Source organism: Pseudomonas sp. LBUM1671 (assembly GCF_059695685.1).
On record NZ_CP166782.1, the window covers coordinates 4,514,456 to 4,570,861 of the forward strand.

Annotated in this window: 58 protein-coding genes (2 of these 58 only partly in view); 9 read left to right on the top strand and 49 right to left on the bottom strand. The window is 59.5% G+C overall.

Annotated features, from left to right (window positions below):
* The 3 genes from ACA060_RS20800 to ACA060_RS20810 all read right to left on the bottom strand — a co-directional run.
* On the bottom strand, positions 1-91 hold the 5' end (the start) of the coding sequence (locus tag ACA060_RS20800) for a substrate-binding periplasmic protein (RefSeq protein ID WP_497312909.1). It extends 749 nt beyond the left edge of the window; the window shows 91 of its 840 coding nt (coding positions 1-91); its start codon is at positions 89-91; its stop codon lies off the left edge, out of view.
* 80 nt (positions 92-171) lie between these two features.
* Entirely contained in the window at positions 172-1,101 is a 930-nt protein-coding gene (locus ACA060_RS20805) for an electron transfer flavoprotein subunit alpha/FixB family protein (RefSeq protein ID WP_497312911.1), read from the bottom strand.
* Positions 1,102-1,851, bottom strand: coding sequence for an electron transfer flavoprotein subunit beta/FixA family protein (locus tag ACA060_RS20810; RefSeq protein WP_105343061.1), 750 nt, complete (start codon positions 1,849-1,851; stop codon positions 1,102-1,104).
* A gap of 548 nt (positions 1,852-2,399) precedes the next feature.
* Between ACA060_RS20810 and ACA060_RS20815 the strand changes: the two genes are divergently transcribed.
* Positions 2,400-4,064 (top strand): electron transfer flavoprotein-ubiquinone oxidoreductase, encoded by a 1,665-nt coding sequence (locus ACA060_RS20815; protein ID WP_497312913.1) that lies wholly within the window; start codon positions 2,400-2,402, stop codon positions 4,062-4,064.
* Between the two features lie 181 nt (positions 4,065-4,245).
* Here ACA060_RS20815 and ACA060_RS20820 read toward each other — a convergent pair whose 3' ends face one another.
* Positions 4,246-5,136 carry an AraC family transcriptional regulator gene (locus ACA060_RS20820; protein ID WP_109633793.1) on the bottom strand — a complete coding sequence of 297 codons (891 nt, stop codon included), beginning with the start codon at positions 5,134-5,136 and terminating at the stop codon, positions 4,246-4,248.
* Between the two features lie 190 nt (positions 5,137-5,326).
* On the opposite strand from ACA060_RS20820, the gene ACA060_RS20825 reads away from it, so the two are divergent.
* On the top strand, positions 5,327-6,379 hold the full coding sequence (locus ACA060_RS20825) for an NAD(P)-dependent alcohol dehydrogenase (protein WP_497312915.1): 1,053 nt from the start codon (positions 5,327-5,329) through the stop codon (positions 6,377-6,379).
* On the opposite strand, the gene ACA060_RS20830 is transcribed toward ACA060_RS20825, so the two are convergent.
* From ACA060_RS20830 to ACA060_RS20850, 5 genes are all read right to left on the bottom strand, one after another.
* Complete coding sequence (locus ACA060_RS20830; protein ID WP_497312917.1) at positions 6,380-7,183, bottom strand: IclR family transcriptional regulator; 804 nt, start codon at positions 7,181-7,183, stop codon at positions 6,380-6,382.
* Between the two features lie 60 nt (positions 7,184-7,243).
* On the bottom strand, positions 7,244-8,554 hold the full coding sequence (locus tag ACA060_RS20835) for an MFS transporter (RefSeq protein ID WP_219095381.1): 1,311 nt from the start codon (positions 8,552-8,554) through the stop codon (positions 7,244-7,246).
* A gap of 198 nt (positions 8,555-8,752) precedes the next feature.
* Entirely contained in the window at positions 8,753-9,901 is a 1,149-nt protein-coding gene (dgoD, locus tag ACA060_RS20840) for a galactonate dehydratase (protein WP_008152275.1), read from the bottom strand.
* 62 nt (positions 9,902-9,963) lie between these two features.
* Entirely contained in the window at positions 9,964-10,584 is a 621-nt protein-coding gene (locus tag ACA060_RS20845; RefSeq protein ID WP_497312919.1) for a 2-dehydro-3-deoxy-6-phosphogalactonate aldolase, read from the bottom strand.
* A 19-nt stretch (positions 10,585-10,603) separates the two neighbouring features.
* Complete coding sequence (locus tag ACA060_RS20850; protein ID WP_497312921.1) at positions 10,604-11,596, bottom strand: 2-dehydro-3-deoxygalactonokinase; 993 nt, start codon at positions 11,594-11,596, stop codon at positions 10,604-10,606.
* Between the two features lie 180 nt (positions 11,597-11,776).
* On the opposite strand from ACA060_RS20850, the gene ACA060_RS20855 reads away from it, so the two are divergent.
* Positions 11,777-12,220 carry a hypothetical protein gene (locus ACA060_RS20855; protein WP_497312923.1) on the top strand — a complete coding sequence of 148 codons (444 nt, stop codon included), beginning with the start codon at positions 11,777-11,779 and terminating at the stop codon, positions 12,218-12,220.
* Between the two features lie 51 nt (positions 12,221-12,271).
* Here the strand turns inward: ACA060_RS20855 and ACA060_RS20860 are convergent, their stop codons facing one another.
* The 4 genes from ACA060_RS20860 to ACA060_RS20875 all read right to left on the bottom strand — a co-directional run bounded on the left by ACA060_RS20860 (position 12,272) and on the right by ACA060_RS20875 (position 14,720).
* Complete coding sequence (locus ACA060_RS20860) at positions 12,272-12,769, bottom strand: hypothetical protein (RefSeq protein ID WP_109633802.1); 498 nt, start codon at positions 12,767-12,769, stop codon at positions 12,272-12,274.
* Positions 12,770-12,775: 6 nt separating this feature from the next.
* On the bottom strand, positions 12,776-13,507 hold the full coding sequence (locus tag ACA060_RS20865; protein WP_109633804.1) for an alpha/beta hydrolase family protein: 732 nt from the start codon (positions 13,505-13,507) through the stop codon (positions 12,776-12,778).
* Between the two features lie 5 nt (positions 13,508-13,512).
* Entirely contained in the window at positions 13,513-14,007 is a 495-nt protein-coding gene (locus tag ACA060_RS20870; protein WP_497312925.1) for a PAAR domain-containing protein, read from the bottom strand.
* Between the two features lie 230 nt (positions 14,008-14,237).
* Positions 14,238-14,720, bottom strand: a complete 483-nt coding sequence (locus ACA060_RS20875) for a GNAT family N-acetyltransferase (RefSeq protein ID WP_010461803.1) — start codon at positions 14,718-14,720, stop codon at positions 14,238-14,240.
* A 255-nt stretch (positions 14,721-14,975) separates the two neighbouring features.
* Here ACA060_RS20875 and ACA060_RS20880 point away from each other — a divergent pair, with 255 nt between their 5' ends.
* The 4 genes from ACA060_RS20880 (at position 14,976) to ACA060_RS20895 (ending at position 17,668) form a co-directional block, all read left to right on the top strand.
* Positions 14,976-15,629: an HD domain-containing protein gene (locus tag ACA060_RS20880; RefSeq protein ID WP_497312927.1), complete on the top strand. Its 654-nt coding sequence runs from the start codon at positions 14,976-14,978 to the stop codon at positions 15,627-15,629.
* 112 nt (positions 15,630-15,741) lie between these two features.
* Entirely contained in the window at positions 15,742-16,947 is a 1,206-nt protein-coding gene (locus ACA060_RS20885) for an MFS transporter (protein WP_497312929.1), read from the top strand.
* A gap of 84 nt (positions 16,948-17,031) precedes the next feature.
* Complete coding sequence (locus tag ACA060_RS20890; RefSeq protein ID WP_109633812.1) at positions 17,032-17,367, top strand: hypothetical protein; 336 nt, start codon at positions 17,032-17,034, stop codon at positions 17,365-17,367.
* Between the two features lie 46 nt (positions 17,368-17,413).
* A complete protein-coding gene (locus ACA060_RS20895; protein ID WP_094468480.1) occupies positions 17,414-17,668 on the top strand; it encodes a hypothetical protein in 255 nt (84 codons plus the stop codon).
* A 177-nt stretch (positions 17,669-17,845) separates the two neighbouring features.
* Here the strand turns inward: ACA060_RS20895 and ACA060_RS20900 are convergent, their stop codons facing one another.
* The 28 genes from ACA060_RS20900 to ACA060_RS21035 form a co-directional block, all read right to left on the bottom strand.
* Positions 17,846-18,781, bottom strand: a complete 936-nt coding sequence (locus ACA060_RS20900) for an IS110 family transposase (RefSeq protein WP_497312172.1) — start codon at positions 18,779-18,781, stop codon at positions 17,846-17,848.
* A 227-nt stretch (positions 18,782-19,008) separates the two neighbouring features.
* Complete coding sequence (locus ACA060_RS20905) at positions 19,009-19,938, bottom strand: PfkB family carbohydrate kinase (RefSeq protein ID WP_497312931.1); 930 nt, start codon at positions 19,936-19,938, stop codon at positions 19,009-19,011.
* A complete protein-coding gene (locus tag ACA060_RS20910; protein WP_497312933.1) occupies positions 19,931-21,397 on the bottom strand; it encodes a purine-cytosine permease family protein in 1,467 nt (488 codons plus the stop codon). The genes ACA060_RS20905 and ACA060_RS20910 overlap by 8 nt, the downstream gene beginning before the upstream one ends.
* A 214-nt stretch (positions 21,398-21,611) precedes the next feature.
* Positions 21,612-22,610, bottom strand: coding sequence for an ADP-ribosylglycohydrolase family protein (locus ACA060_RS20915; protein WP_497312935.1), 999 nt, complete (start codon positions 22,608-22,610; stop codon positions 21,612-21,614).
* Positions 22,607-23,320 (bottom strand): GntR family transcriptional regulator, encoded by a 714-nt coding sequence (locus ACA060_RS20920; protein ID WP_497312937.1) that lies wholly within the window; start codon positions 23,318-23,320, stop codon positions 22,607-22,609. Before ACA060_RS20920 ends, ACA060_RS20915 begins: the two co-directional genes overlap by 4 nt.
* Positions 23,321-23,515: 195 nt before the next feature.
* Positions 23,516-24,484 carry an L-arabinose ABC transporter permease AraH gene (araH, locus tag ACA060_RS20925; RefSeq protein WP_497312939.1) on the bottom strand — a complete coding sequence of 323 codons (969 nt, stop codon included), beginning with the start codon at positions 24,482-24,484 and terminating at the stop codon, positions 23,516-23,518.
* Positions 24,485-24,493: 9 nt separating this feature from the next.
* Positions 24,494-26,038 carry an L-arabinose ABC transporter ATP-binding protein AraG gene (araG, locus tag ACA060_RS20930; RefSeq protein WP_109633823.1) on the bottom strand — a complete coding sequence of 515 codons (1,545 nt, stop codon included), beginning with the start codon at positions 26,036-26,038 and terminating at the stop codon, positions 24,494-24,496.
* A 66-nt stretch (positions 26,039-26,104) separates the two neighbouring features.
* Positions 26,105-27,109, bottom strand: coding sequence for a substrate-binding domain-containing protein (locus ACA060_RS20935; RefSeq protein ID WP_497312941.1), 1,005 nt, complete (start codon positions 27,107-27,109; stop codon positions 26,105-26,107).
* 113 nt (positions 27,110-27,222) lie between these two features.
* Positions 27,223-28,041 carry an SDR family oxidoreductase gene (locus tag ACA060_RS20940; RefSeq protein ID WP_497312943.1) on the bottom strand — a complete coding sequence of 273 codons (819 nt, stop codon included), beginning with the start codon at positions 28,039-28,041 and terminating at the stop codon, positions 27,223-27,225.
* Between the two features lie 195 nt (positions 28,042-28,236).
* Positions 28,237-29,112 carry an SMP-30/gluconolactonase/LRE family protein gene (locus ACA060_RS20945; protein WP_497312945.1) on the bottom strand — a complete coding sequence of 292 codons (876 nt, stop codon included), beginning with the start codon at positions 29,110-29,112 and terminating at the stop codon, positions 28,237-28,239.
* A gap of 126 nt (positions 29,113-29,238) precedes the next feature.
* Positions 29,239-29,955 carry a FadR/GntR family transcriptional regulator gene (locus tag ACA060_RS20950; RefSeq protein WP_109633830.1) on the bottom strand — a complete coding sequence of 239 codons (717 nt, stop codon included), beginning with the start codon at positions 29,953-29,955 and terminating at the stop codon, positions 29,239-29,241.
* Between the two features lie 209 nt (positions 29,956-30,164).
* Positions 30,165-30,725 (bottom strand): DUF1285 domain-containing protein, encoded by a 561-nt coding sequence (locus ACA060_RS20955; protein WP_497312947.1) that lies wholly within the window; start codon positions 30,723-30,725, stop codon positions 30,165-30,167.
* Positions 30,726-30,740: 15 nt separating this feature from the next.
* Positions 30,741-31,346: a DUF4823 domain-containing protein gene (locus ACA060_RS20960; RefSeq protein ID WP_497312949.1), complete on the bottom strand. Its 606-nt coding sequence runs from the start codon at positions 31,344-31,346 to the stop codon at positions 30,741-30,743.
* 183 nt (positions 31,347-31,529) lie between these two features.
* A complete protein-coding gene (locus ACA060_RS20965; protein WP_497312951.1) occupies positions 31,530-32,498 on the bottom strand; it encodes a GTP 3',8-cyclase MoaA in 969 nt (322 codons plus the stop codon).
* A gap of 138 nt (positions 32,499-32,636) precedes the next feature.
* Positions 32,637-33,275, bottom strand: coding sequence for a TetR/AcrR family transcriptional regulator (locus ACA060_RS20970; RefSeq protein WP_008152317.1), 639 nt, complete (start codon positions 33,273-33,275; stop codon positions 32,637-32,639).
* Between the two features lie 342 nt (positions 33,276-33,617).
* Positions 33,618-34,403 (bottom strand): TatD family hydrolase, encoded by a 786-nt coding sequence (locus ACA060_RS20975; RefSeq protein ID WP_109633837.1) that lies wholly within the window; start codon positions 34,401-34,403, stop codon positions 33,618-33,620.
* Between the two features lie 14 nt (positions 34,404-34,417).
* Positions 34,418-34,774 (bottom strand): PilZ domain-containing protein, encoded by a 357-nt coding sequence (locus ACA060_RS20980; RefSeq protein ID WP_497312953.1) that lies wholly within the window; start codon positions 34,772-34,774, stop codon positions 34,418-34,420.
* Positions 34,775-34,816: 42 nt separating this feature from the next.
* On the bottom strand, positions 34,817-35,803 hold the full coding sequence (locus ACA060_RS20985; RefSeq protein ID WP_109633841.1) for a DNA polymerase III subunit delta': 987 nt from the start codon (positions 35,801-35,803) through the stop codon (positions 34,817-34,819).
* The gene (gene tmk / locus ACA060_RS20990; protein ID WP_008152325.1) at positions 35,796-36,428 is read right to left on the bottom strand and encodes a dTMP kinase; all 633 of its coding nucleotides are present in this window, start codon (positions 36,426-36,428) and stop codon (positions 35,796-35,798) included. Before tmk ends, ACA060_RS20985 begins: the two co-directional genes overlap by 8 nt.
* Before the next feature lie 19 nt (positions 36,429-36,447).
* Positions 36,448-37,677: an endolytic transglycosylase MltG gene (mltG, locus tag ACA060_RS20995; protein ID WP_497312956.1), complete on the bottom strand. Its 1,230-nt coding sequence runs from the start codon at positions 37,675-37,677 to the stop codon at positions 36,448-36,450.
* 3 nt (positions 37,678-37,680) lie between these two features.
* On the bottom strand, positions 37,681-38,496 hold the full coding sequence (pabC, locus tag ACA060_RS21000; protein WP_497312958.1) for an aminodeoxychorismate lyase: 816 nt from the start codon (positions 38,494-38,496) through the stop codon (positions 37,681-37,683).
* Positions 38,496-39,740 (bottom strand): beta-ketoacyl-ACP synthase II, encoded by a 1,245-nt coding sequence (gene fabF, locus ACA060_RS21005; RefSeq protein ID WP_497312960.1) that lies wholly within the window; start codon positions 39,738-39,740, stop codon positions 38,496-38,498. Before fabF ends, pabC begins: the two co-directional genes overlap by 1 nt.
* 108 nt (positions 39,741-39,848) lie before the next feature.
* Complete coding sequence (gene acpP / locus ACA060_RS21010; protein ID WP_003175607.1) at positions 39,849-40,085, bottom strand: acyl carrier protein; 237 nt, start codon at positions 40,083-40,085, stop codon at positions 39,849-39,851.
* Between the two features lie 191 nt (positions 40,086-40,276).
* The gene (gene fabG / locus ACA060_RS21015; protein WP_109633847.1) at positions 40,277-41,020 is read right to left on the bottom strand and encodes a 3-oxoacyl-ACP reductase FabG; all 744 of its coding nucleotides are present in this window, start codon (positions 41,018-41,020) and stop codon (positions 40,277-40,279) included.
* A 16-nt stretch (positions 41,021-41,036) separates the two neighbouring features.
* Positions 41,037-41,975 (bottom strand): ACP S-malonyltransferase, encoded by a 939-nt coding sequence (gene fabD, locus ACA060_RS21020; RefSeq protein WP_438657891.1) that lies wholly within the window; start codon positions 41,973-41,975, stop codon positions 41,037-41,039.
* Between the two features lie 126 nt (positions 41,976-42,101).
* On the bottom strand, positions 42,102-43,112 hold the full coding sequence (plsX, locus tag ACA060_RS21025; protein WP_497312962.1) for a phosphate acyltransferase PlsX: 1,011 nt from the start codon (positions 43,110-43,112) through the stop codon (positions 42,102-42,104).
* A 4-nt stretch (positions 43,113-43,116) separates the two neighbouring features.
* Positions 43,117-43,299: a 50S ribosomal protein L32 gene (gene rpmF / locus ACA060_RS21030; RefSeq protein WP_008152339.1), complete on the bottom strand. Its 183-nt coding sequence runs from the start codon at positions 43,297-43,299 to the stop codon at positions 43,117-43,119.
* A gap of 13 nt (positions 43,300-43,312) precedes the next feature.
* On the bottom strand, positions 43,313-43,840 hold the full coding sequence (locus ACA060_RS21035) for a YceD family protein (RefSeq protein WP_004371317.1): 528 nt from the start codon (positions 43,838-43,840) through the stop codon (positions 43,313-43,315).
* Positions 43,841-43,945: 105 nt separating this feature from the next.
* Between ACA060_RS21035 and ACA060_RS21040 the strand changes: the two genes are divergently transcribed.
* On the top strand, positions 43,946-44,524 hold the full coding sequence (locus ACA060_RS21040) for a Maf family protein (protein ID WP_497312964.1): 579 nt from the start codon (positions 43,946-43,948) through the stop codon (positions 44,522-44,524).
* A gap of 47 nt (positions 44,525-44,571) precedes the next feature.
* On the opposite strand, the gene ACA060_RS21045 is transcribed toward ACA060_RS21040, so the two are convergent.
* From ACA060_RS21045 to rluC, 3 genes are read right to left on the bottom strand one after another with little or no spacing between them, the layout of a single operon-like run.
* Entirely contained in the window at positions 44,572-45,561 is a 990-nt protein-coding gene (locus ACA060_RS21045; protein ID WP_497312966.1) for a S49 family peptidase, read from the bottom strand.
* A gap of 24 nt (positions 45,562-45,585) precedes the next feature.
* The gene (locus ACA060_RS21050; RefSeq protein ID WP_497312968.1) at positions 45,586-46,248 is read right to left on the bottom strand and encodes an HAD-IA family hydrolase; all 663 of its coding nucleotides are present in this window, start codon (positions 46,246-46,248) and stop codon (positions 45,586-45,588) included.
* Positions 46,235-47,197: a 23S rRNA pseudouridine(955/2504/2580) synthase RluC gene (rluC, locus tag ACA060_RS21055; protein WP_109633857.1), complete on the bottom strand. Its 963-nt coding sequence runs from the start codon at positions 47,195-47,197 to the stop codon at positions 46,235-46,237. The genes ACA060_RS21050 and rluC overlap by 14 nt, the downstream gene beginning before the upstream one ends.
* Before the next feature lie 700 nt (positions 47,198-47,897).
* On the opposite strand from rluC, the gene rne reads away from it, so the two are divergent.
* The gene (gene rne, locus ACA060_RS21060; protein ID WP_497312970.1) at positions 47,898-51,101 is read left to right on the top strand and encodes a ribonuclease E; all 3,204 of its coding nucleotides are present in this window, start codon (positions 47,898-47,900) and stop codon (positions 51,099-51,101) included.
* Between the two features lie 185 nt (positions 51,102-51,286).
* Here the strand turns inward: rne and ACA060_RS21065 are convergent, their stop codons facing one another.
* The 5 genes from ACA060_RS21065 to murB all read right to left on the bottom strand — a co-directional run.
* Positions 51,287-51,877, bottom strand: coding sequence for a nucleotidyltransferase family protein (locus ACA060_RS21065; protein WP_497312972.1), 591 nt, complete (start codon positions 51,875-51,877; stop codon positions 51,287-51,289).
* Positions 51,874-52,857, bottom strand: a complete 984-nt coding sequence (locus tag ACA060_RS21070; protein ID WP_497312974.1) for an XdhC family protein — start codon at positions 52,855-52,857, stop codon at positions 51,874-51,876. The genes ACA060_RS21065 and ACA060_RS21070 overlap by 4 nt, the downstream gene beginning before the upstream one ends.
* A complete protein-coding gene (locus ACA060_RS21075) occupies positions 52,857-55,178 on the bottom strand; it encodes a xanthine dehydrogenase family protein molybdopterin-binding subunit (RefSeq protein ID WP_497312976.1) in 2,322 nt (773 codons plus the stop codon). The genes ACA060_RS21070 and ACA060_RS21075 overlap by 1 nt, the downstream gene beginning before the upstream one ends.
* Positions 55,175-55,645: a (2Fe-2S)-binding protein gene (locus tag ACA060_RS21080; protein ID WP_109633866.1), complete on the bottom strand. Its 471-nt coding sequence runs from the start codon at positions 55,643-55,645 to the stop codon at positions 55,175-55,177. Before ACA060_RS21080 ends, ACA060_RS21075 begins: the two co-directional genes overlap by 4 nt.
* Positions 55,646-55,891: 246 nt before the next feature.
* Positions 55,892-56,406, bottom strand: partial view of a UDP-N-acetylmuramate dehydrogenase gene (gene murB / locus ACA060_RS21085; protein WP_497312978.1) — the 3' portion only. 505 nt of this gene lie beyond the right edge of the window; the window shows 515 of its 1,020 coding nt (coding positions 506-1,020); the start codon falls outside the window, past its right edge — the gene reads right to left on this strand; it ends in the stop codon at positions 55,892-55,894.

The window sequence follows — 56,406 nt, forward strand, 5'->3', positions numbered from 1 at the left end:
GGCGCTCGCACTTGCCTGCGGCCACGGCCAGCGCCGGCAACACCGTCAGCCCTAGCAGTAATGACCAGCCACATACGCGACGCAGATCCATGGCAACACTCTCCCACTCAAATCCGGAACAAAAAAAAGCCCGACCAAAAGGCCGGGCTCTTTATAAGTCAAGCGACTGGATTAGACCAGCTTCTCGAACTCGGGGATGGCTTCGAACAGGTCTGCCACCAGGCCGTAGTCGGCCACCTGGAAGATCGGCGCTTCTTCGTCCTTGTTGATCGCAACGATCACTTTGGAGTCTTTCATGCCGGCCAGGTGCTGGATCGCGCCGGAGATACCGACGGCGATGTACAGCTGTGGAGCAACGATCTTGCCGGTCTGACCGACCTGCATGTCGTTGGGTACAAAACCTGCGTCGACCGCGGCGCGGGAAGCACCAACGGCAGCGCCCAGCTTGTCGGCCAGGGCGTACAGGTGTTTGAAGTTGTCACCGTTCTGCATGCCGCGGCCGCCGGAAACGACGATCTTGGCAGCGGTCAGTTCCGGACGATCGGACTTGGCCAGTTCTTCGCCAACAAAGCTCGAAGTGCCAGCGTCGTGAGCAACAGCCACCGCTTCAACAGCAGCGGAACCACCTTCAGCGGCAACCGGGTCGAAACCGGTAGCACGTACGGTGATCACTTTGACCGCAGCGTTCGATTGAACGGTTGCGATCGCGTTACCGGCGTAGATCGGGCGCTTGAAGGTGTCAGCGCTTTCGACCGAGATGATCTCGGAGATCTGGTCAACGTCCAGCGACGCGGCAACGCGCGGCAGGATGTTTTTGCCGTTGGAAGTGGCGGCAGCCAGGATGTGGCTGTAACCCTTGCCCAGCTCGGCAACCAGAGGAGCAACGTTTTCCGGCAACTGATGCGCGTAAGCGGCATTGTCAGCGATCAGGACTTTGCTCACGCCAGCGATTTTCGCAGCAGCTTCAGCCACGGCACCAACGCCCTGGCCAGCTACCAGAACGTGGATGTCACCGCCGATTTTGGCAGCAGCAGCCACGGTGTTCAGTGTGGCCGGGGCCACTACTTTGTTGTCGTGTTCAGCAATAACCAAGATAGTCATTTAGATTACCTTCGCTTCGTTTTTCAGTTTCTCGACCAGTTCAGCCACCGACTTGACCTTGATACCCGCGCTGCGTGCAGCAGGCGCTTCGACTTTCACGGTCTTGTTGGTGGAGGCGGTGGAAACGCCCAAAGCGTCCGGAGTCAGCACTTCGAGAGGCTTCTTCTTGGCTTTCATGATGTTCGGCAGGGACGCGTAGCGCGGCTCGTTCAAACGCAGGTCGGTGGTGACGATGGCCGGCAGTTTCAGGGAAACCGTCTGCGCGCCGCCGTCGATTTCGCGAGTCACGGCAACGGTGTCGCCGGACACTTCGACTTTCGAAGCGAAGGTGCCCTGACCGTAGCCGCTCAATGCAGCGAGCATCTGGCCAGTCTGGTTGTTGTCGCTGTCGATGGCTTGTTTGCCGAGGATCACCAGCTGAGGCTGTTCCTTGTCGACAACGGCTTTCAACAGCTTGGCAACGGCCAGGGAAGTCAGATCTTCGGCGGATTCGACGAGGATGGCGCGGTCAGCACCCAGAGCCAGCGCGGTGCGCAGTTGCTCTTGAGCGGTGGACGGGCCGATGGAAACGACGACGATTTCAGTCGCAACACCTTTCTCTTTCAGGCGTACGGCTTCTTCCACTGCGATTTCGCAGAACGGGTTCATCGACATCTTGACGTTGGCGAGGTCGACGCCGGAATTGTCCGCCTTGACGCGAACCTTGACGTTGTAATCCACAACGCGTTTGACAGCTACAAGAACCTTCATGGATTCCTCGTTACTCTCCGGTGAAAAGAAAGTCGCCTAGGCGAACCTGGCGGTTTGATGCTCATCGGCGCAAGGGCACCTCTAAAAACGCTGGCAGGTGTATCGGGTGAACCTTGCTCACGAGGTGGATGACCGTTCGTCAGTGGTGACCGACGAGTCATTCATTATCGCGGCGTGTAAACTGCGCGCCAAACCTGCGCAGCAAATCACCTTGTACTGCCATCGCCCTGTCTTTAGAGGTGCTCTTGATACCAACAGTCAGCCTACGGCGAGCGCAAAACCGACCGTATCTTGACCGGAACGCCTATTCCGGTCAATACGGCAAAATAGCCGTTCATAAGCCGCGTGACTTTGATTTCTCTGGCTTTGAGCCAATTCAAACAAACGTTTGTATTGGACGCTAGGAGTGGTGTAGATATAATGCGCCACCCAGAGAGAAAGGTGGTCAATCGATTGTCCTGTTCCGCGCATTGCGCAGGAATTCATGGATGCGACACCAAACCTCCAATTAGAAAAAAAACTGTTGAGCCTTGAGTAGGAGATAGCCTGTGGAACGCGAATACATGGAATTCGACGTGGTCATCGTCGGTGCCGGCCCCGCGGGTCTTTCCGCCGCCTGCCGCTTGAAGCAGAAGGCTGCTGAAGCCGGCAAGGAAATCAGCGTCTGCGTGGTCGAAAAAGGCTCCGAGGTCGGTGCACATATCCTGTCCGGTGCGATCTTTGAACCCCGAGCCCTGAACGAATTGTTCCCGGACTGGAAAGAACTCGGCGCGCCGCTGAACACGCCAGTGACCCGCGACGACATCTTCGTTTTGAAAAACGCCGACAGCGCGCAAAAAATCCCTGACTTCTTTGTGCCCAAGACCATGCACAACGATGGCAACTACATCATCTCCCTGGGCAACCTGTGCCGCTGGCTGGCTCAGCAGGCCGAAAACCTGGGCGTTGAAATCTACCCGGGCTTCGCCGCACAGGAAGCGCTGTTCGACGAGAACGGCGTGGTTCGCGGGATCATCACCGGCGACCTGGGTGTTGACCGCGAAGGCAATCCGAAAGAAGGCCTGTACACCCCGGGCATGGAACTGCGTGGCAAGTACACGCTGTTCGCCGAAGGTTGCCGCGGCCACATCGGCAAGCAGTTGATCAAGCGCTTCAACCTCGACAGCGAAGCCGACGCCCAGCACTACGGCATCGGCCTGAAAGAAATCTGGGAAGTTGATCCGGCCAAGCATCAGCCAGGCCTGGTGGTCCACACCGCCGGTTGGCCGATGGACATCATGGGCACCGAGAACACCGGCGGCTCCTTCCTCTACCACCTCGAAAACAACCAGGTGGTCGTCGGTCTGATCGTCGATCTTTCCTACAGCAACACCTACCTGTCGCCGTTCGACGAGTTCCAGCGCCTCAAGCATCACCCGGTGCTCAAGCAGTACCTGGAAGGCGGCAAGCGCATCAGCTACGGCGCGCGCGCCATCTGCAAAGGCGGCCTGAACTCGCTGCCGAAAATGGTGTTCAAGGGCGGCGCGCTGATCGGTTGCGACCTCGGCACCCTGAACTTCGCCAAGATCAAGGGCAGTCACACCGCGATGAAGTCCGGCATGCTGGCCGCTGAATCCGTGGCCGAGGCGCTGTTCGCTGAAAAGGACGGCACCGAAGAGCTGACCACTTACGTCGACGCGTTCAAGAAGAGCTGGCTCTACGACGAACTGTTCGCCAGCCGTAACTTCGGCCCAGCGATCCACAAGTTCGGCGCCATCGTCGGCGGCGGTTTCAACTGGCTCGACCAGAACATCTTCGGCGGCAAACTGCCGTTCACCTTGCACGACAACAAGCCGGACTACGCTTGCCTGAAGCTCGCGGCCGACTGCAAGAAGATCGACTACCCGAAACCGGACGGCAAAATCAGCTTCGACAAACTCAGCTCGGTGTTCATCTCCGGTACCAACCACGAAGAAGAACAGCCGTGCCACCTGAAGTTGACCGATCCGAGCATTCCGATCGCCAAGAACCTGCCGCTGTACGATGAGCCTGCCCAGCGTTACTGCCCGGCCGGCGTGTACGAAGTGGTGACCAAGGAAGACGGCGAGAAGCGCTTCCAGATCAACGCCCAAAACTGCGTTCACTGCAAGACCTGCGACATCAAGGACCCTGCACAGAACATCACGTGGGTGGCGCCGGAAGGTGCTGGCGGCCCGACTTACCCGAACATGTAAGTCGCACGCCTGAACATCAAGGCTCCCGGAATGGGGGCCTTTTTGTTGCCCGCGATTCAAGCCCCAATACAGATCCCTGTGGGAGCGGGCTTGCCCGCGATTACGGTGGGTCAGTCAACTCAATGCTGGATGACACACCGCCATCGCGGACAAGTCCGCTCCCACAGTTTTCTTCGTCAACTCAGGCAGCGCGCTCATCCCCGGGATTACGCTCGAAGTAGCGCTTGTACTCACGACTGAATTGCGACGTGCTCTGATACCCGACCCGATGCGCCACCTGCGCCACACCCAACCCCTCGGCGAGCAACAACTGCTGCGCCTTGAGCAAGCGCAAACGCTTCAAATACTGCACCGGCGACAACAAGGTGCTGCGCTTGAAGTGCTCATGGAACGTCGACGCACTCATGTTTGCGCAACTGGCCAGGGTTTCCACATTCAACGGTTCGGTGAAATGCCCGTGCAGATGGTTGAGCGAAGCCGCAATCCGCGCGAATTGCCCCTGCTGCTCCACCAGCGCCCGCAACACATCGGCTTGAGGACCGCGCAACGCGACGAACAACAATTCCCGCAAACGCGCCTGCCCCATGATCTGGCATTCCAGCGGATCGTGCAGGCAACGCAACAGTCGCTCCACGCAACCACGCATCGCATCGTCAAGCACCGCCGAAGTCATGGATTCCAGTGTTTGCGCAGGCACCGTGCGCCCTGGCACCAGCCCCATGGCCAACACCAACTCACCGAGCAACACCCGGTCAATGGCAATGGAAACCCCGAGCATCGGCCCGTCCGGCGCTGAAAACGTTTCGCACTCAAACGGCACCGGCAATGCCTGAATCAGATAATGCCCGGCGCCGTATTCCAGCGTACGCGGTCCCAGATACGCCAATTTGCTGCCCTGGGCGATGATCACCAGGCTTGGCTCGTAGATCTGCGGACCACGAGCCACATCACAACTGGCACGCAAAACCTGCACACCCGGCAACGCCGTAGCGGCGAAACCATCGCGAGTGGTCAGAGGCTCAATCAGCGAAACCAGCGTGGCATTGGCGTCTAGATGACGGGTTAACAACATGGGAGCTCTTCACAAAAAAGTCGCGGAAAACGGGATGAAAGCATCATCGCAGGTCTGATCGCCCATTTGATCAAACGAACGCTGATGCCGGAGGAATAGGCATGACACCCGGAGGATTCGCCATGGCCGGTGGCAGACACGGCGCCCAAAATGCGTCGCCTCACTTGTCACTGCTTTTGCGAGGTTCATCATGTACACCGCCATCGGATACGCCGCCCAGTCGGCCACCACTCCCCTCGCCCCCGTGAAATTCGAGCGCCGCAGCCCAAGGGCCGACGACGTGGCGATCGATATTCTCTACTGCGGCGTCTGCCATTCCGACATCCATCAGGCACGCAACGAGTGGGGCATAGCCGTTTACCCGCTGATGCCCGGCCACGAGATCGTAGGCAAAGTTACTGCCGTCGGTGCGAATGTCACCCAGCACAAAATCGGCGATCTGGTTGGCGTCGGTTGCATGGTCGATTCCTGCCGCAGCTGTGAAGCCTGCCAGTCCAACCTCGAGCAATATTGCCTCGAAGGTCCGACCATGACCTACGCCACCCCGGACCGGGTCGATGGCAGCAATACCATGGGCGGCTATTCCGACAGCATCGTGGTCAGCGAACACTTCGTTGTGCGCATCCCGGAAAAACTCGACCCGGCCAGCGCTGCGCCAATACTTTGCGCGGGCATCACCACCTACTCGCCGCTCAAGCACTACGGCGTGAAGGCCGGCGACAAGGTCGGGATTCTGGGCATGGGCGGCCTCGGCCACATGGGCATCAAGTTCGCCAAGGCGATGGGCGCGGAAGTGACGTTGTTCACCCGCTCGGCGAGCAAGGCTGAAGAAGGACGTCGTCAAGGCGCGGACCACGTGATCGTGTCCACCGATGCCGAACAGATGAAGGCCGCGGCGGGTCATTTCGACTTCCTGCTGGACACCATTCCGGTGCAGCACGACCTCAATCCCTACCTCGATACCTTGCGTTTCGACGGTGTGCACATTCTGGTAGGGCTGATCGAACCGGTCGACCCACCGATCCACGCCGGCAAACTGGTGATGAGCCGTCGCGTACTGGCCGGCTCGCTGATTGGCGGCATTGCCGAAACCCAGGAAGTCCTGGATTTCTGTGCCGAACACAACATCACCTGCGACATCGAAATGCTCGACATCCGCCAGATCAACGAGGCTTACGCTCGCATGATCGCTGGTGACGTGAAGTACCGTTTTGTCATCGACATGGCGACGCTGAAGGTCTAATCAGACCTTCGCGCCAAGCTCCGCAGACAGCCGGGCTGTGACCCCTTTGATCAGGGGAATCAGCTCGGCCATTTTTTCCAGCGGCATGTACGGCACGGTGCTGGCGATGCTGATGCCGGCGACGATGCGCTTGCTGGCATCGCGGATCGGCGCCGCGACACAGCGGATCGACGGTTCGTTATCTTCCAGATCGAAGGCGTAACCGCCGGCCACGTACTCGATCATGCGCTGCTGAAACTGCTCCCAGGACTGCTCCGGGTGCAGCGGCCAAAACTGATTTTTCCCACCTGCCGGCAGGCTAACCTCGTACAGCCGCTGCCATTCTTCCTGCGTGTCATCGAGCATCAAGGCTTTGCCGATCCCGGTGCGCGCCAACGGCATGCGATGGCCGACCCGCGAACGCATTTCCGGGCCATTGCGCCCCGGATTCTTGTGCAGGTACAGCACCTCGTCGCCTTCACGAATCGCCAAGTGAATGGTGTCGCCGGTCAACGCCGACAATTCATCCAGATACGGCCCGGCCAGGGTCACCAACGGCAACTCTTCACGCGCCTGAAAACCCAGCTCGATCAGCTTCGGCCCCAGCAGATAACCGACTTGCGGAACGACGCGCAGGTAACGCTCGTCCACCAGGCAACTGGCCAGACGATGGGTGGTGCTGCGCGTCGTGCCGATCAGCCGGGCGATTTCCTTGAGATCGCGGGCGCCACTGGCCACGGCCTGAACCACACCCAGGCCACGAAGCAGTGTCTGGGTGCCGGTTGGCGCGGCGTCCTTGGCGATTTTTTGGGCATCTTCCTGCATATCCAGCCTTTACCGTTGAGCGAGTGAACGGGCGGCATTATGGTCGCCCGATGGCTGCGACTACAACTTGATACGCTCGACCTTGCCGACCAGCAAGATGTAGGAAAGCGCGCCAATCAATGCCAGAACCGAGATGTAGGTGATCGCCGGGGCGAACGAATCACCGGTCGCCAGGAAACCGATGACAATCGGCGTGGTAATCGCTGACAGGTTGCCGATGAAGTTGAACACCCCACCGGTCAATCCGAGCAACCGCGCCGGAGCCAGTGTCGACACCAGCGACCAGGTGATCGAAGCCAGCCCGTTACCGAAGAACGCCAACGCGAGAAAGGCAATCACCAACGGTGTCGATTCAACAAAGTTGGCACCGATGATCGAGGTGGAGATCAGCAAGCCGCCGATGATCGGCAATTTGCGCGCGAAGCCCACGGTGTAGCCGCGACGGATCAGGAAATCGGAGAAGAACCCGGAACACAGCACGCCGACGAAGGCGGCGAGAAACGGCAGCGACGCCAACAGGCCGGATTTGATGAAGTCCATGCCGCGGTATTTCACCAGGTAGGTCGGGAACCACGTCAGGAAAAACCACAGCGTCGAGTTGAGGCAGAACTGACCGAGGTAGATGCCCCACAATTTGCGTTTGGTCAGGACGATGCCGAGGTCGGTCCAGCTGAATTTCGCCTTGACCTTGGCTTGCTCGGCCTGGATATCCACCAGCCCGCCACCTTCGCGGATCAGCTCGATTTCGGCGTCGTTGGCGCCCTTGAAATCCCGTGGCTCGCGATACACCGCGTACCAGATCACCGCCCAGAGAATACCGACCGCACCGGTGCTGACAAACACCATGTGCCAGCCAAACTCATGCTGCAGCCAGGCGAGTACCGGCGTCAGGAATGCCAGCCCCACGAACTGCCCGGAAGTGTAGAAACCGATCGCCGTGGCGCGTTCGCGTTCCGGAAACCAAGTGGTCACTACGCGGCTGTTGATCGGATACGCCGGGGCTTCCAGGGCACCGACCGCCATGCGCAAGACGAACAGCGCGATGAAGCTGGCGGCGAAGCCGAGCATGACGGTGGCGATTGACCATAGCAGCAACGCAACGCTGTAAAGGATGCGCGGCGGCACCCGATCCACCAGCCAGCCGCCGGGGATTTGCATAGCGGCGTAGGTCCAGCCGAAGGCCGAGAAAATCAGCCCGACGTGGATCGGGTCGATGCCCAGTTCGCTGGTTAGCGCGGGAGCGGCGATGGACAGGTTGCTGCGGTCGAGGTAGTTGATGACCACGGTGATGAACAGCAGCACCATGATGAAAAACCGCTTGCGGCTGGGTGCCACCAACGACGCCTGCCCGGTAAGGGTTTGCGGTTGCATGGGGAGTGCCTCTTCTTATGTTTATTGAGGTCGATTTGAAATCGGGGTTTGCCGAAAATCCCCCTGTCCATGGAGATCAAACTGTGGGAGCCAGCCTGCTGGCGATAGCGGTGTGTCAGTCACCAAGAATTCTGGGTGTGCCGACCAGATCGCCAGCAGGCTGACTCCCACAGGGATTTGCGGTGGGTCAGAGAGAACTCACCACTCAGCAAAACTGCCATCGGCATGGCGCCAGATCGGGTTGCGCCAGCGGTGGCCGACGGCGGCGCGTTCGATCACGTATTCCTCATTGATCTCGATGCCCAGACCCGGGCCGTTCGGGATTTTCACGAAGCCTTTGTCGTAGTCGAACACCCGCGGATCTTTCACGTAATCCAGCAGGTCGTTGCTCTCGTTGTAATGGATGCCCAGGCTCTGCTCCTGGATGAACGCGTTGTAGCAAACTGCGTCCAATTGCAGGCACGCCGCCAGGGCAATCGGGCCCAACGGGCAATGCAGCGCCAGCGCCACGTCATAGGCTTCGGCCATGTTGGCGATCTTGCGGGTTTCGGTGATGCCACCGGCGTGGGACGCGTCCGGCTGGATGATGTCGACGTAACCTTCGCTGAGCACGCGCTTGAAATCCCAGCGCGAGAACAAGCGCTCTCCGAGGGCAATCGGGGTGCTGGTCAGCGGTGCCAGTTCCTTCAATGCTTCGTAGTTTTCGCTAAGCACCGGCTCTTCGATGAACATCAGTTTGTACGGGTCGAGTTCCTTCATCAGCACCTTGGCCATCGGCTTGTGCACCCGGCCATGGAAGTCGACGCCGATGCCGACGTTGGGGCCTACCGCATCACGCACGGCGGCAACGTTGGCCAGAGCCAGGTCGACTTTCTCGAAGGAATCGAGGAATTGCAGCTCTTCGGTGCCGTTCATTTTCACCGCAGTGAAACCACGCTCGACCGCTTCTTTCGCCGCGCGAGCGGTGTCCGCCGGGCGGTCGCCGCCAATCCACGAATACACGCGAATCTTGTCGCGCACTTGGCCACCGAGCAGGTCGCTGACCGAAACGCCCAGGGCCTTGCCCTTGATGTCCCACAACGCCTGGTCGATACCGGCCAGCGCGCTCATGTGGATCGCGCCGCCCCGGTAGAAGCCGCCGCGGTACAGCACGGTCCAGATGTCTTCGATATTGCGTGGGTCTTTGCCGATCAAGTAGTCGGACAATTCTTCAACGGCGGCCGCCACGGTGTGCGCGCGGCCTTCGACCACAGGCTCGCCCCAACCGGTCACGCCTTCGTCGGTTTCGACCTTGAGGAAGCACCAGCGCGGCGGAACGATGAAGGTTGTCAGTTTGGTGATTTTCATCTTTTGCTCTCTTTTTATAAGTGCAGCTCTTATAGATGTAGCGCTCGCAGCGCCAAAAAGTCTTAGCGAAGGGCTTTCCAGGCAGCGACATAGGCCTTGGCGTTTACCGCCACGTCCTCAGGCGTCATGCCCGGTTTGAACAACCCGGAACCCAGTCCGAATCCCTTGACGCCGGCGTCGATAAACACCTGCATGTTGTCCGGCGTAATCCCGCCGACCGGCGCCAGAATCGTCCCTGCTGGCAACACCGCGAGCCAGGCTTTGACGACTGCCGGCCCCATCTGCTCGGCTGGGAACATCTTCAGCACGTCCGCCCCTTCGGCCAGCGCCGCAAAGGCCTCGGTCGGAGTGGCAACGCCCGGCGACAGGAACAGCCCCGCCGCCTTCGCCGCGCGCAACACTTTGGGATCGCTGTGCGGCATGACGATCACTTGACCGCCCGCCGCCTTCACTTGCTCGACCTGCTCCGGCGTCAGCACCGTGCCTGCACCGATCAGGCAATCGGCGGGCAAGGTACTGCGCAGGATGCGGATACTGTCGTAGGGCTCAGGGGAGTTGAGCGGCACTTCGATGACGCGAAATCCGGCGGCGTAAAGGACTTCGCCAATGGCGGCCGCTTCTTGCGGGCGCAGGCCACGCAGGATCGCGATCAGACCGTTTTGCGCCAGTGCTTGCTTGAGCATGTCAGACCTCCAGTCAGGTTTAACGAGGTGGGTGTGCGACGATCAGTCCGGCGGCGACCGCCAACTGCCACAACCCGCGTTCGGTGGCTTGTTCGGCCAGCGTCACGCGGGCAAAACCGCAGGCGTCTAGGGCCCGGCTGTAGCGAGCACAGAGTTGGGAATTACCAATGAGAATGATCGACGGCAGATGAACGCTGTTGCGTCGGCGCCGCTGAACGTTGGCCAGCGCTGACAGCTCATGGCCGATCAGCAGGCCCGACAAATAGTCCGGTTGCGCGGTCGCGCTAAGTTCGCCCGTCAACCCGAGGCTGCGGGCACTGAACATGGTCGACAGCGGCCCGATCTCGCCCTCCGCCGACAGCGCCACTTGCACACCGCGATCAAACGCCTGGCCATCGAAGGACGCGCCCTTTTGCTGGGTGCGCCCCAGAATGCTGTGTTCGCTGAGCACGGCAAAGATCTCGCCGGTCATGAAGGTGTCGAAATGCACGATGCAACCGCCGGCCACTTCCACCCATTTCGAATGACTGCCCGGCAGGCCGATCAACAGATCACGGCCCTGCTCGATCGGCAGATTCTGCAGGACACCGAGCACTTGGGTTTCTTCGCCGCGCATCACGTTCGGCAAACGCGAACGCTGAATCACGCCCGGCACGATGTGCACATCGACACCGCGAAGACTGCGAATGGTTTGTAGGGAAGTTCCGAGATTGGCGACGTTTGCCGGCGTGTCGCAGTAGGCCGCTTCGCGCCAACCCTGGGCGCTGCCAACCATGCCACAGGCAATCACCGGCAAATCCGGCTGCGCGTCGAGCCAGTCACCGCACGCCTCGTCGAAGGCCAGTTCAAAACCGTCGGCGCATTCCTGGTCGTTGATGATTCGCGGCGTCCGGGGCAACTGCATGATCCCGGATGACAGCGAACGCTGTTCCAGCACCTGGCCACCCGCGGCGAGTTTGTAAGCACGTAATGAGGTCGTCCCCCAATCGAGCGCGATCAATTGCGCCAGCATCGCTTCACCTGTTTTGTTTATTGGCAGTGAGTGAGCTGGACTATAAACCCGGAGGCGGAGAGATCTCAATATATAAATAACACTCCCATATTATGGGATTTACAAGTGTGACAAGATTTTCTCCGCCAACGCCTTAAAATGCCCGGCATCGGAACGGCACCCAGCCCTCAAGGAAGAAAAATGAAGATTGCTTTAAAGGCGCTGCTGTTCTGCAGTGCTCTCTGGTCCACCGCAGCATTCAGCGCATCGAAAGAATTGAAGGTGGGCGATATCTGGGCCTACAAAAACCGGCCGGGCGAGGATGGATCGACACTGACGATCCTGAAAATCGAGAATTATCCAAAGCTGGGTAAGGTTGTTCACATCAGGGTGGATGGCTTTCGGATGATCAATCCGGTGACAGGTTGCGAGTTCAATGAAATGCCACACCTACCCTTCCAGGCAAAAGCCTTGGAACGCAGCATCACCCATCGCATGGGGGAAACCGCAGATATTCCGGAATTCAGTCAAGGTTATGCGACATGGAAAGCGGCCCTTGATGAGGGTAAGGCCGGGGCTTTCAAGATTACCGTTCGACAAGTCCTCGGAGGATTGATCAATAGTTATTGGGAAGCCAGTGACTGAGTCATTGAGAAACTGTTTTCCCGGCAAACAAACTCGAATCACATGGTTTGTTTACTGGTGAGAAATAGCCTTCAACAGCTCTGCGGTTGGCACATGCATGACTTTAGAGAAGTACGTATTGTACGTAGTGGTATGAACTCGATACACACACGAAATAAAGTCACGTTTTTTCAATAGCGGAATAAGCGCCGCTCCTTCCAAATAATCTTCTCCTCCTTTTCCGCTTTCCGACTCACTAAAAATAACATTCGCTCGATAGAGCAACGGTGCCGGCTCATTCACTTTTTCTACCAAGCCAAAACCGGAACGCTTTATATGGTGCGCCTCGGTAAAATCCAAATCATCTTCTAAAGAACAGACCAACCCCTCACCTATTCGCGACTTAAACAACCCAAGAAGCTCCACATCGGAAGTGAAAAAAACCTGGTAAATCCCAGTATTCCGAAGTTCGCTTACACTGGAATACTCAAGGGTTGCGATAGGTCTTCCGTGATTGAGAGAACACGATGCACTCATCAAGATCATTAAAAACAAAAAAAACTTATGCATCCAGAATCACTCCCTGAAGTAGTTCAAAATCGACTCGTTGAATATTTGTCGGGCAGACTTGCCTCCAGGTAATGTCTGCACAAACATTCTGTCTGCATCGGCATGATTGATATCTACCCTCCCCATGACATTGGGTCCCTGTATTATTTCCCACTGCTCACCAAAGTCCGCGACCAGATCCGATACATTCCAGTCTAGCGCTGCCGCCCGAATATTAACCCAGTAGTCAGCCTTGGGAGTGGGCTCTCGCCTATAGATACTTGAGATGCCGTAGACGATTTTCCCTTCACCTACCGGGTCCAGTGTAATCAGCATTTTTACTTTGAAGCCTTTGTCTGTCAGCACGCTGGAAAGGTGGGCACCATTCCACCCACCGAGACTATGACCAATGATGTAAATCGCGGTAGAGCAATTAGGTATTCGACTCAGCACATTGCGTTCAAGATCATCATTACTAATAAAGGAATTATAACTTAGCGCCCACGAAGGACAGCGCTTCAAAATTTCCAGTTGCTTTGCATCGTCAACAGCAATCCTACGCACGTAATCGATATTATTATTAGGCCCTGTGCCGTAGTAACTTTCCTGATCGCCTGCACCACCAATAAAAAATACAACCACGTCTCGTAAGGTGACAGGAACTTGCTTAACAGCCTGATCCGTTTTACAGGTCAATGTATGCGTTTTTACTTCTCTTTTTGGTAACTCTTGTTTCACCGCTGCTGCTTCACCAGCCATGCCAATCACTCCACAAACAGTTTAATGGTCTCGGCCAAATGAGAACTAACGGTGTGAGTAAACCCGGACGCATCCGTCACACCATGCTCTTCGCTTCCGTCACCACGCTGAATGGTGTAGGGGTGATAAGGAATTGGCTCACCGGTCGCATCATTCACCACTTGTAGTCTGTCGGTGAAATGCACCGGCATGGGCAGCAACCCACTAAACGATGCTCCGCCTCCGCTTTGCCCAATGATAACGGTCCCGGAACCGCCGATGACTACGTTGCCATGCCCGCCCGTGCTGTCGAGGGTTGCAGCATTGAGTCCATTGATGAAAACCGTACCCGAAACTGCGCCGGTAATTGGGCTGCCACACGCAGATTTGTCTGTCATGCGAGCAGCGGCCAGGCCATCGAAAAAAACATCGGGCGATCCGGAAACAATTGGATTGGTGCCATGTCCGGGCAATGGGCACGAAGTAGGATCGGTAACGCGCGCAGCAGGTTTTCCACTCAAGTCAAAGCTCCTTGCTTTTTGAGTTTTAAAGCGATGGTGGCAAACATCCAGGGCACAAAACAGATGCACCAACAGCGTTCAACCAAACCGGATAGTAGATGGCGGTGACGAATGTCGAAATGAAAATGCCATCGGCATTGCAGGTGTCATCCGTGAGCGCGCAAAGGCGCACAGGATGACGGACTAGACCCGTGGCGACAACTGGATTCAGCGCAAGAAAACAACGTTTATCAACTCCCCTCGGCAAACTCGCGCAACACCTTCCCATCCATCCGATACCGAACCCACTCTTCCTGTGGCTGCGCCCCCAGCGACTTGTAAAATTCGATTGCCGGTTTGTTCCAGTCCAGCACGCTCCACTCGAAGCGTCCGCAGTCATTGGCGCAGGCGATTTTGGCGAGGTGGCGCAGCAAGGTTTTACCGGCGCCGCCACCGCGCTGTTGGGGGGTGATGTAGAGGTCTTCGAGGTACAGGCAGTTGCTGCCGAGCCAGGTGGAATAGCTGAAGAAGAACACCGCGAAGCCGATCGGCAGGCCGTCGCGCAGGCAGATCAGGCCGTGGGCGGTGGCGCCTTCACTGAACAGGCTGCGTTCGATGTCGGCAACGCTGGCGATGACTTCGTGGCGGGCACGTTCGTAGTCGGCCAGTTCAGTGATGAACCCGAGGATTTGCGGTGCATCGCTGGGGGTCGCCGGGCGGATCTCGATCGTCATGGACGTGCCTTTGTCGAAAGTTGAAAACGCCATACTAAGTCGGCGCTCGTTACATGGGAAATCTTACGGAGGGTAGCTTTTGTGGCGAGGGGGCTTGCCCCCGTTGGGTTGCGCAACCGCCCCAGTACGGTCATCGTAATCTTCCAGGCAGGCAGCGTTGAGGATATCAGGACTGCTGCGCAGTCCAACGGGGGCAAGCCCCCTCGCCACAAAAGCTCCCTCGCCACATATTCGCGCTCACTTAACAGGATGTTTATGACCACTGATGCTTTTACACCGCTGCAAACGCTCGCCACTGAGCTGCTACCCCATGCGCTGGAACCCTCGGAAGATGGCGCTCACGATCTGTCCCATCTGCAACGGGTGTGGCTCAACGTGCGCACGCTTCAGGCTGAAGAAGGTGGCGATCTTGAAGTGATGCTGGCGGCGGTGCTTTTGCATGATTGCGTGGCGGTTGAGAAGAATTCGCCGTTGCGTTCGCAGGCTTCACGCCTGGCAGCAGAAAAGGCCTCTGCCGTGTTGGCCGACATGGGTTGGCCAAGCGCAAAAATCAGTGCGGTCTCCCACGCCATTGAAGCCCACAGCTTCTCCGCCAACATCACCCCGACCTCGCTCGAAGCGAAGGTCATGCAGGACGCCGACCGTCTCGACTCCCTCGGCATGCTCGGCGTCGCGCGCACGTTTTACATTGCAGGGCGCATGGGCAGCGCGTTGTACGACCCGCAAGACCCGGAAGCGAGGGCGCGGGACTACGATGACAAACGCTTTTGCCTTGATCACTTTCAGACCAAGCTGCTGCACCTGGCGGACGGTTTCCAGACGATGACCGGCCAGCGACTGGCGCGCATCAGGCATGAGCGCTTGATAGGTTTCATGGAACTGTTCAAGGAAGAAATCGGCATACCCTGAGCGTATTACTCCGGCCGGCGCTAACCCTGGCATCGATAACCTCGGACCTAACAATGTCGATGTGCGTGGTAGATAGAGGGATTGCGACTTTATCGGGTCAAGGAACCGCGTCATGTCTACCGCACCGCCCCATGTCTCAAGCAGGTTGTTCGGCCTGTTTTGCCTCGCCAGTTATTTGCTGTCGTTGTCCTACGGTTCGACGTTTCTGTTGTCGCTGTTGATCGGCTCCCGTGGCGGTAACGAACACGATGCCGGCAGTGTGATTTCGGCAGCGATGCTCAGTACGTTTGCGGCGGTGATTGTCTCCGGGCACCTGTCTGATGTGCTCGGCGCGGCGCGTTCGATTGCGCTGTTTGCCGTGCTGCTGGTGGCAGCCAGCTTGGGCTTCGCGGTGACGCCGGGTTTCGGCAATCTGTTGTTGTTTTTCGGACTGCTGCTGGGGCTTGGTTGGGGCGTGTTCTACACCTTGGGGCCGATTATTGTCGCGAGTCTGGTAACGCCCGCCCAACGCGCAAAATACTTCGCCCTGCTGTCCGGCAGCATGATGACCGGGATCGGCAGCGGTCCGTTGTTGGGCCGCGCGGCGAGTGCGCTGGGCTATCCGGTGACCGCCGCGTTTTACCTCGCGGCGCTGGCCAGTCTGATCGGCGTGGTGCTGTTTTGGCGGCTTGATGCTCAGTTGAAAAAAGCGCCCTCACCTGCCACCTCCGTCGCGCGCATTTCCTGGCGAGCAACTGTTCAGGTGCTGTCGTCCAAAGCAGTGTTCCCGATCATCATGGTCGGCCTCGGCGGGTGCGTATTCGGTGGCCTGTCGAGCTTTCAAACCAGCTACGCCGCGTCTCGCTCGCTGGATTACTCACTGTTCTTTTTCGGCTTCATGGGCGCGGCGATCAGCAGCCGAATGTTGATTGCCGGTTTCGTGGTCAAGCGCGATCCGTTCCGCGCGTCCTGCCTGCTGTCGGGGCTGATGATGGGCTCGATCGTGCTATTCGGTTTCGTGGTCGACAGTGGGTTCAGCTACGTGCTGGCGGCAATGATGCTCGGAGTCGGTTATGGGCTGACGTATTCGGTGATCAATGGCCTGGCGGCGAACGAAGCGCCGCACGGCACCACTTCGCAATCGTTGCTGCTGTTCAGCCTGTCGTACTTCATCGGCGTGTTCGGTTTTCCGTTGCTGGCCGGAAAGATCATCGTCGAGCACGGAATGACGACACTTCTGCTCACAGTTCTCGCCGTAGGGCTGCTGAACTGGCTGATCACCGTGGGCCGCTTGATCTGGCGCCGGGTCGTCAGCGCCAGATCGCTTCAGCAGGCCTGAACCGTTCGTCGTTCATCAGGCACCAATCCAAATCGGGGGCGGACCAACATCAGGTAAGGACTCTAATTGAATGGAGACGACACCATGATCACGTCCCGCTTGACTGCCCTCGCTCTTGCCACGCTGTTGTCCTCTGCCGCGTTCGCGGCGACCCCCGCCCCCGGGACCGGCCCGACCAACCCGGTCGAAAGTCCAAAGTCCCCGACCACTCAAGGCTCGCCCGGCATGAACACCAATGGCTCGGGCGTCGACAGCGTGCCTGCGTCCACGGGCACCGACCCACGGATTCAAGGCAACGATGCGGGCCGTCAAGGGGGAATGAACCAGCCGGACACCCAGACACCCGATAACGCCGGCACCGGCATCGGCTCGAAAACCACCACCGGTGGCTCGGGTTCCGAAGGCGGTGCCAGTCAATAGTTCGCCCATGCGAGTTGCACCTATCCACATCCATGAAGAGGTAACCATGAACGTCGATAAAAACCTTGAGAAAGAAGTCCTGACCCGTCTGCTGCATGCCCATCCAGGTGGCTTGGGCAAGGAGGTCCTGGACAATTACCGGGGGGAGAAAGTCGTGGCCAGCGCCCTCGCCACGCTACAGGACCGTGGACTGATTCAGCACGGCCATGTGACCTGTAACGAAGCCGGCGAACACTCGCTGCAACTGCCGATCAAACTCAGCGCGGCTGGGGTTGAGGCGGCGCGAAAGCTGGACGTTTAACAAGATGAATCTGGTCGCAGTCGTGCGCGGCTGCGACCGTTTGAGAAAGGCTGGTTAAGGCTGACTCATGTACTGAATTTAATGGCTCCATCGCGAGCAGGCTCGCTCCCACATTGGATTTGTGTCGTTCACAGATCCAGTGTGGGAGATTCTATGTTGCCCGGCAACCCTGAATTCTCAGGCTGACAGGTATTCGCTCTGATTTTTCATCAGGGCAAATGCCACTCGACAGAGCTTTCGGGCCAAGGCAACCAAGGCCTGGGTTTTCGAGAAGCCTCTAGCCAGGTATGCCTCGTAAAACGGCCTCCATTTAGGCGAGCGACACGCCGCCATTGCGGCGTTGTACGCCAAACGACGAACCTCCGGATCTCCTTTTTTGGTCAGGTACCGCTGCCCATTCTTCTTGCCGGAGTCTTCGACTGCCAAGTCCATTCCCAGGAATGCGATGAACGCATCGCTGTTCGCAAAATCGCCCCGCATAAAGGTCGTCGCCAACCCGGTTGCGGTCAGTTCCCCAACGCCTTCGATGGCTTTGCAGCGATCAATATTCGCCTCAATTCCCGCCTCTTTGCTGACCTTGCGCAGCAGTTTCTGAATCGCCTGATCCGCTTGCTTGAACGCCTTCTGCTGAGCGACCTGCACTTTCTTCAACAAGGGTTCATTGGCCCAACTCAACATCAGCCCAGCATGGTTCTGGATCAGCGTTGCACGTCTGTGAAGCAGGCTTTTCAGCGAGCTGTAGGCCTTGGGTGGCGGGCTCCAGACCCGCAGTTTGCTTTGTTCATTCTCCAGGTAACGCGCCAGCAAACGCGCATCGCAGGGATCGTTCTTGGCTCGTTGGCCAACGCCACGGCGGTAATGACTCACGCGATAAGCATCCACCACGTAGACCTGATGACCCATCTCATGGGCCAGCTCTACCGTGTCCAAGTGGTAGATGTTGGTGGCTTCAACGGCGATAGCGCTTTGGGCAGGCAGGGTTTTAAGCCAACGCTTGAGGGCGGTTCGATCGTTCTTGATGTCTTGAATGATTTGCAGGTCGGTGCGATAGACAGCAATTTGGGCCTTGGCGATATCGATACCAACAACCGTCTGCGAAGTAAGGATTGTCATGACGAATCCTCGGAGCTAGGGTTTAAGTGCTTGTTGGGGTCTACCGTTGCGCTGGCTTGTCTCTATCGTCGGTTTACCGATGAATTCCTTATCGGCGCTTTGGGTAGAAGGGGCGGGACGAGAAGTCTCCCACAGTCTGTACTGGTCAGAGTCAGAATCGAGTCTGTAGTCCCACCCACCCCTTCAAGTCTAAACATACAAGCGAGCCTGCTCGCGATGGCGGTAGATCAGACGCCAAAAGTCTTGCGGATCAACTCATCCACTTCAGCAGCCCCAGGCGAAGTCGCCGGCCCCCATCGAGTGACCGCCAGCGCCGCAGCCGCATTCGCCCGCCGCGCCGCTTCACCCGCCGACAACCCTTGCACCAACCCGGCCAGAAACACCCCGGCATGGGCATCCCCGGCACCATTACTGTCCACCGCCTCAACCTTGAAACCGGGCACATGCTGACGTTCGCCGTACTGACTGATCCAGCACCCTTGCGGCCCATCGCGGATCACCATCAACACGTCGGCCGGCAGATGATCGGTCAGCCTGTCCAGCGCCTCGGCAATGTCCGACGTCCCGGTAAACCGTAGCGCCTCGACACTGTTGCTGGTCCACACATCAATGCGCGGCAACAACATCTGCATCAACGGTGCATCCGGCGAATCCACCAACGGGCCCGGGTCGAACACCACGTTGACCGCGTTCGGCAAACCCAGCACCCACTCCACCAGCGCCTGGGCCTTGCCGGCATGCAGCAAGCTATAGCCGCTGACGTAAACGTAGTCGTCCGCCTCGACCGGCACGTTCGCCAGGTCCTCGGCCGTCAATTCGCCCTCGGCGCCGATGCAGGAAATGAAACTGCGCTCGGCCGACGCATCGGTCACCGCAACGCACAGCCCTGTGTCCCGTTCGGCCTTGTGTGCGATGCCAACCTGAATGCCTTCAGCCCCCATCGCCTCACGGGCCAGATCGCCGAAACGACCGGTGCCATGACGACCGAGGTAGACCACCGGCAAACCGTTCCGCTGGGCGGCGGCCATCACGTTAAACCCGCCACCGGCTTCGAAACTGGCGGACTGCGCTAGCACGTCACCGCCCGGTTGAGGCAGTTTGTCCACGGCCATGACCAGGTCGATAATGACCTGGCCGGTGTGCAGCAATCTAGGCATGAGCGTTCTCAGTCATTGCGGCACGACGATCCTTGGCCCCACCGAGCACAAAATAAATCCCCCCGGCCACCAGGAACGTGACGATCCAGCCGAGGCCGTTATGGCCCAGCCACGAGTCAGACAGGAAACCGCGGAACCAGACGTTTTGTTCGGTGGTGCCAATGGTGGTGAAGCTGAAACCCAGCACGATCGCCAGCGCCCAGGCACCAAACGCGCGCCACTCGATGCCGCCGTTGTACCAGTAGGCGCTGCTCGGGCTGACGTCCAGCAGGTCTTGGGGGCTGTAGTAATGACGGTGGATCAGATCAACGACGAAGATCCCGACCCACGCCGTGATCGGCACCGCCAGCAGCGAAATGAAGGTAATGAACGGACCGTAGAAACTGTCGGCGATCAGCATGAAGTAGATCGAACCGGCGAAGATCGCGACGATGTCGACCACCACAGCGTACACGCGCTTGACCTTCAGACCGAGGGTCAACGTGGTCAAACCGGCGGAATACACCGATAGGTTGTTCGACAGCAACAACCCACCGAACGCGGTGATCAGGTACGGCACAGCCATCCAGGTTGGCAGCATGTCGCGGATTGCGATGATCGGGTCAGTGGCCGACGCCAGATCGTTGTTGCCCACCGACAGCAGGCCACCGAGGGTGATCAGCAGCACCAGCGGAATCCCCGCACCGAACGCCGCCGACGCCACCAGGCGCACGGCTTTGACGCTGCGGTGCTGGTAGCGCGACATGTCGGCGCCGGCGTTGGCCCAGCCGATCCCGGTGCCTGCAGCCATGGTGCCGACGCCGATGATCATCGCGCTCAATGGCGCAGGCGTGGCGTTGAATACTGCGCTCCAGTCAATGGTGGCGCAAAGGAAGCCGCCGACCAGAATGTTCAGCGCACCGAACACGTAAGTCGCCCACTTCTGGATGACCAGCAAGGTGGCATGACCGAGGCCGGAGACCGACAAGGTCAGAAGCACGAAAATCGCGATGAAGATCAGGGTCAGTACCGGCGCGCTTTTGGCTTCCACCGGCGAACCGAACAGGATCGAGCACAACGACAGCAACACGAAGGCCGCGGTGGTGGTGTTGACGGTTTCCCAGCCCAGCCGCGACATCAGCGAGACCAGAGTCGGGCCGATGTTGCCGCGCACGCCGAAGATCGCGCGCGACAATGTCAGGCTCGGTGCGCGACCACGACGACCGGCGATGGAGATGATCCCGACCACGGCGAAAGAACCCGCAGCGCCGAGGATCGCGACGATGATCGCCTGCCAGATCGCCAACCCGCGAAACGCCACCAGCGTGGCGCCCAGCGGCAGCCCGAGGATGGAAATGTTGGCCGCGAACCAGACCCAGAACAGTTGCAGCGGATGACCGTTGCACTCAGCTTCCGGCACCGGTTCGATGCCGCGGGTTTCCAGTTGCCCGGCGCTTTGCCCGGCGTTCGATGAACTCATGAAAAATGCTCCTGTTGCCTTTTTTGTGGTTGTGGGCAATGACGGAAGACGAAAACAACAGCCCGGCTGTCCTGGCCAAGTCCGTGCGATCCATTGCGGGGTTATCAATTCAAATACGCGGCGCGCCTATCGCGAGCAGGCTCGCTCCCACAGGTACCGTTGGGTTTGCACTATTCCTGTGGGAGCGGGCTTGCTCGCGAAGAGGCCAGTCCAGTCAGCGCAAGGCTAAAAGCCCTTTTACCAAAGGCTCCAGCTCCAGATCATTAACGGTTTTGACCTGTTCGATCATCGCCACCGGCCAACTCCCAAGCCCCAGACAGGCCCCAAGCATCGCGCCGAGAATCGCAGCGATGGTATCGGTGTCACCGCCCAGGCTCGCGGCCATGCACAGCGCTTCGAACGCGTTCATTTCACCGACGGCGACTTGTTGTGCCAGGGCAAACGACACGATCACCGACTCCTGCGACGCCACCGACGTGCCAATCACGTCGTACAGCAAATCCGCCAGCAACGCTTTGTCACTGTCGACGCTGATGGTCCGCGCCCAACTGATGCGCGAGGCAATCCGTCCGCCCGCGACCCAGTGGCCGTGGCTTTCAGCTTGCTGGGCGATTTGCTGGCCGAGGTTCAAGGCCTCGCCCAGGTCCATGCCGTTGATGCCGGCCGAAACCACCGCCGCCACCGCTGCCGCGCTGGAAATGCCCAGCGTGGTGTTGTGAGTAACCTGGCAGGCTTGTACCACGGCCCTGATGAAACGCTCAGGGTTGGCGACATCCGCTGCGAGGCCCACGGGCGTGATGCGCATCGCCGCGCCATTGGTGGTGCCGTAGCGCCCCGCTTCTTCCGGCGAGTGGCCGGCGAGGATCATCTCGATCGCGCGTTTGGTCGAAGGCCCGAGCAAGTCTTGGGAGCCCTTGGCCTGCATCCCGGCTTCCCATTCGATCAGCCGTTGAGCGAGCACGGCCGGTTCGATCCAGCCCTCACCGTCCACCAACAACTGACCGACGAGAATCGCCTGTTCGGTGTCGTCGGTGATCGAGCCCTTGGGCATGTTGGCGGCGATCGGTTGATCGGGGCCGGCGTCTTGCAGATCGGTGATATGGCCGAAGCGCGCCTTGATTTCCGCGCGGCTCAAGGACTGCGTCGGCATGCCGAGCGCATCGCCCAAGGCCAGTCCGTAGAACGCGCCGAGCGCACGGTCGAGCGCGGTCATTTTGATTCTCCAAACTGCAGGTGCAGGCGAAAGTGCACCGGGTCGAGCAGGCTTTCGACCTGTTCCATGAAGCGGTTTTGCCGGTCGTAGGTGGTGCGCAAGGCTTTGAGGAAAACCGTGCCGACTGGGCGCCCGAGCAACTCGGCGTCTTCTGCGTTCAAGGGTTCTGCGCCGATCCATTGATCGCCGCGTTCGCCGATGTAGCCGTAGGCGGCCAGGGTGATGGTCAGGGAATGGTCGATCAGGCCGACACGCGGCAGGCTTTCCAGGCCTCCGGTGGCGGGCATCAATGAGCGTTCGAGGGAAACCAGCTTGCCGTCGTTGGAACGGCGACGCCGGTCAAGGGTGATGAACTGGTCGGTGCCGAAACGTGACATCAGGTCCGGCCGCGTGACGGCCTCCAGCCGCAGCACTTCGGTATTGATCAGCGCCCCGCTGTCGGCCAGAGCCTGCGCCCAGCCGCTGCGTTGGTCGAGCACCACACCGTCAAAAGTGACGATGGAGCCCACGCCGCTTTGGGTCGCGATGTAGTTGCGTCGTTTCAACTCGGCAAGGGCCTCGCGCAGCGTGCCGCGGCTGACTTTGAATTCTTGAGCCAACTGATGCTCACCCGGCAACAGAAAGCCGTCCTCCATGAGGCCGCTTTCGATGCGCCGGATGAGCTCATCGACCACCCGTTGTTTCTTGTCAAATCGTACCTGTCTAATCATGTACAAAGTGATAACCGAAACGGGCTGGGGTGGGCAAGGATTATTTAAGGGAGGTGACAGGAGGAGTAACCACTGTGGCGAGGGAGCTTGCTCCCGCTCGAGTGCGCAGCACTCGCAAAATCCTGGATCAAAACAGAGATTTTGGGGCCGCTACGCAGCCCAGCGGGAGCAAGCTCCCTCGCCACAAAAGCGGGGTTAGCGTTGTTTGAGACGGTCGATGACGACGGCCAACAATAGGATCGAACCGCGAATCACATACTGATAAAACGTATCGATGTTCTTCAGGTTCATCGCATTCTCGATAATTGCCAGAATCAACACCCCGGCGATCACATGCCGGATCATGCCGATCCCGCCGCTCAGCGACACCCCGCCCAGCACGCAAGCCGAAATCACCGTCAGCTCGAAACCCTGGCCAATCATCGGCTGCCCGGAGGTCATGCGCGACGCCAGAATCACCCCGGCCAACGCACCGATCACACCGTGCACGGCAAAGATGAGGATCTTGGTCCGGTCAACGTTGACCCCGGCCAGCAACGCCGCTTCCTGGTTGCCGCCAATGGCCATGGTGTTGCGCCCGTAGGTGGTGTAATTCAACAACCAGCCGAAAAACAGGAAGCAGACGATGGTGATCAGGATCGGCACCGGCACGCCAAACAACTGGCCGTTACCGAAGACGAAGAACGACTCCTGCGACACGCCGACCGCTTTGCCATTGGCAAAAATGTAAGCCAGGCCACGAACGATCTGCATGGTCGCCAGCGTGGTGATCAACGCGTTGACCCGCAGCTTGGCGATCACGATGCCGTTGATCAGCCCGACGATCAGCCCCATCACCAGCGCCGCACTCACGCCGAGAAACACGCTGTCGGTGTCGCGCATCACCACCGCCGCGACCACGCCGGCACAGGCAATCACCGAGCCCACCGACAAGTCGAAATGCCCGGACGCCAGGCAATACAGCATGGTGCAGGCGGCAATCCCGGTCGTCGAAATCGCCAGGCCCAGACCGCGCATGTTCAGCGGCGAGAGGAAGTTGTCGATCAGCAACGTGCACAGCACGAAGATCCCGACCGCCGCCATCAGCATGACCCAGTCATCGAGAAAGCGCCGCAAGTCGAGGGGTTTGCGCTGGGTCGGCAGAGCGTTGTTTTGGATTGTCATAGTCACCTCTCAGTTCGCCACGCCGTCAGCGCGTTGGCGCGGCAAAGCCAGTTGCAGCAGGTTGGATTCATTGGCCTCTGCGCGAGACAACTCGCCGCGCATCGCGCCTTCGCAGAGCACCAGGATGCGGTCGGAAATGCCCATCACTTCCATCAGGTCGCTGGACACCACGATCACCGCAATGCCGCTGGCGGCCAGGTTATGGATGATCTGGTAAATCTCGGCCTTCGCCCCGATGTCGATGCCGCGAGTAGGCTCGTCCAGCAGCAGGACTTTCATCGGCATCGACAGCCAGCGACCGAGAATGGCCTTCTGCTGATTGCCGCCGGACAGGTACATGATTTTCTGCTCGGCACTGGGCGTCTTCACTTTCAGCGCCTTGATCTGCTTGTCGGCGTTGCCCTTTTCCCACAGACCGCGCAACAGGCAACCGAACGTGGAATGGGCGCCGCGGGCGCTGATGTTGATGTTCTCGGCGACACTGGCGAGCGGCAGGATGCCCTCTTTCTTGCGGTCCTCGGGGCACAGCAGAATCCCGGCAGCGATGGCATCGCGAGGGGAACGCAGTTTCACCTCATGACCGCGAAGTTCCAGGCGTCCGGCGGTGTTGCGCGTCAGCCCGCTGAGCATCCGGAACAGCTCGGTACGACCGGCGCCGACCAGACCGAACAGCCCGAGAATCTCGCCCTTGTGCACCTCGAAACTCACCGGCTCACGCAAGCCAGGCCCGAGCAAACCGTCAACCTTGAGCGCGACGGCACCACGCTGGCGACTGCGGTAATCGTAAATGTCCTGAATGTCGCGCCCGACCATGCACGTCACCAGTTGGTCGTGGGTCAGTTCACTCATGTCCTCGAAGGTGCGCACATAACGACCGTCCTTGAACACCGTCACCGCGTTGCAGATGCGGAACACTTCTTCCATGCGATGGGACACGTAAAGCACCACTTTGCCTTCGTCGCGCAGGCGCCCGATGATCGCCATCAATCGATCGATCTCCCGCGCCGACAGGCTGCTGGTCGGTTCGTCAAACGCGATCACATGCGCACCACGGGACAACGCCTTGGCGATTTCCACCAGTTGCCGCTGCCCGAGGGACAGGCGCCCGACTTTCTCCTGCGGATCGATTTCGTCGGCCAAGCCTTTGAGGCAGGCCAGCGCTTGTTGCCGCAGCGCACCTCGATTGATCAAACCGAAACTGGCCGGCAGATGACCGAGGAACAGGTTCTCCGCGACGGTCATTTCCGGCACCAAGTGCAGCTCTTGGTGGATCACCGCGACGCGGCTGGCGATGCTGTCGGCGGTGGACTTGAAGACCATCGTCTGTTCGCCGATCTGCAGGTCGCCGCTGCTCGGCGTGTAGGCACCGCCGAGGATTTTCAGCAGGGTCGATTTGCCGGCGCCGTTCTCGCCCATCAAGGCGTGAACCTGCCCCGGATGAGCGACAAAGCTGATGCCATCCAGCGCCTTCACCCCGGGAAAGGTCTTGCCGATCCCGTTGAAGCGCAGGCTGCCGCCGACGCTGTGCTCATGTGTCTGTACTTGCGCGTGCATAAAACCACCTCATCACACAAATCAGGCGGCCCCGTCGCCAGGGCCGCCGATGAAATCAACCAGCCCTCAGTTCCACAGGCCGATCTTTTCCAGTTCCTGCTTGAAGTTCTCGCGAGTGATCAGCGTCACGTCGTCCATCGCGGTGTACTTCGGTGGTTCTTTGCCGGTGGTAACCCACTCGAACATCATGCTGGCGGTGTTGTAGCCCTCGATGTGCGGACTTGGCAGCATCGAACCGAAGAAACCGCTGTTGGCTTTCTTCAGTTCGCCGATCGCGTCGGTGCCGTTGATGCCGATGCCGATCACGTTGGCCGCGGCAAAACCGGCGCTTTCGGTGGCGCGCACGCCGCCCAGCACGGTGTTGTCATTCATGCCGCCGATGATCAGGTTCTTCGCCGCGCTCGGCAGTTTCACCAGCGCCGAGTTGGTGGCGTCCATGCTGCCTGGCACGTCGAGGGTTTTCAGGGCCGAGAACAGGATGTGGTCTTTCGGCATCCCGGCGTCTTCGAGGGCTTTGACTGAGCCGTCGGTGCGCTTCTTGCCAGTGTCGAGTTCATTGAAGGTGTTGATCACCGCGTAGGTGTCTTTCCAGTCCCAGCCGCGTTTTTTCGCTTCGGTGGCCATGGCCGCGCCCTGCTTCTGGCCGACTTCGAACGCCGCCATGCCGAGGTACGGAACGTCTTCCATGAACTTGCCATTGGCATCGACGAAGCGGTCATCGACGGCGATGACTTTCAAGCCATTGAGCTTGGCCTTGGCCATGATGGCCGGGCCGAGGGAGACATCCGGCGGGCAGATCACGAAGCCCTTGGCGCCGTTGGCAGCGAGGCTGTCGATGGCCGAGAGGGTTTTCTCGCCGTCAGGCACGGCGATCTTGATCACGGTGAAGCCCTTCTCTTTCCCGGCCTTTTCGGCGAATGCCCATTCGGTCTGGAACCAGGGCTCTTCCGCCTGCTTGACCAGGAAGCCGATTTTCACTTCCTCGGCCGCCAGCAGCGTACTGCTCAGGCTGACCGCAGTGACCGCCAGAGCGGCACAGCACAGGGAACGGATCCCACGACGACGATTCATAAGCTGACTCCTTGTTATTTTTTTTGAGCGTTATTTGAAAACGGTGCAGCAAATAGTCATATCGTATGATGATTGGATTTCAGACGGAGTTTCGCGTCTGAAAGCCGTTTTGCTTAGTCGTGATACATGACCGAGCGACCACCATCGATGGTGATGCATGAGGCATTGATGAACGGCGCTTCATCGCTGGCCAGGAAAACGGCAGTCATCGCCACTTCCATCGGTTGCCCGATACGCCGTGGTGGGTGCAGGTCGTAGGCCCGTTGACGTTCGGCCTGGGGGTCGGCAAAACCGTTCCAGTAATCGACGTTCAGTTGGGTTTCGATGTAGCCCGGCGCGATTGCATTCACGCGAATGCCCTTTGGCGCGTATTCAATGCCCAGCGCGCGGGTCAGTCCGAGCAAGCCGTGCTTGGCCACTGGGTACGGGAAGCAGCCCGGAATAATGTGAGTGGAATGGGTTGAGGCGATGTTGATGATGCTGCCGATGCCCTGCTCGATCATTTGCGGCAGCACCGCTTTGCAGCCGTACCATGCGCCGTCGAGGTCGATGGCGAAGCAGCGATGCCAGTCTTCTTCGGTCATTTCCAGTGGATCCCGGAACACGTTGATCCCGGCGCAGTTGACCAATACGTCGATCCGGCCGTGAAGCTCGACTGCCAACCTGGCCATCGCGTGCAGATCTTGTTGCCGGGAGACGTCGGCCTTGATCGCGCAGACATCGAAGCCTTTATCCCGCCAATGCGCCGCGACTTTCTCGACTTTCTCGACCTGGACATCACTGATAATCAGCTTGGCGTGTTGCGACGCGAAGGTGGCGACGATCGCCTCGCCAATGCCCTGCGCAGCGCCGGTCAGCAACACCACCTTGTTTTTCAGGCGCTCGCCCTTGGGCGGTTCGGGCACGGGTGGCAAGGAAAGAGGTTCAGCCATGGATCAAGCCCCCTTTTGCAGGCACGACAAAAACCGGGCATCTGTCGATGTCCGGTCAAAATTCTTTTGGGAAAATCGCTGCATCACTTCACCTGTTTTGTTTTTTTAAGTGTGAGTGCGTGTAACTGATGGCCGACTATAAACCCGACCACCAAATAATCTCAATATATAATTTTACATCCCATATTTTGGGATTTATCCAGCAAAGCGTGTGCAGGGTTTTCCGGGTACATCGACGCGAATCGACAGCAGCGCACCGTCCAGCGGGTGGTTGAGCGGGCTCGCGGCGCTGGTGATGTACAGGGTTTTCAAGTCTTCGCCGCCGAACACGCAACTGGTGGGGCGGCTGACCGGCAGTTCGATCACGCGGTCGACATAGCCGTCCGGGGTCAGCCTGATCAGGCAGCTGCCGTCCCATCGGGCGTTCCAGATGAAGCCCTCGGCATCCATCGCCGAGCCATCCGGGCCACCTCGCTCATGGGGACCGAACCAGACGTACGCGGTGTCCAGATTGCCGTCGGTGTGAACGAAATAGCGGTACAAGGTTTGGTCCATGCTGTCGGCGAAAAACAGCGTGGTCTCGTCTTCGCTCCACAGCAACGTGTTAGGAATGCCCAGCCCGCGAAGCAGCGGCGTGACACGGGCGTCGCGGTCGATGCGAAACAGGCCGCCGGATCGACGCACGATGGGCAAGTCTTCGCCGTTTTCTCCGATGTTGTTTTGCATGGTGCCGAGCCAGAGCCGGCCCTGTGCATCGCAGCGGGCTTCGTTGGCGCGGTTGCCGGGTTGCGGATCGGCGACGCAGAGCAAGGTCAGGCGCGGTTCGAGTCCTGGCGATTCAAGGTCCAGGCGATAGACGCCGCTGCTCAACGTCACCAGCGCATCGCCACTCTCGCAGGGGATGAACGCGGAGACGTGTTCCGGCATTTCCCAGATCTGCACGTTGGCGCCGATCAGCCGCAGGGCTTGCTTGCCGGCAATGTCCACCCAGTACAGCGCTTGGGTCGGCGCGTCCCAGAACGGGCCTTCACCGAGTTGCGCACGGTGTCCGGTAACCGCATTCCACGTCATGAAACCTCCTGTTTAATGCTTTATGTGGGAGTGAGCCTGCTCGGGATGGCCGTGTGTCAGGCAACTTAGTTGCTGAATGCTAAACCGCTTTCGCCAGCAGGCCCGCTCCCACAGGGTTCTTTATTGTCAGCTGGCTTTTTTGTCGGCCATGACTTGCGGGTAGAAGCGTTTGATCGCCAGGTCCGCGTTATCGATCAGGGTCATGCAGGCCCAGACACCCCGCGCGGCATCCCGGGCGGCGATGGCGTCGGCCATGTCTTTGTGAATCGGTAGCGTGCGGCGCAATTCGTCCGGGTCGGCGGCAGACACTTCAAAAGAAACAGCCAACAGCGCACCGAGGGCCGGGACCATTTGTTCGATGAACTGGTTGTGACTGGCGGCGAGTATGCACTCGTGGAAGATCTGGTCGGCGTGGTTGTAATCGATGCCGCTGTCCACCGCCCTCTCCAGCGCGTTGTAAGCCTGCAATATTGCCTGAACCTGTTCGACCGTCGCGCGCTCGCACGCCCAGCGCACGGCCATCGGTTCGATGGTGCGACGCAGATCGAGCAAGTCGTCGACGAAGTTTTCCGGCAAGCCGCTGCGTGACAGCCAACCCACGACTTGCGGATCAAAAAGATTCCAGCGCCGCACCGGCAACACCCGCGTGCCGACCTTCGGCCCGACTTCGAGCATGCCTTTGGCGACCAAGGTCTTGATGGCTTCGCGAATGACCGTGCGACTGACACCGAGTTGCTCACCCAGGTCGGCTTCGACCTTGATGGTTTCGCCGGGTCTGACCTGGCCTGCAGCTATCCAGCAACCCAGCCAATCGACGGTCGACGCATGAAAACTGCTGGACATGGGCACCTCGATGCAGGAACGGCACAAAGCCGTTCGCGATGGATGCCCACGCTAATCATCATACGATTGGGTGTCAAATTGATTTTTTCGGATGAACCCACAAATCCAATGTGGGAGCGAGCCTGCTCGCGATGGCGGCGTAACAGGCAACATCTATGGTGAATGTTATGGCCTCATCGCGAGCAGGCTCGCTCCCACAGTGTTATGTGTTACGGCTCGAGGCCGATGGGGAAGAACTCGCCGTCGCTCCACACGCCCAGCCAGCGTTGCCCGTCGATCTCACGGGTCACGGCCAGTTCCACCAACTGGTAGAAGACGTTACGGTGGATCAGCGCTTCGAGGTTGGTGCGCACATGCACGTAAGGCGCAGGTTCCTGGGTGACTGGATCGATGACTACGCGAATCGGGTGTTCAGTGCCGGCGTCCGCGGTCTCGTCGACGTTGGTAGTGAATCGCAGGATCTGAGCTTCGCCCTCGCCCTCCACGTCCACGGCAATCGCCACAAACGGCGCATCGTCGACCTTGATGCCAACCTTCTCGACCGGGGTGATCAAGAAGTAATCATCGCCATCGCGGCGGATGATGGTGGAGAACAGCTTGACCATTGGCTTGCGTCCGATCGGCGTCCCCAGATAAAACCAGGTGCCGTCACGGGCGATGCGCATGTCGATGTCGCCACAGAAGTCAGGGTTCCACAAATGGACCGGCGGCAAGCCTTTGGTTTTGGGGATTTGCCCCAACAAGTCGTTGGCTTTTTGCGGGCCACTCATGGCGTTCTCCTTGGGTTACTGGTCGCTGAGCCCGATCAGGCTGCGCGCGTATTGCTCCAGCGGCGGGCCAATCAGGTCTTGTGGCTTGTTGTCGTGGAACGTCAGTAAACCGCCACGACTCTTGATACGTGCAGTATCGATCAAATACTGGGTGCTGGTCTCGATCAACATGATCTGAATCACGCCGCTGTCGATGCCGAGGCGATCGACGTATTCCTGATCGAGCCATTCGTCCGAGTTACCGATACGGTCATCTGCCTTGGCGAATCGCGTGTAAAGCAGGTAATGGGCACCGGCAGCGCGGGCTTCACCCATGGCCTGGTCGAGGCCCTCGGGGGTGCGGGCGCGGCGGACCATCGGGAAATATTCGATAAAGCCATTGAAGGCTTCTTCAGCGACCACGTTCGGTCGCGGATAGGCACTGCCCGGCGGCGCGAAGGCACCTTGGGCGATGTAGATGAACGAGTCCGGCTGGATGCGCAGGTTATTCGCCCGACGACTGTCGCTGTGATCCAGCAGCCCTGCATCGCTCATGTGGTAGCGAGTTCCTTCAGCCATATCGCTGACATTCATGCAGCCACCAAGCGCCAAAACGGCCAGCAGCAAAACCAGGCTACGCATCCTACCCTCCAGAGGCCGGTGACGGAAAACCGGCGAATGGCCATGGGATGCAGCTTCCGCGCCAGTCTTCAGGAATGCGAACATTTGTGGCGAGGGGATTTATCCCCGCTAGGCTGCGAAGCAGCCCCAAAAATGCGACTGCTGCGCAGTCCAACGGGGATAAATCCCCTCGCCACAGCTGGATCAGCCGCCAATAATCTTCATGACAGTCGCACCACCGGAGAACGCCACTTCCTGCTTGTCCCCCAAGGCTTTCACCAGAAGGCGCTGCAACGCCGGCAATGCCTGATGGCGCGGTTTGTCCAACAGATCGCCGACATAGTGGCGATTGCTCGATGATAAACAGCCATGCAACCATCCGGTGGATGACAGGCGCAGACGCGAGCAGGTCCGGCAGAAGGGAACGCTTTCATTGGCAATCACACCAAAATGCCCCATCCCCGGGATTGCGTAGCGCACAGCTGTGGCGTCTACGGGCGCATCAGCTTGCAGGTATTCGTAGCGCTCGCCGATCAGACTCAACAACTGCTGAAGACTGACGAACTGCTGCAGGAAGGCGTTGTTGTCACTGGCCAGGTGGCCCATGCGCATCAGCTCGATGAAACGCAGCTCATAGCCACGCTCAAGGCAGTAATCGAGCAACGGCATCACCTGGTCAAGGTTCTGCCCGCGCAGAGGCACCATGTTGACCTTGATTTTCAGGCCGGCAGCCTTGGCCTGGTCCATACCGTGGAGCACGGTCGCCAGATCGCCGCCACGGGCAATGCTGCGGAACGCGCCAGCGTCCAGGGTATCGAGGGAAACGTTGATGCGACGGATGCCGGCGTCCACCAGCAACGGCAGCTTTTTCGCCAGCAGCTGACCATTGGTGGTCAGGCTGATGTCTTCCAGGCCCATCTTGCCGACAGCCGTCATGAAGGCTTCGAGTTTGGGGCTGACCAGCGGCTCGCCACCGGTGATGCGCAAGCGCTCGATGCCCGCCGCTTCGATCAGATACGCCACGCCGCGCGCCATGGCCTCGGCCGACAATTCATCCTGCGCAGCCACCAGCCGCTTGCCGTTGGGCACGCAATAGGTACACGCGTAATTGCAGGCTGAAGTCAGACTGATCCGCAAATTGCGAAAACGCCTGCCTTGACGATCAACGATCATGGAGCACTCCGGCGAAAGGAATTCGAACCCGTAAAACTTGACTCACAAATCAAGTTTTAGCAAGTCCCATGCCTGAGTATATTCCTGAGGTACTGCGCCATATAGCGAAATCATGGCGCAATAAGGCAACTGAATGGTTCAGCTGCTCGGGGTGTCGGTATCGCGCTTGCGCTTGTTGCCCATGCGCACGCCGATGTCCATCAAGAACTGGAAGAAACCTTCCTGATCTTCCAGCACATTGCTCCAGAACGGCGAGTGATACAGCGCCACGGCGCCGTGCACCAGCGCCCAGGACGCGCAGTAATGGAAGTAAGGCGGTACGTCTTCGAGCTTGCCTTCGCTGATCCGGCCTTTGATCAGCAGGGTCAGGCGTTCGAAATTCGAGGCGCGGATCTTGTGCAGCTCCTCGACCATTTCCGGCACCTGATTGCCTTTGACCACCTTCTCTTCCAGGCGATCGAACAACCGATAGCGCTGCGGATCGCGCATGCGGAATTCGAAGTAGGCCCGGGACAGCGCTTCCTTGTCCTTGTCCACATCCGCAGAATGCAACAGCTCGTTCAGATCACGCTCGTAGTCGAGCATCAGGCGCAGATAGATCTCCGCCTTGGATTTGAAATGCTTGTAGATCGTGCCTTTGCCGATACCGACGGCATCAGCAATCATCTCGACGGTGACACTGTCTTCACCTTGGTCGAGGAACAGCTTGAGCGCGGTATCGAGAATTTCTTGCTCGCGGCGACGAAACTCACGGACCTTACGAGGTTCTTTATGCATAAGAAAAGGTCTGTTGGGGTCAAAATTCGAAGCCGCGTATTATGCCTAACTTACGCAAAAATGCACGGATCATCCGACCATATCTGTGTTTCTTGATGATTTCACACAGGGCGGCCCTTTGATGAGAACTCTTCCGAAGCGCCCGTATTCCAAAATTGTTTAAAAACCGGGGCCGGTAAACTGGACTCGGCGCAATACTGATCAATACTTGAACTGTCGGCGGGACATCTCCCCCAAGTGTCGCGTCGATATAGGTACCAACGGACCGCGTGCCTTTGTTTTACTCCTAATGGTCTTAACCCGGATTCACCCCCCAGAACCCGGGTTTTTTTTGCCTGCGATTCAGCCTTTCACATGCGCCAGCGGGAACAGCCGCTTGAAGTTTTCAGTGGTCTGCTCGGCAAATCGCTCATAGGACTCACCCCGCAACATTGCCAGAAATTCCGCAACCTCGCGTACGTACTGCGGCAGGTTGGGTTTGCCGCGATAAGGGATCGGCGCGAGATACGGCGAGTCGGTTTCTACCAGCAATCGATCAGCCGGCACTTTGCTGGCCACGTCACGCAACGCATCGGCATTGCGAAAAGTGACAATACCGGACAGGGAAATGTAATAGCCCATGTCCAGTGCAGCCTTGGCCATGTCCCAGTCTTCCGTGAAGCAATGCAGCACGCCCGCTTGAGGCAACGCCGCCTCGCGCAGCAGACTCAACGTATCGGCGCGGGCGCCGCGGGTGTGGATGATCACCGGCTTGCCCGTTTGTTGAGCAGCCTGCAGGTGCAAGCGAAACGATTCCTGCTGCAACTCGGCCGCTTCCGGCTCGTAGTGATAATCCAGGCCGGTCTCACCAATCGCCACCACACGGGGATGATTGAGCTCACGCAACAACCAATCCAGCGCCGGCGCGGCTCCCGGTTGCACATCCAGCGGATGCACGCCCACGGAACAGTCGACGTCGTCGTAACGTTCAGCCAGGGCTTTGACGTCCGCGGCGTTCTCGACGCTGACGCCGATACACAAAAAGTGCCCTACCCCGCGCTGCCGGGCCGCATCAAGCGCCGCATCCAGAGAGCCGTCGTGGGCGGCAAGGTCAAGACGATCGAGGTGACAATGGGAATCTACGAGCATAAAAGGGCTGCAACTTACATCGTATGAGTGGGACGGTCGGACTTAAGGGTACCGGCCAGATGGGTTTCGATTCGACTGCGCGCCGTGTTGTCGCCGTCGTTGAATTGTACGCCGACCCCCGCGGCCCGGTTGCCCTGGGCCCCTTTGGGGGAAATCCAGGTAACCTTGCCGGCGACCGGAATCTTCTCGGCCTCATCCATCAGGTTGAGCAGCATGAACACCTCGTCGCCCAACTTGTAGCTTTTGTTGGTCGGGATAAACAGACCACCGTTCTTGATGAATGGCATGTAGGCCGCATAAAGCACGGACTTGTCCTTGATGGTCAGGGACAAAATGCCGTTGCGCGGCCCCGGATTGACGGCTTCATTCATGCTGACCTCCATTGCTGTTGATCAGAGTCTAGGCGCAGACGATCACTTCTGGGTAGGCAAGGATGCCCATTGCACCAGCAACGCTTCGAGCAACAGCGCCGGATTGAGGTTGGCTTTGCTCATGACCTTCTGACGCTGGGCGAGGATCCAGTCCTGGATATTCAAGACTTTATCCTGAGCAGTTTTCTGCGCCAGGTATTGAATGACCTTGCGCATGTCCGTCAACCCCAGGCCTTCTTCATCCTGGGTCAATTGATAGCGCAGGATCAGACTCGACCAGTCGCAGAACCAATCGAACAGCAACAACTGCGGGACGGTTTTCCATTCTTCGGCCAGTTGCGTCGGCGATTGCTGTTGCTTAAGCAACTTTTTCACACCTTCGACCACCAGCGCTCGCTGCTCGCGCACGCCCTGGGTCTGCAACTTGACCGCGGCCAACGGAGAACCGGCGGCCAGGGTCAGCAGTTCGACACGCTCTTCTTCAGAGCTGTCCGGCAGGGCCTTGGCCAGCCAGGCCAGACTCATCGCCTCGCTCGGCAACGGGCAAGCCTGCTGCACGCAGCGGCTCTTGATCGTCGGCAGCAGACGACTGGTCTGGTGACTGACCAATAGCAACACGGTGTCGCCGGAGGGCTCTTCAAGACTTTTGAGCAAGGCATTCGCGGCGTTAACGTTCATCGCCTCGACCGGCTCGATCAACACCACTTTGCGACCGCCCATCTGCGCGGTCTGCACCACAAAGCTGACCAGATCACGCACCTGATCGACCTTGATCGCCTTGTCGGCCTCTTCGGGTTCCAGAATGTAATTGTCGGGGTGGCTGCCGGCCTTGAGCAGCAGGCAGGATTTGCACTCACCGCAGGCATCCTGCGCGGTCGGACGCTGGCACAGCAGGCTGGCCATCAACCGCTCGGCCAAAGCCCGCTTGCCGATTCCGGCCGGGCCATGCAACAGATAGGCGTGCGCATGTTGCTTGCGACCGGCCAACTGCTGCCAGAGGCTGTCCTGCCACGGATAGGCTTCAGCCACGGGTCAACTCCAGCAGACGTGGCAGCAAGGCGTCCAGCGACTGCTGGACCTGCGCCAGCGGCTGAGCGGCATCGACCAGGACATATCGCGCCGGATCAGCTTCAGCACGCTTGAGGAACGCACTGCGTACGGCATCGAAAAAGGTTCGGCCTTCGAGTTCGAAACGATCCAGTCGACCACGGGCGCTGGCACGGGCCAGACCCACTTCCACCGGCAGATCGAAGATCAGCGTCAGGTCCGGGCGCAAATCGCCCTGGACAAACGTTTCCAGAGTCGCGATGCGCTCCAGGGACAAACCACGACCGCCACCCTGATAGGCATAGGTCGAATCGGTAAAACGATCACACAAAACCACCGCACCACGGGCCAGCGCCGGGCGAATCACCTCGGCCAGGTGCTGGGCGCGCGCTGCGAACACCAGCAACAACTCGGTGTCGGGATTCATGACTTCATCAACCGGCGCCAGCAGCACTTCGCGAATCCGCTCGGCCAACGGCGTACCACCCGGCTCGCGGGTCAGCACTACCTCGATACCGGCGGCGCGCAGGCGCTCTGCCAGGTATTCGCGGTTGGTGCTCTTGCCGGCGCCTTCCGGGCCTTCCAGGGTAATAAACAAGCCAGTCACAGGCAGTCCTTAATCAGAGTCATTGCGGGCTTTGCGCAGCCGGTGCGTCCGGCTCGGGCACAGGTTCGGGTTCAGGCTCCGGAGCGGGTGCGGGTGCGGCAGCAGGCTCTTGCGGCGCTACGGACGGAACAGCCTCGGGATCGGGGTTGGGCGAAGCGGCCGGAATCGGCGCCTCGGCGTCCGGCGCTTCACCATTCAGGGTTTCTGGCGCCGAGACAGGTGCCGGGCTGGAGCGATAATCGGCACGACGCTTGAGCTGGAACTCCCGCACCGCATTATTGTGGGCATCCAGATCATCGGAAAAAACGTGGCTGCCATCACCGCGAGCGACGAAGTAGAGGCTGTTGCCCGCCACCGGGTTCAACGCGGCATGAATCGCTTCGCGGCCGACCATGGCGATCGGGGTCGGCGGCAGGCCTGAAATCATGTAGGTGTTGTACGGCGTGGGTTCCTTGAGATGGGCACGGGTCAATTTGCCGCTGTAGCGATCACCGAGGCCATAGATCACCGTCGGATCGGTCTGCAGCATCATGCCCATCGCCATGCGCCGCACAAACACGCCGGCAATCTGCCCGCGCTCTTGGGGCACACCGGTTTCCTTTTCCACCAGCGAGGCCATGATCAGCGCCTGATAGGGTTCGGTATACGGCACATCAGCGGAGCGCTGCTCCCATTCCTTGGCCAGGACCTCATCGAGGCGGTCGTAGGCCTTTTTCAGCAGTTCGACATCGGTCATGCCGCGCACGAAGCGGTAGGTATCGGGGAAGAACCGGCCCTCAGGAAAGATCCCGGTGTGGCCCAGCTTGGTCATCACTTCGCTATCGCTCAAGCCGTTCAGGGTCTGCTCGAGCTTCTCATCCTTGGCCAATGCCGCCCGGACCTGATGAAAATTCCAGCCTTCGACCAGGGTCAGGCTGTACTGAACGATGTCCCCACGCTTCCACAGGTCGATCAGACCTTCGACAGTCATGCCGGGCTGCATGCGGTATTCGCCCTTGTGCAAAGGTTGTCCGGCCAGGTTGAAACGCCAATACACACGCAGCCAGAAAGCGTCCTTGATGACGCCGTCGGCTTCGAGTCGATAGAAAGTGCGGGTCGGTGTCGTGCCCTTGGGCACTTCCAGCAGTTCTTCCTGAGTGATGTTCAGCGGCTGATTCAGCGCCGTATGAATCTTCCAGGCGGAGGCGCCCAGACACAGCCCCGCCAGAACCAATCCGGTTTCCAGCAGTAGCAAGAATTTACGTCTCACGTATCAAGCATCCAGTAGCGCGCGGGCAATGGTTTGGAGTTTACGGGTGAGCGGCCCAACCGACCAGCTCAGCGCTGCATAGGCGCGCACCGGCCAAACGCCATACACGCTGTTGCAGACAAAGACTTCATCAGCCCATTGCAGCTGATCGAGGCTGATGTCGGTGATTTGCGTGGGGATCCCCAACGACTCGGCTTGAAACAATAATTCGGCACGCATCACACCGGCCACGCCGCAGCGCTTCAAATCAGCCGTGATCAACACGCCATCGCGGATCAGGAACAGGTTGCTGAACACGCCTTCGATCACCCGCCCCGTCCTGTCGAGCATCAAGCCCTCGGCGTGCTCGGCATCTTGCCATTCGCCGCGGGCAATGACTTGCTCCAGACGATTGAGGTGTTTGAGGCCGGCAAGCAGTGGCTGCCTGGACAGTCGTGTCGCACAAGGAAACAGGCGAACGCCCTGCTCGCCATGAACGGCAGGATAGGCAGCGGGAGGATTGCCTTGCAGAATACGCCGGGCCTGAGCCGAAGGATCGGGAGCGTAACCGCGCAGACTGTCGCCGCGGGTGAGGATGAGCTTGAGCACGCCCTCACCCAATTCGGTGGCATAGGCCAGCAGCTCATTGCGGATCAACTCGTGATCGGCAGTGATCGCCAGCCGCGAACAACCATCGGCCAGACGCGCCAGATGTCGGTCCAGCAGCAACGGCTGCCCGCCACGCACGGCAATGGTCTCGAACAGACCATCACCGTAAGCCAGGCCGCGATCTTTCAGCGACAACGCGTCAGCCGGCTGACCGTCGACCCAGCTGTCCATCAGTCAACGAACCGGCGGAACACCAGCGAGCCGTTGGTACCGCCAAACCCGAAGGAGTTGGACAGCACCACATCGATATCCATGTTGCGCGCGGTGTGCGGCACGAAATCGAGGTCGCAGCCTTCATCCGGCTCATCGAGGTTGATGGTCGGTGGCGCCACCTGGCTGTTGATCGCCAGCACGCTGAAGATTGCCTCGACTGCTCCTGCCGCTCCCAGCAAGTGGCCGGTCATGGACTTGGTCGAACTGACGGCCAGTTTGTAGGCGTGATCGCCGAACACCGACTTGATCGCACAGGCTTCGGCGAGGTCGCCGGCTGAAGTCGAAGTGCCGTGGGCGTTGATGTACTGAACCTGGTCGCCATTGATTTTCGCGTCGCGCAAGGCATTGGTGATGCAACGGGCGGCACCGGCGCCATCGGCGGGAGGCGAAGTCATGTGATAGGCATCGCCACTGGTGCCGAAACCAATCAACTCGGCATAGATGGTCGCGCCGCGCGCCTTGGCGTGCTCCAGCTCTTCAAGAACCAGAGCGCCGGCACCGTCGGACAAGACGAAGCCATCACGGCCTTTGTCCCATGGACGGCTGGCGCGGGTCGGCTCGTCGTTGCGGGTCGACAGCGCACGGGAAGCACCGAAGCCGCCCATGCCCAGACCGCAAGCCGCCATCTCGGCGCCGCCGGCAATCATCACGTCGGCTTCGTCATACATGATGTTGCGGGCCGCCATGCCAATGCAGTGCGTACCGGTGGTACACGCAGTGGCGATGGCGTAGTTAGGTCCCTGTGCACCCAAGTGGATGGACAGAAAACCGGAAATCATATTGATGATCGAGCCAGGCACGAAAAACGGAGAAATCCGTCGTGGGCCGGAATCATGCAGGGTGCGGCTGGTTTCTTCGATATTGGTCAGACCGCCAATACCCGAGCCCATGGCCACGCCGATGCGCTCACGGTTGGCGTCGGTGACTTCCAGACCGGCATTACGTACAGCCTGAAAACCGGCAGCCAGGCCGTATTGAATGAACAGGTCGAGTTTGCGAGCTTCCTTCACCGACAGGTATTCCTCGACATTGAAGCCCTTTACCGAGCCGCCAAAACGGGTGGAATAGGCAGAAAGGTCGGTGTGTTCGATCAGACCAATGCCACTGCGGCCAGCCAGAATGCCCTGCCAACTGCTCGGCACATCCGTGCCCAGTGGCGACAACATACCCATACCGGTGACTACGACGCGTCTACGCGACACAGCACTCTCCTTTTTCAAATGACGACTTTGCATGAGGCCTAAAGAAAAAACCGCACGCCGTGATGGCAGTGCGGTTTTTCCATGACAGCAAGCAACGATTACAAACTATTACGCCTGGTGGCTAGTAACGTAGTCGATTGCAGCTTGTACAGTAGTGATCTTCTCAGCTTCTTCGTCAGGGATTTCGGTCTCGAATTCCTCTTCCAGAGCCATCACCAGCTCAACGGTGTCAAGGGAGTCGGCACCCAGGTCTTCAACGAAGGAAGCAGTGTTGACCACTTCTTCTTCTTTAACGCCCAGTTGCTCAGCAACGATTTTCTTGACGCGCTCTTCGATGGTGCTCATACCTTGTTTTCACTCCTAATGGACAAATTCAGGCAGCTGGCCAGTGGGTAAGTGTATAGAAAGGCTTTTCAGTTTTTCAACTGAAAGCTTCACTCCTCAAACCCTGGGGCCCTCTGCCTATAAATAGATTGCAGCTTTATAACGGATTTTAGACAGCTCGTATGACATTTTTTTGAAGCAATCCGTCACATTTAACTCATGTACATCCCGCCGTTCACCGGGATTGTAGCCCCAGTAACGTAAGCCGCACCGTCGGATGCAAGAAAAGCGACCACAGACGCGATCTCTTGTGCTTGTCCCAGACGGCCCAGCGGAATCTGCGTCTGCAAGGCTTCACGCTGTGCCTCGGGCAGTTCGCGGGTCATATCGGTGTCGATGAACCCAGGGGCCACCGAGTTTACCGTAATCGAACGCGAACCGACTTCACGCGCCAGTGCACGGCTGAAACCTTCCAGACCGGCCTTGGCGGCTGCGTAGTTTACTTGGCCTGCGTTGCCCATGGCACCCACAACAGAGCCAATACTGATAATTCGTCCCCAACGGGCTTTGGTCATACCACGCAAAACACCCTTGGACAGGCGGAACAGACTGTTCAGGTTGGTATCGACGACGTCATGCCATTCGTCATCTTTCATGCGCATCATCAGATTATCGCGGGTGATACCGGCATTGTTGACCAGGATCGCCGGCGCTCCGAACTGCGAAGTGATACTCGCCAACACCGCTGCGACGGACTCGTCGCTGGTGACATTGAGTTCCAGGCCAGTGCCTTGAATACCATTTTCTTTCAGGGTAGCAGCGATGCGTTCGGCACCCGATGCAGAGGTCGCAGTGCCCACAACGATGGCGCCCTGACGACCCAGTTCCAGGGCGATGGCCTGGCCGATACCGCGGCTCGCACCGGTGACCAGTGCAACTTTACCTTGCAGACTCATGCAAGTTTCTCCTGATTCAGGCCAGCGCTGCACGGGCGGCAGCGAAAGCGTCTGGGGTATTGAGGTTGGATGTCGACACGCCTTCGGCGCAACGCTTGTTCAGGCCGGCCAGCACTTTGCCAGGACCGCATTCGACAAGTTGGGTCGCGCCCTTGGCGGCCAGCGCCTGGACCGATTCGACCCAGCGCACAGGCTTGTAGAGCTGTTCAAGCAGATCGCGCTTGAGGGTTTCCAGATCGGCCGGCACCGCAGCGCTGACGTTCTGTACAACCGGGATCTGTGGCGCTTGCCAGTCGATTGCAGCGATCGACTCGGCGAAACGCTCGGCCGCCGGGCGCATCAGCTCGCAGTGCGAAGGCACGCTGACCGGCAGCGGCATGGCGCGCTTGGCACCACGGGCCTTGCAGCCTTCGATGGCGCGTTCGACCGCGGCCTTGGCACCGGCGATCACCACCTGGCCCGGGGAGTTGAAGTTGACCGCGCTGACCACTTCGCCTTGCGCCGCTTCGGCACAGGCTGCGAGCACGTCAGCATCGTCCAGACCGAGGATCGCGGCCATGCCGCCCTGCCCGGCCGGAACGGCTTCCTGCATCAACTGACCACGACGCTCAACCAGCTTGACGGCATCGCCCAGGCTCAGGCTGCCAGCAGCGACCAGCGCGCTGTACTCGCCCAGGCTGTGACCGGCAACGTAAGCCGGACGCGCACCGCCTTCCGCCAGCCACAGGCGCCACAGGGCGATCGAGGCGGTCAGAATGGCCGGCTGGGTTTTATCGGTTTGATTGAGTTGCTCTTCCGGCCCTTGCTGGGTCAGTGCCCACAGGTCGTAACCCAGAGCATCGGAAGCTTCTTTGAATGTTTCGAGGACGACCGGATGTTGCGCGCCCAACTCGGCCAGCATGCCGAGGGACTGCGAACCCTGTCCTGGAAAGACGAATGCGAGGGAAGCAGACATGTAACAAGCCCCTAATGATCTTGTCGTCGGAGAATTTGACGTCCCGCTTGGGGGACGCAAGAAACTGACAGTTGGATGGCCAATTGAACTGAGCGGTCACATTTAAGCATTGTCCGACGAAAACGCCTAAAGCAACAAATCCTCCAGACGACCGTGAATGCGTTCCGGCAGGTTTTCCTGGATCTCGATCAGGGCACGTTGTATCGCACTCTGGAAACCCTGAACGCCCGCAGAACCGTGGCTTTTCACGACAATCCCCTGCAAACCCAGGAAGCTTGCGCCGTTATGCCGCGCAGGCGCCAGATCGGCTTGCAGGCGCTTCATCAACGGCAGCGCCAGCGCGCCGACCATTTTTGAGGCGAAGTTTTTCTTGAACAAGGCCTCGATGCGCCCGGCAATCATGGTCGCCAGGCCTTCGCTGGACTTGAGCAGGATATTGCCGACAAAGCCGTCACACACCACCACGTCCGCCTCGCCACGGTACAAGCCGTCACCCTCGACAAAGCCGATGTAGTTGATGCCGCGAGCGCCTTGCAACAAGGTCGCCGCCAGCTTGACCTGCTGATTGCCCTTGATGTCTTCGGTGCCGATGTTCAGCAAGGCCACCCGTGGACGGACGATGCCAAGGGTTTCTGCCGCCACCGAGCCCATTACCGCGAATTGCAACAAGTGCTCGGCACTGCAATCAACGTTGGCGCCAAGGTCGAGCAACTGGCAATACCCCTTCTGCGTTGGAATCGCCGCCACCATCGCCGGCCGATCGATGCCCGGCAACGTCTTGAGCACAAACCGCGACAACGCCATCAGCGCGCCGGTATTACCGGCACTGACACACGCCTGAACCTTGCCGTCGCGCAACAGCTCAAGGGCCACGCGCATCGACGAGTCAGGTTTGCCACGCAGGGCCTGGGCAGGCTTTTCGTCCATGGTGATGACTTCGGACGCCGGAGCAATCGACAGGCGCGAGCGATCCACAGCCGATTGGCCAGAGAGCAATTCTTCAAGAAGGGAGGGTTGACCGACGAGGGTCAGGTGTAACGAGGGTGTAGCAGACAGACAAGCAAGGCTGGCCTGAACAATGCTGCGGGGACCGAAGTCCCCGCCCATTGCGTCAATCGCGATGACTTGAGCAGACAAGTGATTACTCGTCAGCGCCCTTGTCGATCACTTTACGGCCACGGTATACGCCTTCTGGCGATACGTGGTGACGCAGGTGAATTTCACCGGTGGTTTTTTCTACAGACAGAGTGCTTGCCGTCAGGGCGTCGTGCGAACGACGCATGTCACGGGCAGAGCGGGATTTTTTGTTCTGCTGAACAGCCATAATTGATTAACTCCTAAACGTTTGGGTCACGCTTTAACTGCGCCAATACACTGAACGGGTTGGACCGCGTTACCTCGTCCTCGCTCGGTTCGGGCTCATCGAGACCCGCCGGCTGCTGGCATTCTTCCGGATGATGAGCAGGCACAATGGGCAAGGCGAGCAGAAGCTCCTCCTCGATCAGTGACTGCAGATCCAATGGATCTTCGCCCAGTTCCAGCACGTCATAACCTTTCGGCAACGACTGGGTATTCGCACCCTCCTTCACCACAGCATAACTGCATTCGCTATGGATCGGCAGGGTGACCAGCTCAAGACAACGCTGGCAAACCATTTTGACTTCGGTGTCGATAAAGCTGTGGATTACCACAGACTTACGTTCATCTCGTTCAAAAACGAATTTAGCCTGCACCGTACCGACAGTGTCGGAAAGCGGGTCGCAGAGTCTCTCCAAATCGGCCAGCAGCAGTTCACCTTGAAGGGTGGTGCCACGGTCAGCCAATTTGCGCGGGTCAACGTGAGGTGGAATCGGGTCATTCAACATAGGCGCAGCATTATAGGGATGCACCCGGCCATGTCAAAGGAAATTCAGCCCTGTCCGTCACTTGGAAGCCCCGCTAGAATTCGCGCCTGCCTTTCGGAGATGCGCATGCTGCCTTTATTACTCGCTTCAAGCTCGGTTTATCGCCGGGAATTGCTGGCCCGCTTGCAGTTGCCATTCATCTGCAGCTCGCCGGACATTGATGAAAGCCATCGTCCGGGCGAATCGGCCGTCGAGCTGGTAAAGCGCCTCGCCAAAGAAAAAGCGCGGGCACTTGCCGGCAGCCATCCCGCCCACCTGATCATCGGCTCCGATCAGGTCGCAGTCCTCGGCGAGCGGATCATCGGCAAACCCCACACCTTCGAGAAGGCCCGCGAACAACTGCTGGCGTCGAGCGGTGCCAGCATAACCTTCCTGACGGGCCTGGCGCTGCTTAACAGCCAGACCGGCGACTGCCAGGTCGACTGCGTGCCCTTCACCGTGCACATGCGCACCCTCGACCCGGCACGCATCGAACGTTACCTGCGCGCCGAACAGCCCTACGACTGCGCCGGCAGCTTCAAGGCCGAAGGCTTGGGGGTGAGCCTGTTCCAAAGCACCGAAGGCCCTGACGCCACCAGCCTGATCGGTCTGCCGCTGATTCGCCTGATCGACATGCTGCTGGTGGAAGGCGCGCAAATCCCCTGAGCACAAAAAACCGGCCAATCGGGCCGGCTTTTTATGCAGCCAGAGAATCAGCGCATCGATGGACCGTGAAAGCCCATCCACATCGCCAGCTGCTCAGCCACGCTGGCACCGAGCTTTTTCGAGAAGCGATCGAACGGCGATTCCTGAACGGTGAAGTCCACCAGCTCTTTTTCGCCAATCACCTCACGCGCCACCGAACTGGCATTCCCCAGGCCATCGATCAGACCCAGCGGCAAAGCCTGCTCACCGTTCCAGACCAATCCGGAGAACAGCTCTGGATGCTCCTTGTCCTTCAGACGGTCGCCACGGCCCTTTTTCACGCTGTTGATGAACTGCTGGTGCGTGGTATCCAGAACACCTTGCCAGAACTGAGTCTCCTCAGGCTTCTGCGGCTGGAACGGGTCGAGGAACGACTTGTGCTCGCCCGACGTATAGGTCCGACGCTCGACACCGAGCTTCTCCATGGTGCCGACAAAGCCATAACCGGCCGCCGTCACACCAATAGAGCCGACCAGGCTCGCCTTGTCGGCGTAAATCTGATCCGCCGCGCTGGCGATATAGTAAGCACCGGAAGCGCCCAGATCGGAAATAACCGCGTACACCTTGGTATCCGGATGCAAGCCGCGCAAACGGACGATCTCGTCGTACACGTAACCCGACTGCACCGGACTGCCGCCCGGGCTGTTGATGCGCAGGATCACGCCCTTGACCTTCTCGTCCTCGAAGGCAGCACGCAGGCTGCCGACGATGTTGTCGGCGCTGGCCGGTTCCTTGTCGGCAATCATGCCGGTCACGTCGATCAACGCCGTGTAGTGGGAACCGCGGGTAGCGCTTTTTTCCATGTCCATCAGCGGCGTGAACAGAATCAACGCGCCAAACAGGTAAACAAAGGTCAGCAGCTTGAAGAAAATCCCCCAGCGACGAGACCGGCGCTGCTCCTGGACACTGGCCAGCAGAGTCTTTTCCAGCAGCTTCCAGCTTTTTTCGTCACCGCTCTCTGCGCTCGACTTGGCGGGCGCTTTCCATTCGTCGGTCATGACATCTACCCCAGCAAAAACCTGTTAAGCCCGCTGACCCAGCCAGGCATGCAATTCTGAAAAACGATCGATGGACAGTCGCGGCTCAAACAGCTTCAGCGCGTCGATCGACTGCGCGCCGTAACTGACCGCCACCGAGTCCATGCCAGCGTTACGCGCCATCTTCAGGTCGAAGGACGAGTCGCCAACCATCAGCGCCTGCTCCGGACGAACCTCGCAATGGGCAAGAATCTGCTCAAGCATCAGCGGATGGGGCTTGCTGGCGGTTTCGTCGGCGGCGCGGGTGATATCGAAATAATCTTCCCAGCCGTGGGCTTTCAACACCCGATCCAGCCCGCGACGGGCCTTGCCTGTGGCCACAGCCAGATGATAACCCTCGGCGCGAAACGCCTCCATCGACTCGAGCACACCCTCGAACAACGGCGAAGGCACGGCTTCCGCAGCGATGTAGTGATCTGCGTAATGCTGACGGAACGCCACCAACTCGGCATCACCAATGTCCGGGTATAACGTGCGAATAGCCTCAGGCAAACCCAGACCGATAATGCCTTTGACCGCAAAATCGTCACGCAACTGAAACCCGGATCGCTCGGAGGCGACATGCATCGCCTCGACAATCCGACCAATGGAATCAGCGAGCGTGCCGTCCCAATCGAAAATCAGCAGCTTGTAATCAGAGGGGTGCACTCAGGCGCTCCACGGTCTTGGCCCACATTTCGTCCACTGGCGCCTGCAGCTTCAGCTCACCACCATCCGGCAGCGGCACAGTCAGCAGGTAGGCGTGCAGGAACAGGCGCTTGCCGCCCAGGTCGCGGATTTCCTTGCTGAAGGCTTCATCGCCATACTTGGTGTCGCCAGCGATGCAATGCCCGGCGTGCAAGGTGTGGACACGGATCTGGTGGGTGCGGCCGGTAATCGGCCTGGCTTCGACCATGGTGGCAAAGTCGCCAAAACGACGCAGGACCTTGAACACGGTCACGGACTCCTTGCCCTCCTCCTCGTCGACCTCGACCATGCGCTCGCCGGAGCGCAGATTGCTCTTGCCGAGCGACGCCCGGACTTGCTTGATCGAGGCCGCCCAATTACCGCGAACAAGCGCCATGTAGCGCTTGTCGACGCCATCACCGCGCAATGCCGTGTGCAAGTGACGCAGCATGCTGCGCTTCTTGGCGATCATCAGCAGGCCGGAGGTGTCACGGTCGAGACGGTGAACCAGTTCGAGCTCCTTGCAATCGGGACGCAACTGACGAAAGGCTTCGATCACCCCGTAAGTCAAGCCGCTGCCGCCGTGAACCGCGATGCCGCAAGGCTTGTTGATCACGATCAACGCCTTGTCCTCGAAGACAATCGAGGCTTCGAGGCGCTGCAGCAGGCCCTGAGCCAGCGGCACAGGTTCGTCGCGCTCGGGCACGCGAACCGGCGGCACGCGCACGATATCGCCCGCCTGCAGCTTGTATTCGGGTTTGATCCGACCTTTGTTCACCCGCACTTCGCCCTTGCGCAAAATGCGGTAAATCAAGGTCTTGGGCACGCCTTTGAGCCGAGCGAGAAGGAAGTTATCAATACGTTGGCCGGCATATTCCGGCGAGACCTCCAGCAGTTGTACGGCTGGGGTCGAAGGGGCAGTAGTCGTCATGCCGCGGATGATAACAATTTTTTATGGAATTGAAGCACTTAATCATTGCTGCTATAGTCGCGAACGCCGCCAAAAGCGGCCTGGACAGCGGACTAACGGTCAAAAACCGGCCCTGACCAACGCAATTCACCAGGACGAGAGGCCGTCCTACGGGGCTTTCGCTACGTAACGGTGGAGTTTGCAGCTGTAACGAGCGCAGGTGACATGAGGCCTGAATCAAGCCGCGAAGCAGAGTTTTCACTCGCCTTGCGAGCCAATATTCACGGCCAGTTCACAAAGTGCAGTCAGCTATGGACGACCCCGAGCGAACGCTTCGGAAACAACGCCTAAATTAGCCATGATGCGTGACCTCCCCCTTCGGAGCTCACGGTAAATGCCAACCCGCTGCGGATTCTGCGCGCGGCAGCACCCGAATTATCAGGGATACGTGTAGGGTGGAGATGCACAACCGCTGGACTGTGTAGCAATAGGCTTTATCAAGACGCTTCATCTCGTCCACAGCCGCTGGTTGATTCCTCCTCCTGACTGAGTGCTTAAGTAGCCACAGCAAGCAGGACGCGTACGTCGCGATAACGGCCCAATTGGCCGGACATCGCTGGACACGGGAATGGCCAACCACTCCCGACGCACCTGACACCGACCATGAGAAGTCGTGTGTGCCGAACGCCGTTTCCGGCAGCCCGGAAACCGACGGTACTACATGAAAAGAATGCTGATTAACGCAACTCAACCCGAAGAGTTGCGTGTTGCACTGGTAGATGGCCAACGCCTCTACGACCTGGACATCGAATCCGGTGCACGCGAGCAGAAAAAGGCCAACATCTATAAAGGCCGGATTACTCGCATCGAACCAAGCCTTGAGGCTGCCTTTGTCGATTTCGGCTCTGAGCGCCACGGCTTCCTGCCCCTCAAAGAAATCTCCCGCGAATACTTCAAGAAAGCCCCCGAAGGCCGCGTCAACATCAAGGACGTCCTGAGCGAAGGCCAGGAAGTCATCGTTCAGGTCGAAAAAGAAGAACGTGGCAACAAGGGCGCAGCCCTGACCACCTTCATCAGCCTGGCCGGTCGTTACCTGGTGCTGATGCCGAACAACCCGCGTGCCGGCGGCATCTCCCGTCGCATCGAAGGTGAAGAGCGCAACGAACTGCGTGAAGCCCTGAACGGCCTGGTTGCCCCGGCTGACATGGGGCTGATCGTTCGCACTGCCGGCCTGGGCCGCAGCAGCGAAGAAATGCAGTGGGACCTCGATTACCTGCTGCAACTCTGGACCGCCATCAAAGAAGCCTCGCTGGATCGCTCCGCGCCATTCCTGATCTACCAGGAAAGCAACGTGATCATCCGCGCCATCCGCGATTACCTGCGCCAGGACATCGGCGAAGTGTTGATCGACAGCGTTGAAGCCCAGGACGAAGCCCTGACCTTCATTCGCCAGGTAATGCCGCAGTACGCCAGCAAGATCAAGCTGTACGAAGACAGCGTTCCGCTGTTCAACCGTTTCCAGATCGAAAGCCAGATCGAGACCGCTTTCCAGCGCGTCGTCGAGCTGCCTTCCGGCGGTTCCATCGTTATCGATCCGACCGAAGCCCTGGTGTCTATCGACATCAACTCGGCGCGCGCCACCAAAGGCAGCGACATCGAAGAAACCGCCCTGCAGACCAACCTTGAAGCCGCCGAAGAAATCGCCCGTCAGTTGCGCTTGCGCGACATCGGCGGCCTGATCGTCATCGACTTCATCGACATGACCCCTGCCAAGAACCAGCGCGCCGTGGAAGAGAAAGTCCGCGAATGCCTGGAAGCCGACCGCGCTCGCGTGCAAGTCGGTCGCATCTCGCGCTTCGGCCTGCTGGAAATGTCCCGTCAGCGCCTGCGTCCATCCCTGGGCGAAAGCAGCGGCATCGTTTGCCCGCGTTGCAACGGCACCGGCATCATCCGTGACGTTGAATCGCTGTCGCTGGCGATCCTGCGCCTTATCGAAGAAGAAGCCCTGAAAGACCGTACCGCCGAAGTTCGTGCACAAGTGCCGATTCCGGTCGCTGCGTTCCTGCTCAACGAAAAACGCAACTCGATCACCAAGATCGAACTGCGCACCCGTGCCCGCATCGTCATTCTGCCGAACGATCACCTCGAAACGCCGCACTTCGAAGTTCAGCGTCTGCGCGATGACAGCCCGGAAGCCGCTGTCGGCCAGTCCAGCTACGAAATCGCTGCTGCCGCTGCCGAAGTCGAAGAAGTCCAGCCAGCCGCTGCGACCCGCACCCTGGTTCGCCAGGAAGCCGCGGTCAAGACCGCGCCGGCCCGCGCCAACGCTCCGGTTCCGACCGAAGTCGTCGCCGCTCCGGTTGCCGCGCCATCCGTTGCGCCCGAGCCAAGCCTGTTCAAAGGCCTGGTGAAATCGCTGGTCAGCCTGTTCGCAACCAAAGAAGAACCTGCTGCCCCGGTTGTGGTTGAAAAACCAGCGACCACCGAGCGTCCGGCCCGCAACGAAGAGCGTCGCAACGGTCGTCAGCAGAGCCGCAACCGTAACGGTCGCCGCGACGAAGAGCGCAAGCCTCGTGAGGAACGTGCACCGCGTGAAGAGCGCGCCCCCCGTGAGCCACGCGAAGAGCGTCAACCACGCGAAGCCCGCGAAGAAACTCCAGCAGTAGCCCGCGAAGAACGTGCTCCACGTGAAGAGCGCGCACCACGCGCCCCTCGCGAAGAACGTGCACCGCGCGCGCCTCGCGAAGACCGCAAGCCACGTGGCGAGCGTGAAGAACGAGTGCGTGAACTGCGCGAACCTCTGGACGCTACCGCTCCGGCCGCTGCGGCGACCGCTGAAGAGCGTCCGGCTCGCCAGCCACGTGAAGAACGCGCTCCGCGCCCACCGCGTGAAGAACGTCAGCCACGTGCCGAGCAAGCCGCTGCTGCCGTTGCCGAAGAAGAACTGGTGACCAACGAAGAGCAACTGCAGGAAGACGGTCAGGAAGGCGCCGAAGGCGATCGTCCACGCCGCCGCTCCCGTGGCCAGCGTCGTCGCAGCAACCGTCGCGAGCGTCAACGCGATGCCAACGGCAATGTGATTGAAGGTTCGGAAGAATCCGAATCCGCCGAAGGCAGCGAAGCGGGCGACAGCAACGAAGCGCCAAGCACTTCTGATCTGGCCGCCGGCCTGGCTGTTACCGCAGCCGTTGCCAGCACCGTGATCAGCGCGCCTGCTGAAGCACAAGCCAATGAGCAAGCCGAACGCGCAACGGCCGCCACTCTGGAGTCAGCTCCGGTTGAAGCGCCAGTGGTCGAAGCGACGACTCCGGTCGAAGCCGCTGCCGCTCCGGAAATCGAAGTGGCGCCGGTTCGTGAAGCTGAGCCGGTGGTTGAATCCGCTCCAGTCTCCGAGCCAGCGGTCGAAACTTCCAGCGAAACCGTGACCGAAGCTGTCCGCGAAGTTCGTGAAGAACAAACCGCGTTCAACTGGGTTGCCGAGCCGGTAGCTGTTGAAGTGCCTGCGCCGGTTGCTGAAGCCCAGGTGGCGCAAGCCGTGGCCTCCGAGCCAGTGGTTGTGGCTGCCGAGCCTGCTCCAGTTGTTGAAGCACCGGCTCCGGTTGTTGCCGAAGTGGCTGCACCGGTCGTTGAAGCGGCTCCTGTCAGCGCCCTCACCGAAAATGGCCGTGCGCCGAACGACCCGCGTGAAGTGCGTCGTCGCAAGCGTGAAGCCGAGCGCCTGCAGAAGGAAGCCGAACTGGCTGCCGCTGCTGCTCCGGTTGAAGCGCCTGTCGCTGCCGAGCCTGCACCGGTTGTGGCTGAAGTGATCGAAGCGGCACCTGCTGCCGAGTCGGTCATCGAAGAAGCTCCACGCTCCGTTCAGGAAGCGGTAGAGCAACACGAACAAGCCCTGGAAAAAGAACACGAGCCTAAACCACTCGTCTGATTCCGTCGGCTACTAAAAAGCCCCGCATGGTGATCCAGGCGGGGCTTTTTTTATGTCCGTTAGTTTCACCGCGATCAATGTGGGAGCGGGCTTGCTCGCGAAAGCGGTTTAACATTCAACATTGATGCAAGCTGACACAACGCATTCGCGAGCAAGCCCGCTCCCACAGGGGATTCGTGCAAAGGCTACTGGAAGATCAATTTTTCTGGCACATCCACATCCCACAACACCCCGGCATCATCCACCGCCACTTCAACCACCCGGCCCTGCGCAAACAGCGGCTTGGCCCCATGATCACCCGATAACGCCATCAACCCCAGCCCAAAACTGCGACCGAATCCGACGGGATGCCCGTACTCTCCCGCATGCACCGGCACACTGACGCAATCCTCGGCAATCCCCGCCACCACCCGATCAACACTCGACGGCAAGATAAACGGCATATCCCCCAGCACAATCAACCAGCCACTAAGCTCTGGACACGCCGCCACCCCGGCCGCAATGCTGTCGCCCATCCCGGTCGACTCGATCTCCACAATCTCAAAACCATACGCCTGAGCCATGCGCATCACTTGCGGGCGATCTCCAGTAGTCACCAGCACGCGCTTCCCAAGACTGGGCGGCACATTCACCAGCACCTGTTCGATCACCGAACGAACAGCGCCATCGCGACCGGTACAGTCCGCCAGCAACTTTTCCTTATCGTCCCCCGCCACCTGCCTGAAACGGCTGCCCTGCCCCGCCGCCAGCACGATGACGCCTATGGACTCGCTCATACCACCTCCCGCAACGGCTTCTTCTGCTTGAGTTCGACGCCATTCTTGATCGCCACAATCTCGGCCAGCAGCGACAAGGCGATTTCCGCCGGACTGTGGCTGCCGATGTGCAAACCGATCGGGCCGTGCAGCCGCTCGATGGCCTGTGGTGACAAGCCTAGCTGAGCCAGGTTTTCCCGACGCTTCAGGCTGTTGACTCGTGAGCCCAGCGCACCAACATAAAACGCCTTGGAGTCGAGGGCGGTCAGCAGCGCCATGTCATCCAGGCGCGGATCGTGGGTCAGGGCGACAATCGCCGTGCGCTCGTCGGTCTGGATGGTCAGTACTGCTTCATCCGGCATGCCCGAGACGAAACGCCCGTGCTGCTCTTCCCAACCGTAGACAAATTCACTGCGCGGATCGCAGATCAGCACTTCGAAATCCAGCAGCCGTGCCATCTCGGCGACATACCGGGACAACTGCCCCGCACCGATCAGCAACAGCTGCCAACGCGGACCGTAGATGGCGCGCAACGTATTGCCATCAAAACTCAATGCATCGGTTTTGTTCGCCGCCTGCAAAACCACTTCACCGGTCGTGATATCCAGCGAGCGAGCGACGATTTCATGGTCCTCGCAGCGTGCCAGCAGCTCGGCGACCCAACCTGGATCGCCGACCCGCTCTTCGGTCAGGCGCAAGGTGCCGCCGCACGGCAAACCAAACCGTGCGGCCTCCTCACGGGTGACGCCGTAGGTGATCAACTGCACTGGCGGCCCGTCAGGTGGAATCCGCCCATCGTGCAACCGGGCAATCAAATCATCCTCGACACACCCACCGGACACCGAGCCGATCACCACGCCATCTTCTCGCAACGCCAGCATCGCGCCCGGCGCCCGGGGCGCAGTGCCCCAGGTCTGGACCACGCTGTACAACACCACCCGCTGACCGGCGCGGCGCCATTCCAGCACGCTGCGCAGGACGTTCAGATCTGCGCTGTCCATCAGGCCTGCGCCTTTTGCCAACCCTGCAGCTGATAGCGAACCGGCAAGCTACGGATACGCTGGCCGGTGGCGGCGAAGATCGCGTTGCACAGCGCTGGCGCAATTGGCGGTACGCCTGGCTCACCGACACCGCCCAACGGCACAACGCCCGGTGGCGTGACCAGATGCACCGCCACTTCCTTCGGTGCCAGCGACATGCGCGCCACTTCGTACATGTGGAAGTTGTCCTGCTGCACCTTACCGTCCTTGAAGCTGATTTCACCCACCACCGCATTGCCCAGGCCCATGACGCAGGCGCCTTCGAACTGGGCACGGATCCGCTCGGGGTTGATCTGCGGACCGCAATCCACGGCAATGTCGGCCTTGTGCACGATCAACGTGCCGTCGTCTTTGACTTCGACCTCGATCACCGCCGCCACGTAGGTGACGAAGCTGTAATGCACCGCCAGGCCCAGGCCTCGGCCCTTGGGCAACTCACGGCCCCAACCGGCAGCCTTGGCGGCAGTTTCCAGCACGGTGCGCATCCGCCCGGTGTCGATCGGATAACGCTCGGGGGATTCGCCGTAGTTCCACTCTTCACTCAAGGTGCGCGGATCGATCTGACGGTCCGGACCGAGCAATTTGATCTGGTACTTCAGTGGATCCTGCTTGGCCTTGTGCGCCAGCTCATCGACAAAACTCTGGATCGCAAAACCGTGGGGAATATTCGACACCGAGCGATACCAGCCGACCCGCGTATGGATCGCCGCTTCCGGGTTTTCCAGGCGCACGTTGGGAATCGCGTAAGCCATGTTGGTGAAGCCCATGCCCAACTCGAACGCCGCCTCATGGTTCATGCCCGGGGCGAACAGCGCGGTGATGCTAGGGGCGACGGTGCGGTGCAACCAGCCAGATGGGAGGCCGTCCTTGTCCAGGCTGGCCTTCAGGTATTCGGCCGACACGGTGTGGAAGTAGGAACAGTGGATGTCGTCTTCACGGGTCCATTGCACCCGCACCGCTTTGCCGGGGAATTCCTTGGCGAGGATCGCCGCTTCGATGATGAAGTCCGGCTTGGACTTGCGACCGAAACCGCCGCCCAGCAAGGTGACATTGAACGTGACCTTATCGAACGCAATACCGAGGCGTTCGCCAATCCGTTCGCGGGTGACTTGTGGCGCCTGACTCGGTGCCCAGGCCTCGCACACACCGTCCTTGAAGCGGGCGATGGCGACCATCGGCTCCATCGGCGCCTGCGTCAGGTGCGGCAGGTAATACGAGGCTTCGAGGGTGCTGTTGGCGCCTTTCATGGCGTCGTCGATGTTGCCGGTATTGCGCACCACTTTGCCGGGTTTGAGGGACGCGGCTTCCAGTTCTTTGCGGTAGGCGATCGAGTCGTAACTGGCATTGGGGCCATCATCCCACTCGATTTTCAGCGCTTCGCGACCCTTGATCGCGGCCCAGGTATTGCTGGCCACCACGGCCACGCCACCCAATGGCTGGAATTCGGACGGCAGCGGACGACCTTCGATCTGAATGACCTTGATCACGCCCGGGACTTTCAGCGCAGCGCTGGAGTCGACGGATTTGACCGTGCCGCCATAAACCGCCGGACGCGCAATCACGGCGTAGAGCATGCCGTCAAAATGCACATCGGCCCCGTAAATGGCGCGGCCGTTGACGATGTCGGCACCGTCGATCGCCTTCGTGCCTTCCTTGCCGATGTAGCGAAACTCCGACGGCTGCTTGAGCCGCAGGCTGTCACGGGCCGGCACTGCCAGCGCACCCGCAGCGGCGGCCAGGGCGCCATAGCCCAGTTCGCGACCGGTCGGTTGGTGCACCACTTTATGCAACTGCGCATGGCACTCGCTGACTGGCACCTTCCACTGTTCAGCCGCCGCTTGTTCAAGCATGGTTCGCGCAGCCGCACCGCAACGACGCATCGGCTCGTACCAGTGACGCATGCTGCGCGAACCGTCGGTGTCCTGATTGCCGAAGCGGACTTCGTCGCCGGGCGCCTGTTGCACTTTCATCATGGCCCAGTCGGCGTCCAGTTCATCGGCCACCACCATGGTCAGGCTGGTGCGTACGCCCTGGCCCATTTCCGAACGGTTGCAGACCACCGTTACCATGCCGTCAGCGGCGATGCTGATGTAAACCTTCGGATCATCGATCCAGCCATTGGGCATGCCGTCGGCGCCGAACTTTTTCTCTTTTTCTTCGGCGAAAGCGTCTTGCCAGCCCCAGCTCGCCACTAAAACTAACGCACTGGTCGCACCGACCCCTTTCAGGAAGCCGCGGCGGCTGAGGTTGCTCAGCGCAAAGTCATTCGGTAACTGGCTCATGCCTTGGCCTCCTTCAGGTGAGTGGATGCCTGGTGGATGGCGGTCTTGATGCGGTTATAGGTGCCGCAACGGCAAATGTTGCCGACCATCGCCTCTTCGATCTGGGCGTCGCTGGGATTCGGGTTGGTCTTGAGCAGCGCGGTCGCCGACATGATCTGCCCGCCCTGGCAGAAACCGCATTGCGCCACGGCCGCGTCGAGCCAGGCTTGTTGCACGACTTGCCCGACCGGGTCGGCGTGCAGGTTATCGATGGTGGTGACGTTCTGGCCGACCACCGAGCCGATCGGCGTGATGCAACTGCGCGCCGGAGCGCCTTCGATATGAATGGTGCAGGCGCCACACAGGCCCATGCCGCAGCCGAATTTGGTGCCGTTGTAACCGGCCACGTCACGGATTGCCCAGAGCAGCGGCATATCCTCGGTGACATCGAGTTGATGGTCTTGACCATTGAGCTTCAGGGTAATCATGGGCACGCCCGCATATTTCTGGAGGTTATGGGGTCGAGCAATCTGCCGCGCGGGGTTCGCGGTTGGCTTCACGCAGATCGGCTCAGGCTAATGAGGCTCTCTTACACGGACGGAAACGTCTGCATCGGGCCTTTGGTGGAGCAAATGCTTGCATCGTTAGGTGGCTAAGTTAACCCAGCATTAACAAAAAAGCCCTGCACAGTTGAAGATGTGCAGGGCTTTGAGATCGGTCAATAAAGCGTAGCTTCAATACCGATTCGGCTCCATTTCCAGGTCTACTTTGAAACGTTCGGAAATGTCTTTCTGGATGTGCTGCGCCAGGTTCAGCAATTGCAGGCCGGTGGCACTGCCGTAGTTGACCAGTACCAGCGCCTGCAACTTATGCACGCCGGCATCGCCGTCACGAAAGCCTTTCCAGCCGGCCCGCTCGATCAACCAGCCCGCCGCCAGTTTCATCTGCCCATCGGGTTGCGCGTAGGCCACCAGGTCCGGGTATTGGCTTTTCAGCTGTGCGACCAGCGCGGCCGGCACCAGAGGGTTCTTGAAGAAGCTGCCGGCATTGCCGAGTACCGCCGGGTCCGGGAGCTTTTCGTTGCGAATGCTGCAAATCGCCTGGCTGACATCGGTGGCGGTCGGGTGATCGATACCTTGCTCGGTCAGGCGCTGGCGAACCGGGCCGTATTCCAGGTGCAGGTGTGCGGCGCGGTCCAGAGTGAAACGCACGCGCAGGATCAACCAGCGCCCCGGTTCCTGTTTGAACA

Bases quoted from the DNA above. Each gene is read 5' to 3' on its own strand.
- ACA060_RS20805 (WP_497312911.1), bottom strand. From the start codon at position 1,101: ATGACTATCTTGGTTATTGCTGAACACGACAACAAAGTAGTGGCCCCG.
- ACA060_RS20810 (WP_105343061.1), bottom strand. From the start codon at position 1,851: ATGAAGGTTCTTGTAGCTGTCAAACGCGTTGTGGATTACAACGTCAAG.
- ACA060_RS20820 (WP_109633793.1), bottom strand. From the start codon at position 5,136: ATGTTGTTAACCCGTCATCTAGACGCCAATGCCACGCTGGTTTCGCTG.
- ACA060_RS20825 (WP_497312915.1), top strand. From the start codon at position 5,327: ATGTACACCGCCATCGGATACGCCGCCCAGTCGGCCACCACTCCCCTC.
- ACA060_RS20830 (WP_497312917.1), bottom strand. From the start codon at position 7,183: ATGCAGGAAGATGCCCAAAAAATCGCCAAGGACGCCGCGCCAACCGGC.
- ACA060_RS20835 (WP_219095381.1), bottom strand. From the start codon at position 8,554: ATGCAACCGCAAACCCTTACCGGGCAGGCGTCGTTGGTGGCACCCAGC.
- dgoD (WP_008152275.1), bottom strand. From the start codon at position 9,901: ATGAAAATCACCAAACTGACAACCTTCATCGTTCCGCCGCGCTGGTGC.
- ACA060_RS20845 (WP_497312919.1), bottom strand. From the start codon at position 10,584: ATGCTCAAGCAAGCACTGGCGCAAAACGGTCTGATCGCGATCCTGCGT.
- ACA060_RS20850 (WP_497312921.1), bottom strand. From the start codon at position 11,596: ATGCTGGCGCAATTGATCGCGCTCGATTGGGGGACGACCTCATTACGT.
- ACA060_RS20855 (WP_497312923.1), top strand. From the start codon at position 11,777: ATGAAGATTGCTTTAAAGGCGCTGCTGTTCTGCAGTGCTCTCTGGTCC.
- ACA060_RS20860 (WP_109633802.1), bottom strand. From the start codon at position 12,769: ATGCATAAGTTTTTTTTGTTTTTAATGATCTTGATGAGTGCATCGTGT.
- ACA060_RS20865 (WP_109633804.1), bottom strand. From the start codon at position 13,507: ATGGCTGGTGAAGCAGCAGCGGTGAAACAAGAGTTACCAAAAAGAGAA.
- ACA060_RS20875 (WP_010461803.1), bottom strand. From the start codon at position 14,720: ATGACGATCGAGATCCGCCCGGCGACCCCCAGCGATGCACCGCAAATC.
- ACA060_RS20880 (WP_497312927.1), top strand. From the start codon at position 14,976: ATGACCACTGATGCTTTTACACCGCTGCAAACGCTCGCCACTGAGCTG.
- ACA060_RS20885 (WP_497312929.1), top strand. From the start codon at position 15,742: ATGTCTACCGCACCGCCCCATGTCTCAAGCAGGTTGTTCGGCCTGTTT.
- ACA060_RS20890 (WP_109633812.1), top strand. From the start codon at position 17,032: ATGATCACGTCCCGCTTGACTGCCCTCGCTCTTGCCACGCTGTTGTCC.
- ACA060_RS20895 (WP_094468480.1), top strand. From the start codon at position 17,414: ATGAACGTCGATAAAAACCTTGAGAAAGAAGTCCTGACCCGTCTGCTG.
- ACA060_RS20900 (WP_497312172.1), bottom strand. From the start codon at position 18,781: ATGACAATCCTTACTTCGCAGACGGTTGTTGGTATCGATATCGCCAAG.
- ACA060_RS20905 (WP_497312931.1), bottom strand. From the start codon at position 19,938: ATGCCTAGATTGCTGCACACCGGCCAGGTCATTATCGACCTGGTCATG.
- ACA060_RS20910 (WP_497312933.1), bottom strand. From the start codon at position 21,397: ATGAGTTCATCGAACGCCGGGCAAAGCGCCGGGCAACTGGAAACCCGC.
- ACA060_RS20915 (WP_497312935.1), bottom strand. From the start codon at position 22,610: ATGACCGCGCTCGACCGTGCGCTCGGCGCGTTCTACGGACTGGCCTTG.
- ACA060_RS20920 (WP_497312937.1), bottom strand. From the start codon at position 23,320: ATGATTAGACAGGTACGATTTGACAAGAAACAACGGGTGGTCGATGAG.
- araH (WP_497312939.1), bottom strand. From the start codon at position 24,484: ATGACAATCCAAAACAACGCTCTGCCGACCCAGCGCAAACCCCTCGAC.
- araG (WP_109633823.1), bottom strand. From the start codon at position 26,038: ATGCACGCGCAAGTACAGACACATGAGCACAGCGTCGGCGGCAGCCTG.
- ACA060_RS20935 (WP_497312941.1), bottom strand. From the start codon at position 27,109: ATGAATCGTCGTCGTGGGATCCGTTCCCTGTGCTGTGCCGCTCTGGCG.
- ACA060_RS20940 (WP_497312943.1), bottom strand. From the start codon at position 28,041: ATGGCTGAACCTCTTTCCTTGCCACCCGTGCCCGAACCGCCCAAGGGC.
- ACA060_RS20945 (WP_497312945.1), bottom strand. From the start codon at position 29,112: ATGACGTGGAATGCGGTTACCGGACACCGTGCGCAACTCGGTGAAGGC.
- ACA060_RS20950 (WP_109633830.1), bottom strand. From the start codon at position 29,955: ATGTCCAGCAGTTTTCATGCGTCGACCGTCGATTGGCTGGGTTGCTGG.
- ACA060_RS20955 (WP_497312947.1), bottom strand. From the start codon at position 30,725: ATGAGTGGCCCGCAAAAAGCCAACGACTTGTTGGGGCAAATCCCCAAA.
- ACA060_RS20960 (WP_497312949.1), bottom strand. From the start codon at position 31,346: ATGCGTAGCCTGGTTTTGCTGCTGGCCGTTTTGGCGCTTGGTGGCTGC.
- ACA060_RS20965 (WP_497312951.1), bottom strand. From the start codon at position 32,498: ATGATCGTTGATCGTCAAGGCAGGCGTTTTCGCAATTTGCGGATCAGT.
- ACA060_RS20970 (WP_008152317.1), bottom strand. From the start codon at position 33,275: ATGCATAAAGAACCTCGTAAGGTCCGTGAGTTTCGTCGCCGCGAGCAA.
- ACA060_RS20975 (WP_109633837.1), bottom strand. From the start codon at position 34,403: ATGCTCGTAGATTCCCATTGTCACCTCGATCGTCTTGACCTTGCCGCC.
- ACA060_RS20980 (WP_497312953.1), bottom strand. From the start codon at position 34,774: ATGAATGAAGCCGTCAATCCGGGGCCGCGCAACGGCATTTTGTCCCTG.
- pabC (WP_497312958.1), bottom strand. From the start codon at position 38,496: ATGGACAGCTGGGTCGACGGTCAGCCGGCTGACGCGTTGTCGCTGAAA.
- acpP (WP_003175607.1), bottom strand. From the start codon at position 40,085: ATGAGCACCATCGAAGAGCGCGTCAAGAAAATCGTTGCTGAGCAACTG.
- fabG (WP_109633847.1), bottom strand. From the start codon at position 41,020: ATGAGTCTGCAAGGTAAAGTTGCACTGGTCACCGGTGCGAGCCGCGGT.
- fabD (WP_438657891.1), bottom strand. From the start codon at position 41,975: ATGTCTGCTTCCCTCGCATTCGTCTTTCCAGGACAGGGTTCGCAGTCC.
- rpmF (WP_008152339.1), bottom strand. From the start codon at position 43,299: ATGGCTGTTCAGCAGAACAAAAAATCCCGCTCTGCCCGTGACATGCGT.
- ACA060_RS21035 (WP_004371317.1), bottom strand. From the start codon at position 43,840: ATGTTGAATGACCCGATTCCACCTCACGTTGACCCGCGCAAATTGGCT.
- ACA060_RS21040 (WP_497312964.1), top strand. From the start codon at position 43,946: ATGCTGCCTTTATTACTCGCTTCAAGCTCGGTTTATCGCCGGGAATTG.
- ACA060_RS21045 (WP_497312966.1), bottom strand. From the start codon at position 45,561: ATGACCGACGAATGGAAAGCGCCCGCCAAGTCGAGCGCAGAGAGCGGT.
- rluC (WP_109633857.1), bottom strand. From the start codon at position 47,197: ATGACGACTACTGCCCCTTCGACCCCAGCCGTACAACTGCTGGAGGTC.
- rne (WP_497312970.1), top strand. From the start codon at position 47,898: ATGAAAAGAATGCTGATTAACGCAACTCAACCCGAAGAGTTGCGTGTT.
- ACA060_RS21065 (WP_497312972.1), bottom strand. From the start codon at position 51,877: ATGAGCGAGTCCATAGGCGTCATCGTGCTGGCGGCGGGGCAGGGCAGC.
- ACA060_RS21070 (WP_497312974.1), bottom strand. From the start codon at position 52,857: ATGGACAGCGCAGATCTGAACGTCCTGCGCAGCGTGCTGGAATGGCGC.
- ACA060_RS21075 (WP_497312976.1), bottom strand. From the start codon at position 55,178: ATGAGCCAGTTACCGAATGACTTTGCGCTGAGCAACCTCAGCCGCCGC.
- ACA060_RS21080 (WP_109633866.1), bottom strand. From the start codon at position 55,645: ATGATTACCCTGAAGCTCAATGGTCAAGACCATCAACTCGATGTCACC.